Genomic DNA, 46202 nt, shown 5'->3' on the forward strand with positions numbered 1-46202 from the left:
GCAGCTCCTTCTCCAGGCGGTCCTCGATCTTCGCATGCAGCGCGGCGAGGGTGCGCCAGCCCTGGGCGCGCGCCTCGACGGCGTCGTCGGCTAGGGGCATGTGACACCTTCCTCGGCTTGCTTGTATGGTGAGTTAGTCGGCGTGTGCAAATAATGCTCGCGCTTACTAACGTCGCCTGAGGAGTATTCTATGCCTCTCGCTCTGTTCGCCCTCGCGATCAGCGCCTTCGGCATCGGCACCACCGAGTTCATCATCAACGGGCTGCTCCCCGAACTGGCCGCGGACTTCGACGTGACGATCCCCGCCGCGGGCCTGCTCGTGTCGGGGTACGCCCTGGGCGTGGCCGTCGGCGGGCCGCCGCTGACCATGCTCGGCGGCCGGCTGTCGCGCAAGACCATGCTGCTGTCGCTGATGGTGCTGTTCATCGCCGGGAACCTGCTGTCCGCGCTCGCCCCCACGTACGGCGTGCTCATGGTCGGACGCTTCCTGGCCGCCTTCTCGCACGGCGCCTACTTCGGCGTCGGCTCCGTGGTGGCCGCCGACCTGGTCGCACCGCAGAAGCGAGCCAGCGCCATCGCGCTGATGTTCACCGGCCTGACCCTGGCGAACGTGCTCGGGGTGCCGCTCGGCACCTGGATCGGGCAGGCGTTCGGCTGGCGGGCCACGTTCTGGGTCGTGGTCGTGATCGGCGTTGTGGGGCTGATCGGCGTGCTCGCGCTGGTGCCCGCTCAGCCGCGCCCCGAGTCGGGCGGCCTGCTGCGCGAGCTGGGCACGTTCCGCAAGGGCGGCGTCTGGCTGGCGCTGGCCATGACCGTGTTCGGCTTCGCGCCGGTGTTCGCCGTGATCACCTTCATCGCCCCGATCATGACCGGGGTCGGCGGGTTCTCGCCCGGCGCGGTGCCCGTAGTGATGGCGCTGTTCGGGGTCGGGCTGGTGGTGGGCAACCTGATCGGCGGCCGGCTCGCCGACCGGGCCGTCATGCCCGCCATCTACGGCTCGGTCGGGCTGCTCACGTTGCTGGCCGTGGCCGTCGCGCTGCTGGCGGGGAGCCAGGTGGCGTTCGTCGTCGCCATCACGCTGTTCGGTGTGGCGGCCTTCGCCACCGTCCCGCCGCTGCAGACGCGGGTTCTGGACGCCGCCGCGGGCGCGCCCACGCTGGCCTCCGCGGCCAACATCGGGGCCTTCAACCTGGGGAACGCGATCGGGTCCTTCGCGGCCGGGCTCACGATCGACGCCGGCTTCGGCTACACCGCGCCCGCCTGGTCCGCCGCCCTGCTCGGGCTGGCCGGACTCGCGGTGGCGGGCCTCGCCGGCGTCCAGTTCCGCCGCCACAGGGCCGTCCCAGCCTGACGGGGCGGCCCCGGAGCGGCCCGGAGCGACCCGGAGCGACTACGCCCTGCCGGACTCGTGCGCCAGCAGCCACTCCTTCACGGGGACCCCGTAGTAGTAGCCGCCGAAACCGCCCGTGGTGGGCAGGACCCGGTGACACGGTACGAACGGGGCGATCAGGTTCTGCGCGCACGCGGACCCGGCCGCCCTGGCCGCCGTCTTCGGCAGGCCCGCCCGCTCGGCCAGCTCGCCGTACGACACCGTGGTGCCGGGCTTCACCTCGCGCAGCGCCTGGTGCAGCCGCTTGCGGGTGGGCGTGCCCGGCTGCTCGACCGGGATGGCGTCCAGTGCCAGCAGGTCGCCGTCGAGGTAGTCGCGGACGGCCTGCGAGGCGGGGCCGAGATCGTCCACCACGTCCAGGCCCTCGGCCTGGAGGGCGAGCGCGAGCCTGACGAACATCTCTGTGGGGTCGGCGGTGAAGCCCGCCGCCACCAGCGCGTCCTCCCGCATCAGCAGGGACAGCGGCCCGATCGGCGTGGGGAGGACCTGAGCGTAGATCATGATGAACTCCAGAGGTGCAGCGCGGCGTAGGCCCGCCAGGGCCGCCACCGCTCGATGTGGTCGTGCGGGATGCCCAGGGCGGCCATGCGCTTGTCGAGCACGAGGTCGCCGGTGGGCCACGCGTCGGGGTCGCGCAGCGCGCGCAGCCCGATGTAGCTGGCGGTCCACGGCCCGATACCGGGAACCTCCAGCAGCTCGGCCACGGCCTCGCCGGGGTCCTGCCCGCCGTCGAGGTCGAGGCGGCCGTCGGCCGTGCGGGTGGCCAGGTCTTTCAGCGTGTCGATCCGCCGGTTCGTCAGGCCGAGCCCCTGCAGGTCGGCCTGGAGCAGCTCGGCGGGCGTGGGGAACAGGTGCGAGAGCCCGCTGCCGGCCCCGGCCCCGCCCTCCGGCGTGTGGCTGCCCGCCCTGGCCACGATGCGGCCCAGCAGCGTGCGGGCGCCGGCGACCGAGATCTGCTGGCCCACCACGGCGCGCACCGCCAGCTCGAAGCCGTCGAACGTGCCGGGCACCCGCAGGCCGGGACGGGCCTCGACCAGCGCCCCCAAGGAGGTCTGGCGGAGCGCCTCGGCGATGGCCTCGGGGTCGGCGTCGAGGTCGAGGAGGCGGCGGCAGCGGGCGACGATGCGGGCGAGCTGCCGGGTGTCCTCGATGGCGACGTCCAGCGCGATGTGGCCGGGCTGCGGGGTGAGCGTGACCGTCCCGCCGGGCACCGCCCGGCTGTAGGACGTCCGGTCCGCCGCCTCCAGCCCGGGGATCGCACGGGAGGCCAGGAAGGCGAGCACCCCGTCGGCGTCGTACGGCTCGCGCCGGTGCAGGCGCAACCGGAGCGTCGCGGGCGCGGCGACCACGTGCGCCTCCGCCGGGCAGCCGCCGGGCGACGTGCCCGTCAGCGCCTCGTCCGCCGCCTGGCCCGCTGCCTGGCCCGCTGGCTGGCCCGCCACGTTCTGGCCCGGCGTTGCGCCGTCCGGTGCCGCGCCGCCGGCCCTGCCCGCGCCGGCCGCCCTCCTGGTGGCGCGTCCGTCGGTGGCGGCCGCTCTGGCCGCGCCGCCCGCAGTGGCACGCAGCTCGCTCGGGGTGAAGCCGTACGTCTCGCGCATCGTCGCGTTGAACTGGCGGACGCTGCCGAACCCCGCGGCGAACGCCACCTCGGTGACCGACAGCGACGTCTCGGTCAGCAGCTGTTTGGCCAGCAGGAGCCGCTTCGTCCTGGCGACGGCCAGCGGGCCGACGCCCAGCTCGGCGACGAACAGCCGGTGCAGGTGCCGCTCGGTGATGTGCAGGCGGACGGCCAGGCCTGCCACGCCGCGCTCGTCCGCCGCGCCGTCGTCGATGAGACGCAGCGCGCGTCCGATGAGGTCGCCGCGCAGGTCCCAGCCGGGATCGCCCGGCGACAACTCGGGACGGCAGCGCTTGCAGGGGCGGAAACCGGCCGCCTCCGCCGAGGCCGCGTGCCGGTAGAAGCGGACGTTACGCGAGGCCGGGGTACGGGCCGGGCAGATCGGACGGCAGTAGATGCGCGTCGTGGTCACCGCCGTGTAGAAGCGTCCGTCGAAGCGTGCGTCCCGGGCGGCGACCGCCCGGTAGCAGGAGTCGAAGTCGAGCTCTAGTGGTGACATGCCTCCGAGCGTAAGTCCTCGTCAGGGGCCGTGACTGGCGGAAATCGGACACGACCGTGAAACCGCAGGTCGCCAGCTCGCAGGGGGTGACTGGCGGAGATCGGACCCGCGGGCGGGCCGTGCCGCCGCGATCAGGTGAGGGTGCGGACCCGCGTGGCCGGTCCGTCGCCGATGGCTTGAGGACGGGTGAGCCAGTGGGCGGGGTCAGGGTTGGCGGCGGAGGGGGCCGAAGGCGAGGGGGAGCCAGCTCAGCGCCATGACGACGCCGCCCGCCCAGAGCGGCGCGCGCAGCCCCCACACCTCTCCGAGCAGCCCGGCGAGCAGGCTGCCGAGGCCGAGGGCGCCCATCAGCAGCAGCCGCATCGTGGCCGTCATCCGGCCGAGCAGGTCGTCGGGCGTCACCCGCTGCCTCAGGCTGACCAGCAGAACGTTGTTGATCCCGGTGCGGAACGTCAGCACGAACCAGGCCGCAGCCCCGGCCACCAGCCAGCCGCCCCGATCGAGGAACGGCACCAGGAGCGCCGCCGGCGTGGTCACCAGGCTGACGAGCCAGACGCCCCTGCCGGTCCCGAAGCGCCGCCCGATCAGGTGCGCGGCCGACGATCCGGCGAGCACTCCCAGACCGCCGACCGCCAGGAACGCCCCCAGCACCCACTCCGGGTAGCCGAGGTGCTCGACGATCAGCACGGGCAGCAGCACCGAGCAGAGCGGGAACGCCAGGTTCGCCATGGTCCCCTGGGTGAGGGCCGCGACCAGCACCGGGTTGCCGAACAGGAAGCGCACGCCGTCCACGATCCGGCCGCGCAGCGACTCGCGGGCGGGCCGGTCGCTCACGGCGGGCGGCGGTTCGTGGACGCGGCGCAGCCAGGCGGCCGACCACAGGTAGCTCAGCGCGTCCAGCAGGATGGCCACGGGCGCGCCGGCGAGCTGCACCAGGACGCCCGCCGCGCTCCTGCCTGCGATGTCCATGCCCGCGCCGGTCCCCACCAGCAGCGAGTTGGCAGCCGTCAGCCGCTCGCGTCCGACCAGCCCGGGGACGAGGCTCAGCGACGCCACGTCGAACAGCAGCGACCCCGCGCCGACCAGCATCGCCACCAGGTAGAGCTGCGCCATGGACAGCCATCCCAGCCACCACCCGACCGGCACCGACGCCAGCACCAGCGCGCGGGCCAGGTCGGTGGCGACCATCAGGGGGCGGCGCCTGAGCCGGTCCACCCAGGCGCCGGCGGGCAGGCCGACTATCAGCACCGTCAGCGTGCTCAGCGCGCTGAGCAGGCCCACCTCGCCCGGCCCGGCGCCGAGCGTGGTGACCGCGAGCAGGGGCAGGGTGACGTAGCTGATCTGGCTGCCGAGCTGGCTGACCGCGCCGGCGATGTAGAGGTCGCGGAAGCCGGGCTGCCGCAGCAGGGGCGCTTCGGTCAAGCTTGTTGCCGTCATGTCGCCAACGATGCTGATATGGCCTTCGACGGCGCCATCGATTAAGTGAGACGCGAATCCATGACTCTGGATCTCCACTTCACGGCCCGCGACGTGGCCAACACCCGCTTCGCGGTCTCCCCGCTCGGCGAGGTCGTCGCCAGCGTGCGGGTGGTCAAGAACCCGGCGGGGCACCCGCTGCTCAGGCCCTGGGCCGAGCGGGTGCGCAGGCGGCTGGAGGACGTCGACTGGCGGCTGCTGTCGGACCTGGTCCCTGTCCCCACGGTCTCCATCGCGGGCTTCGCCTGCACCCCGCCGTCCACCTCGATGCCGGACCTGGAACTGGAGCTGGCCACCATGCGCGGCGCCGCCGGCCGCGTCAGGACGGACCTCGACCACATCCGGACCCCCAGGACCAGGCGCGTCCAGGCGCTCTACGACGACCCGGAGAAGGGGCTGGAACGCCTGGCGGAGGAGGTCGCCGGCTACTGGGAGGCGGCGATGGCGCCGTACTGGCCGAAGATCAGGGCGCTGCTCGAAGGTGAGATCCTGCACCGGGCCAGGCTGCTGGCTGAGGGCGGTGCGCAGCGCATGCTGGCCGACCTCGACGCCGCCGTCACCTGGGAAGACGGCACGCTGCGCGTGGAGCACCGGTACGTGTCGGGAGACCGCTCGCTGCGCGGGCTCGGGCTGCTGCTCGTGCCGTGCGTGTTCGCCTGGCCGAGGGTCTTCTCGGTCACCACCCCGCCGTACCAGCCGACGGTCCGCTACCCGCCGCGCGGCATCGCCACGCTCTGGGAGCGTCGCGAGCTGGACGTGCCGGAGGCGCTGGCCGCGGTGCTCGGCAGGACGCGCGCCCGGCTGCTGGTCGAACTCGACCAGCCCGCCTCCACCCGCGACCTGGCCCAGCGCGCCGGACTCTCAGAGCCCGGCGTCAACCAGCACCTCACCGCGCTGCGCAGGGCCGGTTTCTGCACCGCCCACCGCACCGGGCGGTACGTCCTGTACGCCCGGACGGCCACGGCCGAGGCCCTGCTGGGCGGCCACTACTTGGACGAGACGCCCACACCCAGGTCGAACTCCCGGTAGACGCGCGCCCAGAACCCGTCGCGCAGCCAGACCCGGGCCTCGGGGAAGGGCCGCAGCGAGTGCCCCAGCTCCTTCTCCGCCTCGATGAGCAGTTCGGTGTCGATCACGGTCGGCAGGATCGGGCCCGGCAGCAGGTCGCGGATGTTGTCGCGGCCGCGCGTCAGGATCCACTTCTGCGCCACGTGCTCGCCGACGTCCTCGACGCGCGGGCGGTTCGGCCCGAGCTTGGCCACCTGGCCGGGCTTGACGTGCGGCTTGACCGGAGTGCGCCCGGCGAAGACCTGTGCGGGCGACGGCGCGGCGGCCGGCGGTGTGACCGGGACGGGCTGGGGAGCACGGCTGAAAAAGGGCCTCAGGAAATCGGCGGAGATCACTTCTACGGTGTCGGACTCCCACACGAGCCGTTCGGCCTGGTTCGTGCCGTACGGCGGTTCGACGCCCCACAGGTGGATGCGCACCCCGTACGCCTGGGCCGCCTCCACCGCGGGCACCATGTCCTCGTCGCCCGCCAACAGGATGGTGTCGGTGACCGCGTGATGCCTGGCCAGTGCCTCCAGATCGCTCCTGATCTGCGCGTCGACGCCTTTCTGCTGTCCGCGCGCGTTCAGGTTGCCAAGCCGGACCTTGACCCACGGAAGCTGGGCGATGACGCGCTGGTCGACGGTGGGCACACGGTCGCGCGCGGCGTCATACCAATAGATCCGCAGTAGTTCGCCGGAAATTCGTACCTCGGCATGTTTCTGTAGACTCTGGATGAGCTCATCGGCGGCCACCCGGTATTCCTTGCGCTCCTTGGCGCCAAGCAGGACTTCACCTGCGGCGGCGTACAGGTATCCGACGTCCACCAGGACGGCGTACTTTGCTGCCACAGGATGCGGCATGAGGTCTGGGATGGCCATGTTCGTCCTCCAGGCCGCGGCGTTCGTTGATCGGCTGACTATATACGTGCCTACTTTTCTAGATAGTCCCAACTCCTGGGAAGCTTGACACCCGTTTCGCTGGATCTATCTAGGGTAGGCCGCTCATCCGCCAAGCCGACTTCCCCGGTGAGAGTGGGTTACGCATCGTTCTCGCCGGGTTTCGCCACGTTTGACTTCTGGGTGCGGGCGGCGGCGCCGGTTCGGCCTCTCGCGTGGCGAGAACCGCCACGAGCGCGGCGATCTCCTCAGGGGTGGCGTCACCCCGAACGATCTTCAAATGTCCACTCATAGCGGGATGTTCCCATGCTTCTTGGGCGGCAGCGAGGCGCGCTTGTTCCGCAGCGCGCGGAGCGCCTTGACAACCTGTGCCCGCGTTTCGGCCGGCCGAATCACCGCGTCGACGTAGCCGCGCTCGGCCGCGATGTACGGATTGGCCAGCGTGTCCTCATACTCGGTCACCAGCCGGGCCCGCTCGGCGTCGGCGTCCTCGGCGGCGGCCAGCTCGCGCCGGTAGAGGATGTTGACCGCGCCCTGCGCGCCCATGACCGCGATCTGCGCGGTCGGCCAGGCCAGGTTGACGTCCGCGCCGAGGTGCTTGGAGCCCATGACGTCGTAGGCGCCGCCGTACGCCTTGCGGGTGATCACGGTGACCAGCGGGACGGTGGCCTCGGCGTAGGCGTAGAGCAGCTTGGCGCCGCGCCGGATGATTCCGTTCCATTCCTGATCGGTTCCTGGGAGGAATCCCGGTACGTCGACAAAAGTCAGGATCGGAATATTGAAGGCGTCGCAGGTGCGAATGAATCGGGCGGCCTTTTCGGATGCGTTGATATCCAGACATCCGGCGAAATGCATGGGCTGGTTGGCGACGACTCCCACCGGACGCCCGTCCACCCGGCCGTAGCCCACCACCACGTTCGGCGCGAACAGCGCGTGCACCTCCAGGAACTCACCGTCGTCCAGCACGTGCTCGATCACCCGGTGCATGTCGTACGGCTGGTTCGCCGAGTCGGGGATCAGCTCGTCCAGCTCGGGGTCGGGCTCCAGGTCCGTGGCGGCCTCGAGCGCGGGCGCCTCGTCCAGGTTGTTGGACGGCAGGTACGACAGCAGCGCCTTGACGTACTCCAGCGCGTCGTTCTCGTCCGAGGCCTGGTAGTGGGCCACGCCCGACTTGGTGTTGTGCGTGTGCGCGCCGCCGAGCTCCTCGAACGTGACCTCCTCGCCGGTCACCGTCTTGATCACGTCCGGCCCGGTGATGAACATGTGCGACGTCTGGTCCACCATGACCACGAAGTCGGTCAGCGCGGGGGAGTAGACGTGCCCGCCCGCCGCGGCGCCCATGATCAGCGAGATCTGCGGGATCACGCCCGACGCGTGCACGTTGCGCTTGAAGATCTCCGCGTAGAGCCCGAGCGCGACCACGCCCTCCTGGATGCGCGCGCCGCCGCCCTCGTTGATGCCGATGATCGGGCAGCCGGTCTTGAGCGCCAGGTCGAGCATCTTGACGATCTTCTCGCCGTAGACCTCGCCGAGCGAGCCGCCGAAGACGGTCACGTCCTGCGAGAAGACGCAGACCTGCCGGCCGTCGATGGTGCCGTGCCCGGTGATCACCCCGTCGCCGTAGGGGCGCCGGTTCTCCAGCCCGAACATCGTGGAGCGGTGCCTGGCGAACTCGTCGAACTCCACGAACGAGCCCTCGTCCAGCAGGGCCAGCACCCGCTCGCGAGCCGTCATCTTGCCCTTGGCGTGCTGCTTCTCGACCGCCGCCGTCGACCCGGCGTGGACGGCCTCGTCGAGCCGCCGCTCCAGATCGGCGATCTTGCCAGCGGTGGTGTGGATGTCCGGCATATCCGGCATGGCCTCGGCAGCTGTCATGCGCGCAAGGGTAATCCCTCCTCATAGAGTGGATCCATGACGCACGCGGTTCGCACCGAAGGTCTGTTCAAGAGGTACGGGCCGCAGGTCGCGGTCGCGGGTGTCAACCTGGTCGTCCCCGCGGGCAGTTTCGCCGGGCTGGTCGGGCCCAACGGCGCGGGCAAGACCACCACGCTCAGCATGGTCACCGGCCTGCTACGCCCCGACGGCGGCCAGGCCGAGATCGACGGGCTCAGCGTCTGGCGCGACCCCGTCCAGGTCAAGGCCAGAATCGGGGTGCTGCCCGAAGGGCTCAGACTGTTCGAGCGGCTGTCGGGCCGCGAACTGCTCCTCTACTGCGGGCGACTGCGCGGCATCCCCAAGGCCGACGTCGAGGGGCGCGCCCACGAGCTGCTGCACGTGATGGACCTCGACGGCGCCGCCGACAAGCTCGTCGTCGACTACTCCACCGGCATGCGCAAGAAGATCGGCCTGGCCGCGGCGCTGCTGCACAACCCGTCGGTGCTCTTCCTCGACGAGCCGTTCGAGGGCGTCGACCCGGTCAGCGCCAACACGCTCGCCGAGGTGCTGCGGCGCTTCACCGAGTCGGGCTCGACCGTCGTCTTCTCCAGCCACGTCATGGACCTCGTCGAGCGGTTGTGCGACTGGGTGTCGGTGATGAGCGGCGGCCACATCGTGGCGCAGGGCCCGCTGGAGGAGGTCCGCGGCGGGAGCAGCCTCAACGAGGCGTTCCTGCGGCTGGTCGGCGGCCGGCGCGACGACGGCGGCGCCGGGCTGTCCTGGCTCGGCGCCCAGACCAGGGAGCGGTAGTGGCCACCGTCCTGCTCTTCGGCGGGCTCAAGCTCCGCCTGCTCGCCGGGAACCTGCGCGGCGACGTCCAGCGCAAGCTCGGCTTCGTCTTCACGCTGATCATGGCCGTGGTCCTGGCGCTGTTCGGCTTCCTGCTGATGGCCCTGCTCCGGCTGGCCCCGCACGACGTCGCGGCCGACCTCGTCACCGTCGCGTACGCGCTCTTCCTCATCGGCTGGATGATCGTGCCGCTGCTCGCCTTCGGGCTCGACGACACGCTCGACCCCGCGCGGCTGTCGCTGTTCCCGCTGCGCACCCGCGAGCTGGCCGTCGGCCTGTTCACCGCGTCCGCCACCGGGGTGTGGCCCGCGGCGACACTGGTCGTGACTGCGGGCGCGCTCGCCGGGCTGGCCACGGGCGTCGACGGGGTCCTGCTCGGGGTGCCGGCCGTGCTGCTCCAGTTCGCGCTCTGCCTGGTGACGTCCAGGCTGGTCACCACGTCGCTGTCCGGCGCGATGCGCACTCGGCGCGGCCGGGACGTGCTGGCCGTGTCGGCGATCTTCGTGGTGCTCCTCGCACAGCTTCCGAACCTGGTGCTCAACCGGGGCCTCGGCGACCCCGCCGCGCTGCTGCACGGCACCGCGAGCCTCCTCAGATGGACGCCGCCCGGCATGGCGGCGCACGCGATGGCCGCCGGCGGGCTGACCGGGCTGGCCGAGGTGGCCGTCCTGGCGGTCGTGGTGCTGGTGGTCGGCTGGCTGTGGATCAAGGCGCTGAGCCGGGCGCTGGTCATGCCCGACACCTCCGTCCGGGCCGCGTCCGTGCGCAGGGAGAGCGGGCTGGTCGACCGCTTCCTGCCCGACGGGCCGCTGGCCGCCGTGGTGACCAAGGAGCTGAAGTACACCAGGCGCGAGCCCAGGTTCCGCGTGTCCTGGTTCGTCGCCATCGTGGTCACCGTCGTGCTCGCGTTCTCGCTGACCAGCAGCGGGGCGCCCATGGGTACGTGGGTGCCCGTGCTCCTCACCGCGTCAGGAGCGACGATGATCGCCCTGCAGTCGGGCAACGCGTACGGCCTCGACGGCCCGTCGCTGTGGATGAACGTCGTCGCCTGCGGCTCGGAGCAGGGGCTGCGCACCGACCTGGCCGGGCGGCACCTCGCCAACGCCCTGCTCGCCACCCCGCTGCTCGCCGCGCTCGCCGTCGCCGCCGGGCTGTACACCGGGCACCCCGGCGCGATCGTCCCGGCGATGCTGGCCGGATGGGGCGCTCTCGGCATCGGGCTCGGCGTCGGCGCCGTGACCAGCGTGACCATCCCGTACACCGTGCCCGAGCGGCTCAACGCCTTCAGCGGCGCCGCCCCCGGGCAGGGCGGCCAGGCGTTCGCCTCGTCCATAGGGGCGCTGCTCGGCATCGCCGCGCTGTCGCTGCCGTTCGTGGTGGCGCTCGTCTTCGGGGCCCTCTGGGTTCTCGTGCTCGCGCCGTTCTACGGGCTGCTCGCCGAGGTGCTCGGCAGGCGGCTCGCGGCGAAGATCGGGTTCGGACGGCTCCCGGAGCTGGTGGCGGCGGTGTCGCGGCCGACCTGAGTACCGGCGACACCATTGGTCTAGTCCATTTGGTGAGACCGGTCTTCGGTCGCCCAGACCGACTCGATACCCTTCGAATCATGATTGACCAGGGGATCCAGGGTCGAAATGCCGCCGTTATCGAGATGCCCCACGAGCTGCGCCACGACGTGCGCCTGCTCGGTGAACTACTCGGCCAGGTGATCGCCGAGCAGGGTGGGGCCGATCTGCTGGCCGACGTCGAGCGGCTGCGCAAGGCCGTCATCGCCGCCCGCAGGGGCGAGGCCTCGGCCGACCAGATCACCGCCATGGTCGCCGAATGGGAGATCGAACGGGCCGTCCAGATCGCCCGTGCCTTCACCTGCTACTTCCACCTGGCCAACCTGGCCGAGGAGCACTACCGCATCCGTACGCTGCGCGAGCGCGACACCGAGGGCGCTGCGCAGCGCGAGTCGCTGGCGCAGGCCGTCCAGGAGCTGGGCCGTGAGCGGGTCGCTGAGCTGGTCGAGGGCCTGGAGCTGCACCCGGTTCTGACCGCGCACCCGACCGAGGCGCGCAGGCGCGCGGTCGTCACCGCGATCCAGCGCGTCAGCGGGCAGCTCACCGAGTACAACACGCCGGGGCGCGGCGCCTCCGAACGGGCGGAGAGCAGGCGCCGGTTGCTGGAGGAGATCGATCTGCTGTGGCGCACGGCCCAGCTGCGCTCCACCAAGCTGGACCCGCTTGACGAGGTCCGCACCGCCATGGCCGCCTTCGACGAGACGCTGTTCCGCGTGGTCCCGCAGGTCTACCGGTCGCTCGACGCCGCGCTCGGCGACGCCACGGGCACCCGTCCGCCGCTGGCCAGGCCGTTCATCCGCTACGGCAGCTGGATCGGCGGCGACCGCGACGGCAACCCGAACGTCACCTCCAAGGTCACCCGCGACACCATCCAGATCCAGGCCGAGCACGTGCTGACCGCGCTGGAGACCGCGACCAGCCGCATCGCCCGCACGCTCACCGCGACCGCGCAGCTCGCCCCCGCCTCGCCCGCGCTCAGGTCGGCGCTGGGGGCTGCCGCCGACGCCAGCCCCGAGCTGGTCTCGGAGCTGGCCAAGCGCTCGCCGCGCGAGCCGCACCGGCAGTGGCTGCTGTTCGTGGCCGCCCGCATCGCCGCCACCCGCCGCCGCGACCTCGACCTCGCCTACCGCTCGCCCGCCGAACTGCTCGCCGACCTGCGCCTGACCCAGGAGTCGCTGGCCGAGCACGCCGAGCGGCAGGCGTACGGCGAGCTGCAGCACCTCATCTGGCAGGTCGAGACGTTCGGCTTCCACCTGGCCGAGCTGGAGGTCCGCCAGCACTCCCAGGTGCACGCGGCGGCGCTGGAGGAGGTCAGGGCCGGTGGCGAGCTGTCGGAGCGCACCGAGGAGGTGCTGGCCACGATCCGGGTGATCGCCTGGATCCAGGAGCGGTTCGGCGTCACCGCCTGCTCCCGCTACGTCGTCTCCTTCACCCGCTCGGCCGACGACGTCGCCGCCGTCTACGAGCTGGCCGAGCACGCGCTGGGCGCGCGTGCCCTGGTGCTCGACGTGGTGCCGCTCTTCGAGTCCGGCCAGGACCTGGAGAACTCGCCGGACGTGCTGACCGGCATGCTCGAGCTGCCTCAGGTGCGCGAGCGGCTGGCGCAGACGGGCCGGCGCATGGAGGTCATGCTCGGTTACTCCGACTCGGCCAAGGAGCTGGGCCCGGCCGCCGCCACGCTGCGGCTGTACGAGGCGCAGGAGCGGCTGACCGACTGGGCAGTGCGCAACGACGTCCGCCTGCGCATGTTCCACGGCAGGGGCGGCGCGCTCGGCCGGGGCGGCGGGCCCGCCAACCGCGCGGTCCTCGCCCAGGCGCCCGGTTCCGTCGCGGGCCGTTTCAAGGTCACCGAGCAGGGCGAGGTCATCTTCGCCCGTTACGGGCACACGGCGATCGCCCGCCGCCACATGGAGCAGGTGACGAACGCGGTGCTGCTGGCCTCGTCGCCGTCGGTCGGCGCCCGCACGGCCGCCGCCGCCGACCGCTTCCGCTCGCTGGCGGAGCAGGTGGCGACGGCCTCCGAGGGGGCGTACCGGTCGCTGACCGAGGCGCCCGGCTTCCCCGAGTGGTTCGCCCTGGTCAGCCCGCTGGAGGAGATCGGCTCGCTGCGCCTCGGCTCCCGCCCGGCCCGCCGCGGCCTGGGCGCCCCCCGCTCGCTCGACGACCTGCGCGCCATCCCGTGGGTGTTCGCCTGGGCCCAGACCCGGGTGAACCTGCCCGGCTGGTACGGCCTCGGCACCGGGCTGGCGGCGGTCGCCTCCCTGGAGGAGCTCCAGGCGGCGTACGCCGAATGGCCGCTCTTCAACGCGATGCTCGACAACGCGGAGATGTCGCTGGCCAAGACCGACCGCTCGATCGCCGAACGCTACCTGGCGCTCGGCGGCCGGGAGGACTTCACCGGGCAGGTGCTGGAGGAGTACGACCGGACGAGGAGCCTGGTGCTGCGGGTCACCGGCCACACCCGCCTGCTGGAGAACCGCAAGGTCCTCTCGCGCGCCGTCCAGCTGCGCGACCCGTACGTCGACGCCCTGTCGCACCTTCAGCTGCGCGCGCTGCGGGCGCTGCGCACCGGCGAGGTCTCCGAGCAGGAGCGCGAGCGCCTGTCGACGCTCCTGCTCCTCTCGGTCAACGGCGTGGCGGCGGGCCTGCAGAACACCGGCTGACAGGCCCGCGGGGCTCAGCGGAGGCCGTCGAAGAAGGCGCGGATGTCGGAGGTGAGCGCCTCGGTCGCGGTGTGCGCGGTGTAGTGGCCGTGGGCCGGGGCGTCCAGCGTCTTCCAGGAGACGATGCCGTGGTGGTCGCGCTCGGCGAAGCGGCGTATCGAGGCGAAGTCGCCTTCGCTCATGGCCAGCGCGGTGGGCGCCGTGGTGGGCTGCTTCGGCTGCTCGGCGCGGGCGTTCTCCCAGTACAGGCGGAGGGCGGAGCCGGCCGTGCCGGTGAACCAGTAGATCGCCGCGTTGGTCAGCACGAAGTCGTCGTCGAGGTCCTCGTCGAAGAGCTGGACGAGCCAGCCCAGCAGGCCGGCGGGGGAGTCGGCGATCGCGTGCGCCAGCGTCTGCGGCTGCTGGGAGTGCAGGACGTTGAAGGCGCCCTTCTCCTTCCAGAACCAGTCGAGCACGGCCAGGCCCGCCTGCTCCTCCTCGCTCAGGTCCGCGAACTCGGCCGGGTCGCCTGACGGGAAGGAGAACAGCTGGGTCACGTGCACTCCCACGACGTGCTCCGGGGCGACCCTGCCGAGCTCGGGCGAGATCATCGACCCGGCGTCGTTGCCCACCGCGCCGTACCGCTCGTAGCCGAGCCTGGCCATCAGCTCGGCCCACGCGGCGGCGATGCGCAGGTTGTTCCAGCCCAGCTCGGTCGTCGGGCCGGAGAAGCCGAAGCCGGGCAGCGACGGGATGACCAGGTGGAAGTGGCGCGACAGCGGTTCGACGGCGGCGAGGTACTCCACGACCGAGCCGGGCCAGCCGTGCGTGAGGATGAGCGGCAGGGCGTCGGGGTTGCCGGAGCGGACGTGCAGGAAGTGGATGTTCTGCCCGTCGATCTCGGTGGTGAACTGCGGGTACGCGTTGAGCCTGGCCTCCTGCGCCCGCCAGTCGTAGCCGTCGCGCCAGTAGCCGACGAGCCGCTTGACCCGCTCGACGGTGACGCCCTGGTCGGCGCCGGCGATCTCGTGGGTGAAGCGGGTCAGGGCCAGGCGGGCGTGCAGGTCGTCGAGGTCGGCCTGGGGGATCTCGATGCGGAAGGGGCGGATCTCGGACATCGGTGGCCCTCTCGGTCAAGGAATGGAACGGATCGTTCTGTTCATAGATTAGCAGAACGGAATCATCTATTCCACTCATATGGCCTGGAAGTCCGGGAGGTGTGGCGAGGGAGGCTACAGGCTGATCCGCTCCTGGCCCGCGTAGACGTTGCAGCGCTCGCCGCGCAGGAACCCGACCAGCGTCATCCCGAAGTCCCTGGCCAGGTCCACCGCCAGCGACGAAGGGGCCGACACTGCGCACACCACCGGCACACCCGCCGCCAGGGCCTTCTGCATGATCTCGTAGCTGGCCCGGCCGCTGACCATCAGCACGTGCTCGGCCAGCGGCAGCCGCCCGTCGAGCGCGGCCCAGCCGACGAGCTTGTCGACCGCGTTGTGCCTGCCGACGTCCTCCCTGAGCGCGATCAGCTCGCCCGCCCTGGTGAACAGGCCCGCCGCGTGCAGCCCGCCCGTCTTGCCGAACACGCCCTGCGCCTTGCGCAGCCGGTCCGGCAGGGCGTACAGGACCTCGGGCGCCAGCTCCAGCGAGCCGCGCGGCAGCGGACGGCAGCGGTCGTGCAGTACGTCCAGGCTGGCCGAGCCGCATACGCCGCACGCGCTGGACGTGAGGAAGTGGCGGTCGAGCGCCGGCAGGTCGGGGATCGGGCCGTGCAGGCGCACCGTGACCGTGTTGTACCGAGCCTCCGGCGCGACGTCCTCGTCGGTGCAGTAACCGATCGCCGCGACGCCCTCCGGGCTCGCCAGGCCCTCCCCGTGCAGGAAGCCGGCGGCCAGCTCGAAGTCGTGGCCGGGGGTGCGCATGGTGATGGCGACGGTCCGGCGGGCACCGTCGAGCGAGCTGAGCCGGATCTCCAGCGGCTCCTCGGTGGCCAGGTCGTCGCGGCGATCGCGGACGACGGCGCCGGAGATCTCCCGGATCCTGACGCGGGTGGTGGGGCCCGGCCTGGTGTTCACAGCGGACGCACCGTGACGCACGCGTTGTAGTCGGGGATCCGCGCGTCGGGAGAGCGCCTGGACTCGTCCAGCAGGACGTTCCCCTCCGGCCAGTGGATCTGCAGGTTGCCCGGCATCACCGGCGCGCGCAGCACCCTGCCCCGGTAGGAGCGCTCGCCGGAGCGCAGCTCGACGGGGGAGCCGTCGGGCAGGCCGAGGCGGTCGGCGTCGTACCCGCTCATCAGCACGGCCTCGCGGGTGGCGCCGTTGAAGCCGTCGAGGCGCTCGTGGACCATGCTGTTGAACTGCTTGCCGCGCCGCGTGGCCACCATGAACGTCCCGTCGGGGCGTTCCAGCGCGGGCAGCTGCACGGCCGAGAACCTGGCCAGCCCGTCGGGGGTCTGGAAGCGGCCGTCGGCGAACAGGTGCCGTCCGCCGTACTGGACGTTGTCGCCGAAGGCCCGCAGGTCGGCGATGCCCTGGTAGAACGGGACGGCGCGCTCGATCTCCGCGCGGATCTGCGGGGTGCCCGCGAACCGCACCTGTCCCGAAATTTCGGGACGTGTGCGGGCGGCCAGCTCGGTGAAGATCTTCCACTCCGGCCACGCCTCGCCGATCCTGGGCCCCTCGACCTCGGGCGAGAAGATGATCCGCCGCTCCGTCGAGGTCTCGGTGACCCCGCCGACCATCTCGTACCTGGTCTGGGCGGGCAGCAGCAGGACGTCCCCCTCGCAAGGGGCGAGCATCTGCGAGGAGAGCACGATGTCGATGTGGATCCGCAGCCGCGGCCGCGAGAGCGCCTCCCGGCAGTAGCCGGGGTCGGGCAGGACCTCCAGGAAGTTGCCGCCCGAGGAGATGAGGACGTCCAGATCGCCCGCGTGCGCCGCGTCGATCATGTCGGTCGCGGTCAGGCCGGGCGTCGCGGGGACCTCGAAGCCCCATATATCAGTAAATTTCGTGGCATTTTCTGGCGTGATCGGCAGGCCGCCCGGCAGGCCCGTCGCGTACGCGCCCATCTCGGCCCCGCCCTGCACGCCGCTGTGCCCGCGGATCGGCATCAGCCCGCACTTGTCGCGCCCCAGGAAGCCGCGGGCCAGCGCCAGGTTCACGATCGCCCTGACGTTGTCCTCGCCGTAGCTGTGCTGCGTGATGCCCATCGACCAGACCAGCACCGCGGACCGCGCCTCGCCGAGCAGCCTGGCCAGCCTGAACATGTCGTCGCGGGTGGCCCCGGACAGCGCCTCCAGCTCCTCCCACGACTGCGCCGCCACCGCCTGCCGCGCCGCCTCGAAGCCCGAGGTGCGCTCCTCGACGAACTCCTTGTCGACCCAGCCGTGCTCGACCAGGTGCTTGAGCACGCCGTTCAGGAAGCCGATGTCGCCGCCCACGTTCACGCCGAAGAACTCGTCGGTGATCTTCGTCCCGAACAGCGCCGACTCGGCGTTGGACGGCACCCAGTACCTGTCCATGCCTGGCTCGCGATAGGCGTTGACCATCGCGATCCTGGTTCCCTCCTTCTTGGCGTGGTACAGGTACTTCATCGCCACGGGCTGGTTGTTCGACGGGTTCGAGCCGATGAAGACGATCAGGTCGGAGCCGATCCAGTCGCTGTAGGAGCAGGTGGTGGCCGCGGCGCCGATCGTCTGCTTGAGCGCCACCGTCGAGGGCGAGTGGCAGACCCGTGCCGCGTTGTCGATGTTGTTCGTGCCGAGCGCCCGCACCGCCTTCTGCGCGGCGTAGTAGTTCTCGTTCGGCACGCCGCGGCTGGTCAGGTACGCGCCGAAACGCGCGCCGCGCAGCCCGTCGGCGGCCACGCGCAGCGCCTCGTCCCAGGAGATTCGGGTGAAGCCCGGCTCGCCCGCCCGCCTGAGCATCGGATACGGCAGCCGCCCCAGCTCCCGCAGCTCCGCGCTCTTCTTCCCGGCGAGCCCGGAGACGTCACGCAAGGTCCGGTACTTCAGCGCGGGCATCGTGTTCAGGGGAAGCAGTCGCAGCCTGATGTTGCACAGGTGGATCTCGTCCATCGTCCAGTCGCGCATGCCCTGGGTGCCCAGCGCGCACCCGTCGCACGTGCCCTGGTTGAGAATCCGCCATGCGTACCGCCGGTTGCCCTTGACCGAGCGGAACGCCCGCACCAGTTCCAGGTAGTTGTTCGGCTTACGCAGGCCCAGGCCGAACGGCCGCCACGAGGCCCAGTTACGCGGGTCCAGACGTCTGCTCATGGTCTCATCTTCCCCTCGCCCGGGCTCCGGCGACAGCGGGCGTCGGGCGATCCGCGAAGATGGAATGGTGCCCGACTCGCGATACTCCGACCTTGAGCGCCCGCCTCTCTCCGAGGCGGCGCTGATCCGCGCCCTGGTGCGGCCCGGCAGCCTGTGGACCGGCCTGACCGTCGTCGACACCACCGGCTCCACCAACGCCGACCTGGCCCAGGCCGCCCGAGCGGGAGCGGCGCAGGGCGCGGTGCTGGTGGCGGAGGCGCAGTCGGCCGGCAGGGGCAGGCTCGGCCGCACCTGGGCCGCCCCGCCGCGCTCCGGGCTCACGTTCTCCGTGCTGCTCACGCCGTCCGTGCCGGTGGCCGCGCAGGGCTGGCTGTCGCTGTTGTTCGGCGTGGCGGCGGCGTCGGCCGTACGCAGGCTCGCCGAGGTGGACGTCCGCCTCAAGTGGCCCAACGACCTGCTGATCGGCGAGCGCAAGCTGGCCGGGGTGCTGGCGGAGCGCGTCGAGGACGCGGTGGTCATCGGCATGGGCCTGAACGTGACGCTCAGGCGCGACGAGCTGCCCGTCGAGACCGCCACCTCCCTGGCCCTGGAGAAGGCGGCCTGCCTCGACAGAGACCCGCTGCTCAGAGCCGTCCTGCGGGAGGTCGAGACGCACTACCGCGAGTGGGAGGAGGCGGGCGGCGACGCCGAGGCGTGCGGGCTGCGGGCCGCCTACCTGGCTGCCAGCGCCACCGTCGGGCGCGACGTCAGGGTCGAGCTGCCGGCCGGAGAGGTGCTGACGGGGCACGCCACCGGCATCGACGGCGCCGGGCACCTTGTGGTGGAGGCCGGAGGCAGGCGGCACACGCTGAGCGCCGGCGAGGTCGTCCACGTCCGGCCGAGCGCGTAGCCACGCGGTTCGTCCCAACCTCGTGGCCGCGCGCCCGCCGAGGTGGCACGATTTGCGCATGACCATCCCGGACCATCACCTGACGCAGGGTGAACGCCGTATCCGGTCCTTCCATCCCCATTGGAAGCGACTCGTCGTCCCGTTCATCGCGCTCGTCCTCATCGCCGTGGCCGCGGGCGCGGGCCTGTTCCTCGTCCCAGGTGAGTGGGAGTACGCCTTCTACGCCAGGCTCGCCGTCGGGGTCATCGCCCTGTTGCTGCTGACGGTCTGGTCGTTCGTGCCCTACCTGCAGTGGAAGAACACCGGGTACGTGCTCACCACGCACCGCTTCACGATCAGCACCGGCGTGCTCAACAAGTCGACCGACGAGATCCCGATGACCAAGGTCAACACGGTCAGCTCCGACCAGACCTTCGTCGAACGGCTCTTCGGCTGCGGCACGCTCACCGTCGAGTCCGCCGGCGACAGGGGGCAGATCGTGCTGCGCGACATCCCCCACATCCAGGACGTCCGCACCGACCTGTTCAGGCTGGTCGAGGACGCCTCCGACGGCGACGACGACGAGAGATGACCTCGGGCGCGGGCTCGCCGGAGCCGCCGCCGGGCAGGCCCACGGCCGAGCAGATCGACCGGCTGCTCGTCGGCGCGCCCGCCCGCCACACCAGTCGTGGTCGACTCGGCGTTCGCCGGCGAGCCCGACGGGAACCCGGCGGCCGAGCTCCACAAGATCAGGCGGCGGCCCGCACGCGGGCTCGGCGTGGTGCAGCCCTATGTCTTGCGGAGGCCATCCTCCTGACACAAGATGGCTGCCATGCCGTACGAAGTGCAGGGCGTCATCGCCCGAGGCAAAGGCCAGGAAGTCTCCGTCGAAACGGTCGTGGTGCCGGACCCGGGGCCGGGCGAGGCGGTCGTGAACGTGCGGGCCTGCGGGGTCTGCCACACCGACCTGCACTACCGCGAGGGGGGCATCAGCGACGACTACCCGTTCCTGCTCGGCCATGAGGCGGCGGGCGTCGTGGAGGCCGTCGGCGAGGGCGTCACCGGGCTGGAGCCGGGCGATTTCGTGATCCTCAACTGGCGGGCCGTGTGCGGCCAGTGCCGGGCCTGCCTGCGCGGGCGTCCCTGGTACTGCTTCGCCACCCACAACGCCGCGCAGAAGATGACGCTGGCCGACGGCACCGAGCTGTCGCCGGCGCTCGGCATCGGCGCGTTCCTGGAGAAGACGCTGGTGGCGGCCGGCCAGTGCACCAAGGTGCCGGCCGAGGCGCCCGCCGAGGTGGCCGGGCTGCTCGGCTGCGGCGTGATGGCCGGGCTCGGCGCGGCGCTGAACACGGGCAACGTCACGCGCGGCGACACCGTGGCCGTCATCGGCTGCGGCGGCGTCGGCGACGCGGCCGTCCTCGGCGCCTCGCTGGCGGGCGCGTCCAGGATCATCGCCGTGGACGTCGACGACCGCAAGCTGGAATGGGCACGAGACTTCGGTGCCACCCACATCGTCAACTCGCGGGAGAACGACCCGGTCGAGGCCGTCCGCGACCTCACCGGCGGTTTCGGGGCCGACGTGGTGATCGACGCCGTCGGCCGGCCCGAGACGTACAAACAGGCCTTCTACGCCCGCGACCTGGCGGGCACGGTGGTGCTGGTCGGCGTCCCGACCCCGGAGATGACGCTGGAGCTGCCGCTGCTGGACGTGTTCGGCCGCGGCGGGTCGCTGAAGTCGTCCTGGTACGGCGACTGCCTGCCCTCGCGCGACTTCCCGATGCTGATCGACCTGTTCCTGCAGAACCGGCTGCCGCTCGACAGGTTCGTGTCCGAGACGATCGGGCTCGAGCAGGTCGAGGAGGCGTTCGCCCGGATGGGCCGCGGCGAGGTGCTCCGCTCGGTGGTGATCCTCTAGATGCTCGACAGGGTCATCACCTCCGGCACGTTCTCGCTCGACGGCGGCACCTGGGAGGTCGACAACAACGTCTGGCTGGTCGGCGACGCCCGCGAGGTGGTCGTCATCGACGCCGCGCACGACGCGAAGGCCATCGCCGACCGGGTGGGCGAGCGGACCGTACGGGCCATCGTCTGCACGCACGCGCACAACGACCACATCGACGCGGCCGCCGAACTGGCCGAGCGCACCGGCGCGCCGATCCGGCTGCACCCCGCCGACCAGGTGCTGTGGGAGCAGGTGTACGGCGACAGGCTGTCGTACGCGCCGCTCGACGACGGGGAGAAGATCGAGGCGGGCGGGATCACGCTGGAGGTGCTGCACACGCCGGGCCACTCCCCAGGAGCGGTCTGCCTGTACGCGCCCGACCTGTGCGCGCTGTTCAGCGGCGACACGCTGTTCAAGGGCGGCCCCGGCGCGACCGGCCGGTCGTACTCGTCGTTCGACACCATCATGGAGTCGATCACGCGGCGGCTGCTCGGCCTGCCCGCAGAGACCGTCGTGCACACCGGCCACGGCGACTCCACCACCATCGGCGCCGAGGCGCCGCACCGGGAGGAGTGGCTGGCCCGGGGGCATTAGAGATGTGACGGGGCTAACGTAGGCATGCCTAACCAAAGTCGGGTACCTTAGGCATGCCTAACCTTCCCCTGTTGAGAGGCCTGCCCTGCGATGTATGTGTGTGTCTGTCGTGCTGTGACCGAGAACGAGGTCCACGACTGCATCGCCGCCGGCGCCAAGAGCGCGAAGCAGGTTCGCGACACCACGGGGGCTGGTGGGGACTGTGCGCTTTGTGTCCGGAAGATCTGTGCAATCCTGAAAAGGTCTGAGGAACTGACGACCGCATAGCACGAGGGGCCGTCCATGCAGGGCGACACACAGATCATCGAGTTGCTGAACGAGCAGCTCACCGCCGAGCTCACCGCGATCAACCAGTACTTCCTGCACGCCAAGATGCAGGAGAACTGGGGTTACACCAAGCTGGCCGAGCACACCCGCGCGGAGTCGTTCGAGGAGATGCGGCACGCCGAGAGGCTCACCGACCGCATCCTGTTCCTGGAGGGGCTGCCCAACTACCAGCGCCTCGGCACGCTGCACATCGGGCAGACGGTCGAGGAGCAGCTCAGGGCCGACCTGGAGATCGAGCTGGGGGTGGTGGAGCGGCTGCGGCCGGCCATCAAGCTCATGCGAGAGAAGGGCGACATCACCTCGGCCCGTATCTTCGAGGACATCCTCGCGGACGAGGAAGAGCACATCGACTACCTGGAGACCGAGCTGGAGCTCATGCGGACCCTGGGCGAGCAGCTCTATCTCGCTCGCTACGCCGAGCCGCACTCCTGAGACGGGTGTGCCTGCCTGCCACGCCGAGCCGCACTCCTGAGGCCTGCGACACGCCGGGGGCCGGAGGGAATTGACCGACGGCCGACATGATCGCGTATTGGTTCGCCCCTCGGAGTTCGCGGCAATTTAAGCATGACTAACCGATATTTATCTGCGTTTGCCCAGGTCAATAGATAGGTCAACTACGAGTCAAACCGCGCGCTGTGACCGGGAAACGATCGCCTAAGGTCCTACGATCGCTTCATGACCTGCGTACTTCTCGCCGAGGATGACACCTCGATTTCCGAGCCGCTCGCGCGCGCCCTGCGCCGTGAGGGCTACCAGGTTGAGGTGAGCCCCGACGGCCCGCAGGCCCTGGAAAGGGCCCTGTCGGGTGGCATCGACCTCATCGTTCTCGACCTCGGCTTGCCAGAAATGGACGGCCTCGAGGTCGCACGCCGGATCCGCGCCGAAGGGCACGGCACCCCGGTTCTCATACTCACCGCCCGCGTGGACGAGGTCGACACCGTCGTCGGCCTGGACGCCGGCGCGGACGACTACGTCACCAAACCCTTCCGGCTGGCGGAGCTGCTCGCCCGGGTCCGGGCGCTGCTGCGACGCGGCACGTCCGAGACGCCCGTGGTGCAGGGCGTCCGCATCGACGCCGACTCCCGCCGCGCCTGGATGGGGGAGAAGGAGCTGCATCTGACGACCAAGGAATTCGATCTGCTGCGGGTGCTCGTCCGCGACGCGGGCAAGGTCGTCACCCGGGAACAGATCATGCGCGAGGTGTGGGACACCAACTGGTGGGGCTCCACGAAGACACTCGACATGCACATTTCGTGGCTGCGCCGCAAGCTCGGCGACGACGCGGCCAAGCCTCGCTACATCACCACCGTCCGGGGAGTCGGCTTCCGCTTCGAACGCGAGTAGGCGATGCGCCGACGCCTGCTCTCGTCCACTCTGGTCGTCGCGGTCATCGCGGTGCTCCTGCTGGGGGTACCTCTGGGCATCGTGGTCAGCCGCCTGATCGTCGACGAGGCGGTCCAGGAGCTCAGAGCGGAGGCGACGCGTCTGGTGGGGGAGGTCGAATACGCCCGCATCCAGGAGACGCCGCTCGACCCGCAGCAGCTCAAGCAGAAGTATCCGGGCCGCTACATACAGATCTGGGAACGCGGGAATCCCCCCAAGGTGACCGTCGTCGGCAACTCGCCGCCGTCGGGCCACCAGATGAACGAGGACGCCCAGTCCGACAACGGGCTCTACGTGCGGGTGAGTCGCGACAAGGACCAGGTCGAGCGGGACGTGCGCGCACGGCTGCTGCTGATCGTGGCCCTGGCGGTCGCGGCTCTGGCGGTGGCGGTCGGCCTGGCCATCGTGCAGTCGCGCCGGTTGACGCTGCCGTTGCAGGACCTCGCCAAGATCGCCGAACGGCTCGGCTCGGGCGACGCCAGACCGAGCAAACACCGGTACGGGATACCCGAGCTGGACCGGGTGGCCGAGGTCCTCGACCGCAGCGCCACTCGCATCTCCGAGCTGCTCACCCGCGAGCGCGAGTTCGCGACCGACGCCTCACACCAGCTCCGCACCCCGCTGACCGGCCTGACCATGCGTCTGGAGGAGATCGTCGCCGCCTCCGACCAGCCCGCCGTCGTCCGCGAGGAGGGCGAGGCGGCCATCGTGCAGGCCGAGCGGCTCACCGCCGTGATCGACGAGCTGCTCGCGGCGGCCCGCCGTCAGCGTCACGCGCAGGCCGAGCCCGTCTCCGTCGACGAGGTCCTCATTCAGCAGGTCACCGAGTGGGAGCCGGTCTTCCGCGGCTCCGGACGTTCGCTGCTGCTCGAGGGCACTCGCGGGCTGAAGGCCCTGGCCACCACCGGCGGCTTCGGGCAGGTCATCGCCTCGCTGCTGGAGAACTCCCTGCGGCACGGCGGCGGCGTGGTGACCGTCACGACGACCAGCGGCGACAACTACGTGGTGATCGAGGTCACCGACGAGGGGCCGGGCATCTCCGACGACATCGCGCCGAAGGTCTTCGAGCGGAACGTGAGCGGCGGTGGCGGCACCGGGCTCGGGCTGACGCTCGCCCGCGCGCTGGCCGCGGCCGACGGCGGACGCCTGGAGCTGGTACGCCGCCGCCCGGCGACGTTCGCGATCTTCCTGCGGCCTGCCGAGGACAACGGCAGGAACCGGGTGGTCAGCGGTCCTGCCTGATGCCGCCGTCGGGCAGCTCGGCCGGGATCGGCTCGGTCGCCTCCAGGAACACCCACTTCTTGTACGACCAGTAGCGGAACAGCGTGCCGAGGCCCACACCCATCAGGTTGGCGACGTTCAGGCTGAACGCGTCGTGCAGGTGCAGCGTGTACTTGGTGAAACCGATCGTCAGCATGCCGAACAGCAGGGCGATGCCGTTGAGCAGGAAGAACAGGAAGTACTCGCGGCCCAGGCCGCTCTGCTCGCGGTGGCGGAACGTCCAGAACCGGTTGCCGAGGTAGGCGAAGGTCGCGGAGATGAGGGTGGCCAGGACCTTCGAGGTCAGCGGGCCCAAGTCGAGCCACAGCATGAACACGTTGTACAAGCCCGTGTCGATGACGAAGGCCATCGCACCGATGACACCGAACTTGGTCAGTTCGTGGAGCAGGGTTGAGAACCGCTCATAGAGGCGCTTTACGAAGTTCACGTCTCTGATCGGTCCTTCCTCGTGTCGGGCATGACCATCCCAGCGTATCGGGTACGCCACTGGCCAGGGGCACATACCGGACGATGGGCCGCCATAGGGCGAATGCCCTCTGACGACCAGAGATGTACAGCATCGGACGGCGGGTAAGCTCACCTCACGTGAGTTCCTACAGCCCAGTCGTGGGCATCGTCGGCGCGGGCCAGCTCGCCCGGATGACGCAGCAGCCCGCCATCGCGCTCGGCGTCGAGCTCCGGGTGCTGGCCAACAGCACCGACGAGAGCGCGGCCCGGGTGATCGTCGACACCCGCGTCGGCGACTACCGCGACCTGACCGACCTGCGCGAGTTCGCCAAGGGCTGCGCCGCGATCACGTTCGACCACGAGCACGTGCCCACCGAGCACATCCGCGCCCTCACCGATGACGGCTTCGCCGTGCACCCCGGCGCCGACGCGCTGGTCCACGCCCAGGACAAGGCGGTCATGCGCGAGCGCCTCACGTCCTTCGGCGCGCCCTGCCCCGCCTGGTCCCGCGTGTCCGACGCCGCGGACGCCGAGCGGTTCGCCGAGAAGCACGGCTGGCCGGTGGTGCTGAAAGCCGTCAGGGGCGGCTACGACGGCCGTGGCGTCTGGGTGTGCCGGACCGCCGCCGACGTCGCCGAGGCGTTCCAGGCCGGGGTGCCGCTGATGGCCGAGGCGTTCGTCCCGTTCGAGCGGGAGCTGGCCGTCATGGTGGCGCGCTCGCCGCACGGTCAGGGCGTCAGCTACCCCGTCGTCGAGACCGTCCAGCAGGACGGCATCTGCGTCGAGGTCCTCGCCCCCGCGCCCGGGCTCGACCCCGAAGCGGCCGCGCAGGCCCAGCGCATCGCCCTGCAGATCGCGCACGAACTCGGCGTCACCGGCCTGCTGGCGGTGGAGCTGTTCGAGACGCCCGGCGGGCTGGTGGTCAACGAGCTCGCCATGCGCCCGCACAACAGCGGCCACTGGACCATCGACGGCGCCCGCACGTCGCAGTTCGAGCAGCACCTGCGGGCCGTCCTCGACCTGCCGCTCGGCTCCCCGTCCATGACGGCGCCCGTCGTCGTCATGGCCAACCTGCTCGGCGGCGACGAACCTGACCTGTTCAAGCGCTACGAGCACGTCATGGCCCACGACCCCGGCGTCAAGCTGCACTTCTACGGCAAGGAGGTGCGCCCGGGCCGCAAGATCGGCCACGTCACCGTCGCGGGCGACGACCTCGACTCCGTGCGCGCCCGCGCCCGGCACGCCGCCGTCTACCTGACCACGGGGGAGTACACGTGATCGGCATCGTCATGGGCAGCGACTCCGACTGGCCGGTGATGAAGGCCGCCGCCGAAGCCGTCGCCGAGTTCGACGTGCCCTTCGAGGCGGACGTCGTCTCGGCGCACCGCATGCCGGTCGAGATGATCGAGTACGGCAGGCAGGCGGCGGCGCGCGGCCTCAAGGTCGTCATCGCGGGCGCGGGCGGCGCCGCGCACCTGCCCGGCATGCTGGCCTCGGTCACGCCGCTGCCGGTCATCGGGGTGCCGGTGCCGCTGAAGTACCTCGACGGGATGGACTCACTGCTGTCGATCGTCCAGATGCCCGCCGGGGTGCCGGTGGCGACCGTGGCGGTCGGCGGAGCCCGCAACGCGGGGCTGCTGGCGGTGCGCATTCTCGCCGCGTCCGACGAGGGGCTGCGGGCCCGCATGGAGGAGTTCCAGGAGCGGCTCAAGGAGCAGGCGTACGCCAAGGGCGCCAAACTCCGCGCAGAAGCCGCCGAACTGGGCTGACCGGTCGCCCCGCGCAGGAAGGAGTCCCGCGCGGGGCTTTCGGGGTCAGGGGCGGCCGAGGGCCCGGTAGTGCCAGCCCGCGGAGCGCCAGGTCTCCGAGTTCAGGGCGTTGCGGCCGTCCACGATGCGGCGGGTGGCCACGACCGCGCCCAGCTCCTCCGGGTCGAGGTCGACGAACTCCTGCCACTCCGTCAGCACCAGCACCACGTGCGCCCCGCGAGCCGCCTCGATGGCCGATTCGCCGTAGTTCAGCTCTGGGTGCGCCTTACGGGCGTTGTCGAGCGCGATGGGGTCGTAGACGGTGACCTGGCCGCCCTGGTGGCCGATCGTGACGGCCACGTCCAGGGCAGGGGAGTCGCGGATGTCGTCGGAGTCGGGTTTGAACGCCGCGCCGAGGACGCCGACCGTGCAGCCGCGGAACGAGCCGCCCGCCAGCTCGCGGGCCAGGTCCACCATGCGGGCGCGCCGGCGCATGTTGATCGCGTCCACCTCGCGCAGGAACGTCAGCGCCTGATCGACTCCCAGCTCACCGGCGCGCGCCATGAACGCGCGGATGTCCTTGGGCAGGCATCCTCCGCCGAAGCCGAGGCCGGGGTTGAGGTAGCGCCCGCCGATGCGGTCGTCGTACGACAGGGCCAGCGAGAGCTGCTGCACGTCAGCGTGCGCGGCCTCGCAGATCTCCGCCATCGCGTTGATGAAGGAGATCTTGGTCGCCAGGAACGAGTTCGCGGCGGTCTTGACCAGCTCGGCGGTCGCGAAGTCGGTCACCACGAACGGCACCTCGCCCAGCGGGCGGTACACCTCACGCAGCACCTTCTCCGCCCGCTCGGAGCGGACGCCCAGCACGAGGCGGTCGGGCGACAGGGTGTCCTTCACCGCGAAGCCCTCGCGGAGAAACTCGGGGTTCCAGGCCAGCTCGGCCTGCGTGCCCGCCGGAGCCAGCATGGCGAGCTTGTCGGCCAGGCGTCCCGCGGTGCCGACGGGCACGGTCGACTTGCCGACCACCAGGCACTCGCGGTCCAGGTAGGGGGCGAGTGACTCGATGGCCGCGTCCATGTACGTCACGTCGGCTGCGTACTCGCCGTGCTTCTGCGGCGTGCCCACGCAGACGAAGTGGACATCGCCGAAGGCCGCCACCTCTTCGTAGGACGTGGTGAACCGGAGACGTCCTGATTCGAGCCCCCGGCGCAGCAGGGGTTCCAGCCCCGGCTCGTGGATCGGGAGCTCACCGTTGCTGAGCCGGCGGATCTTGTCGGGGTCGATGTCGAGGCCCAGGACGTCGAATCCGAGGTCAGCCATGCACGCCGCATGGGTGATGCCCAGGTATCCGGTCCCGATCACCGTGAGGCGATATGGCACGAGTGAGCTCCTTTCGATCGCCAGCGCATGTTACCGGCCCGCGCTACCACGTTCTGTGCCACCTGCCCATATCGACTAACCGTACCCGCTGGTAACAAGAAGGTCGGACGTCCTAGTATTTGCGCATGAGCTTCCCTCTCTACGCGCCCGCCGAAGAGCACGACATGCTCCGGGAGACGGTCAGGGCCCTCGCTGACGACAAGATCGCCCCCCGCGCCGCAGAGGCGGACGAGACCGGGGAGTTCCCCTGGGACGTCTACAAGGCCCTCGTGGCGGCGGACCTGCACGCCGTCCACGTGCCCGAGGAGTACGGAGGGGCGGGGGCCGACGCGCTGGCGACGGTGATCGTCATCGAGGAGGTGGCGCGGGCGTGCGCGTCGTCCTCGCTGATCCCGGCCGTCAACAAGCTGGGCACGGTGCCGCTGCTGCTGTCGGCCTCCCCTGAGCTCAAGCAGCGCTACCTGCCCGCCGTGGCGCGGGGCGAGGCGATGTTCTCCTACGCCCTGTCGGAGCCTGAGGCGGGTTCGGACGCCGCCGCGATGAAGACCCGCGCAGTGCTGGACGGCGACCACTACGTCCTCAACGGCACCAAGATGTGGATCACCAACGCGGGCGTGTCGGAGTACTACACCCTCATGGCCGTCACCGACCCTGGTGCCGGGGCGCGCGGCATATCCGCCTTCGTCGTGGAAAAGTCCGATGATGGTGTTTCTTTCGGACCGAAGGAGAAGAAGCTCGGCATCAAGGGCTCGCCGACCCGCCAGGTGATCCTGGAGGACGTCCGCATCCCCGCCGACCGCATGATCGGCGCCCCGGGAACCGGCTTCAAGACCGCCCTGGCGACGCTCGACCACACCCGCATCACCATCGCCGCCCAGGCCCTCGGCATCGCCCAGGGCGCCCTTGACTACGCCCTGGGGTACGTCAAGGAGCGCAAGCAGTTCGGCAAGCCGATCGCCGACTTCCAGGGCGTCCAGTTCATGCTCGCCGACATGGCCATGAAGCTCGAAGCGGCCAGGCAGCTCACCTACCACGCGGCGGCCAAGTCCGAACTGGCCATGCACGGCCGGCCCCAGAAGGACCTCACCTTCCTGTCGAGCGCCGCCAAGTGCGCGGCGTCGGACGCCGCCATGGACATCACCACCGACGCCGTCCAACTCCTGGGCGGGTACGGCTACACGTCCGACTTCCCGGTGGAACGGATGATGCGCGACGCCAAGATCACCCAGATCTACGAGGGCACCAACCAGATCCAGCGCATGGTCATGGCTCGCCAGCTCCTCAAGTAGCCCTGACGTGCGGAAACCCCGCCTGCCGGTTGGCGGAGGCGGGGTTCGCAGCCTTGAGGTTGTGGGCTTGACGATCACTGTTCCGTGAGAGACGCCGCGCGGGCGGAACAGACGGTCGTCGATCGCCGAGCGGCCGCGTGGCTTCCGTTCCTTGGGCCTGGCGGCCCCGGCAGGTCCTAGCAGGCCCGGGATACCGCCGAGGCACCCGAACAGAGTCGGGGCGTCGGGAGACTCGGCGGCGGGAGGCTTCGGCGTTCAGAGGTCGATGCTGACGAGATAGAGGTCGCAGACCAGGTCCAGGGCTTCCTGTGGAGTGCTGGTGAACCAGGGCGCGGCCCCGTAGCGGTCGTTGCTGGGGGTGTGGATGGCCAGCCCCCAGTAGGTGGCCGAGCCGTCCGCCCACGGCATGACGTCAGCTCCCCTACAACCACAGGATGACGAGCACTGATACATCTGCGGAGGGATGCTCCGGCGGTCCCCGTGCTCCTAGATTCGAGCCATGATGCATCAACCCGGCAGCTCCCAGCAGATCGTCGTCCGAGTAGCGGATATGCACAAGGAATACGGTGACTCGAAGGCGCTGGACGGCGCGTCGCTGGAGATCCGCGCGGGAGATGCGGTCGCGGTGATGGGGCCCTCCGGCTGCGGCAAGTCCACCCTGCTCAACATGGTCGCCGGCCTCGACCGTCCGACCTCGGGGACGGTCGAGGTCAACGGGCAGGACCTGGGGCAACTGAACGAGACTGGGCTGGCCCTGTTCCGACGCAAGCACATCGGCATGATCTTCCAGTTCTTCAACCTCATCGACGACCTGCCGGCGCTGGACAACGTGGCGCTGGCCGCACAGCTGACCGGTACCTCGGCTCGGCAGGCGCGTCGTCGGGCGCTGGAACTTCTGGACGAACTCGGTGTGGCGGATCGCAAGGACAACTATCCGGCCGCGCTCAGCGGTGGTCAGCGGCAACGTGTCGCCGTGGCCCGGGCCCTGATGAACCGTCCGGCGCTGCTGCTGGCCGACGAGCCGACCGGAGCCCTGGACAGCCGCTCGGGCGAGCAGGTGATGGACCTGCTGATTGACCTCAACCAGATGGGTCAGACCCTGCTCATCGTCACCCACGACCCGAATCTGGCCACCCGGTGCGCCAACCGCCTGATCGAGTTCGCCGACGGCAAGGTCGCCCGTGAGAGCACCCTGGAGGCGACCGCATGAGCGCCGTGTGGCAGGCCTCACGCGCGGCGGTCAAGCGCCGCAGGGTTCAGACGATCGTCATCGGACTCGTCGTGCTGTGCTCGACGATGACGACGGTGCTTGCGTTGGCGGTGCTCACAGCCGCCTCATCGCCCTTCGACGCCGCCTTCGCCCGCCAACGCGGTGCCCACGTCGTGGCGACCTTCGATGCCGCCAAGACCTCGGAGGCGCAGCTGACGCAGACCGTCCAGCGGCCGGGGGTCCAGGCTGCGGCCGGTCCCTTCGGCCAGGCCGTCATCGAGATCCCCCAGCCATGGCTGTGGATGGCGGCCGGTCCGCTGCAGGTGGTGGGGCGGGCCGATCCGGCAGGACCCGTGGACCGCGTCGATCTGCTGGCCGGCCGCTGGGCCACCGCCCCTGGTGAGATCGTCGTCAACTCGCCGGTCGGCGGCGCCTCCTCCCGCCTGCTGGGCTCGAAGCTCGACGTCCCCGGGGGTCCGCCGCTCACCGTGGTCGGGTTCGCCACCAGCATGAGCAAGTCCGCCGGCGCCTGGGTGTCACCCGAGCAGATGACCGCCCTGCACCCGACCAGCTTCCAGATGCTCTACCGCTTCGCATCGGCTGCCACGAGCGGGCAGCTCCAAAGCGAACTGGAAGCGGCCACCGCCGGGCAGCCGGCGGACTCGCTGACCCATGCCCAGACCTACCTCAGCCTCAAGCAGGCCTTCTCCGCGTCGGCCGACTCCTATCTCCCGTTCATGACCATGTTCGGCGTGCTCGGAGTTCTGGTCTCCGTTCTGATCGTCGGCAACGTGGTCAGCGGGGCGGTCGTTTCCGGCTACCGGCACATCGGTGTCCTCAAGGCCCTCGGATTCACCCCGAACCAGGTGGTCGCCGTCTACCTTGGAATGATTTCCGTTCCAGCCGTCGTGGGCTCTGTGGTCGGCACCCTGGCCGGCGCCGTGCTGGAGCAGCCCATCCTCAAGGCTGCGTTCGCTGGAGTCGAAACCGGCACCGCCACCATCGGTACCACCCCCTGGGTGGCGGTCGCCTGCCTGCTGGCCATGCCCACCATCGTCGCCATCGCCGCACTGATTCCCGCGTTGCGCGCACACCGGCTTTCCGCGGCAGAGGCGATCAGCGCCGGTAGCGCGCCGAAGGCCGGCCGCGGGCTGCTTGCCCAGCGCAAACTCGGCGGTACCCGACTGCCGCGCTCCGTGAGCCTCGGCCTGGGCCAGTCGTTCGCCCGCCCGGCCCGCGCGATGCTGACGATGTCGGCTGTCATCCTCGGGGTCGCCACCGTCACCCTGACGACCGGCCTGGCCAGCACGATGGTGGCGGCCGGAAACGCGGGTCAACACAGCGGAATCACGCAGGTCCTGGTGGAGGCGGACGGCAAGACATCGGGCCAGAGCGCCGCGCAGCTGAGTGACAGCCAGATCGAGGCGCGGTTGCGAGCCCTGCCTGGAGCAGACCGGGTGACCGCTCGCGCGTTCACCAAGGTGCTCCTCGCCGGGAGTACGGACACCGTGTTCCTCAACCTCTATCGCGGGGAACCCCCGGCCGCGGCCGAGCAGATCGTCCACGGGCGCTGGCCCAGCGGGCCGGGCGAGGTCGCGGCCGGGCCGGGGTTCCTGGCCCAGCACGGGCTCGCGGTCGGCGATCGGACCGTCGTGTATCTGAGCGGCAAGCAGCTCAGCGTCACCGTCGTTGGCGAGGAGATGCTCGGCAACAACCAGGCGATGGAGGCGGACTGGGCGACCGCCGCCGAACTCGTCCCGGACGCGAGCGCCGTTGAGTACGCGGTCCAGCTCGCCCCCCATGCCGATGGCCAGGCCTACGTCAAGGGGGTCGAGGGGGTCGACCCGGGCCTCCACTCGTCGCTGCGGATTCAGTCGCAGAACACCGCCAGCACGGTTGTCATCAGCTTTTCGGCGGTATTCACGGTGCTGCTGGCCATCGTCTCGGCTCTCGGGGTCTTCAACAGCGTCCTGCTGAGCACGAGGGAGCGGCGCCGCCAGCTGGGTATGCTCAAGTCGATCGGGATGACGCCACGCCAGGTCGTGGTGATGACGGTGACGTCCGTGGCCGGACTGGGCCTGGTCGGTGGGCTGATCGGCATCCCCATCGGGATGGTCGGGCACCGGCTGCTCGTGGACCACGCCGGCGTGCTTGCCTTCCCGGAGTCGATGAAGGATGTCTGGCACGCGCCGCAGTTGGCCGCTCTGCTCCTCTCGGGCATTGTGATCGCCGTCCTGGGCGCGCTGATCCCGGCCCGCTCGGCGGCCCGTCTCACAATTGCCACGGTCCTGCACAGCGAATGACAGGCCGTCGTACCGGGGCGCCCCGGTGAGGTGCAGCGGCAGTACCACCCAGCGACAGCGCTCTGCTCTGTTCCTGCAGCGCAGGGCTTGAGCATGTTCACGTTGATGCGGTACCCCTCGGGCCGCGCAGAGGCGAGGATGAAGCCGTGAAGTGGTTTGCGATCACCTGGCCGTTCGTCGCGCTGGTGGCGGTCCTGTTTGCTGCGGGCTGGCTCGGCCGGGCGTTCGTCCGAGCGCGGCGTACCCACCGCAAGGCATTGGAGGAGCGGGGCTGGCTCCTGGAACGTGAGCGCGAAACCGCCGGCCGGATCGCGGTCGAGGCCGAACGGGCGCGGATCGCACGGGAGCTGCATGACATCGTGAGCCACAACGTCAGCCTGATGGTGGTCCAGGCCGGCGCAGCCCGCGAGGTGCTGGCCACGATGCCCGAGGATGCGGCCACCGCGCTGCTGGCTGTGGAGACCGCCGGTCGCGACGCGATGACCGAGCTGCGGCACCTGCTGGGCGTGCTGGCGCCCTCCCAGAACGGTGACGACGAGACGGAGTTGACGCCGCAGCCGAGCCTGCGCCGGCTCAGCTCCCTGGTGGACCGGTTCGCGTTCGCCGGAATGCCCGTCGAGGTCCGGATCTCCGGGGAACCGCGGGATCTCCCGGGCGGCATCGAGCTGACGGCGTACCGGATCATTCAAGAGGGGCTGACCAATGCCTTCAAGCACGGCGACTGCGCCAAGGCCGAGGTGGCGGTGCGGTATGCCGATCATCACCTGCGGGTCGAGGTGTTGACGAACGGCCCGAGCGCGGTGTCCGGCGACGGCCCCGCGCCGAAGAGGCCGAGCCCGGCCCTCAAGGACGGTGCCGGGCGCGGACTCGTCGGCCTGCGGGAGCGGGTTGCCATGTACGGGGGGGACTTCGATGCCCGGCGCCGCCTCGGCGGCGGATTCCGGGTCCGTGCCCGGATACCGTTGGACAAGCCATGACAATGCCAGAATCAGCTGATCACCGCACCGACGACCTGATCAGGGCGGACGCGACCCTGCCGACCTTGCCACCCGCCGCAGCGCCCCCCAGGGTGCTGATCGCCGACGATCAGGCGCTGATCCGCACTGGCTTCCGCATGATCCTCACTGTCCGCGGCATCGACGTGGTCGGTGAAGCGGTCGACGGGCTCGAGGCGGTGACCGCGGCGCACGAACTGCGGCCGGACATCGTCCTCATGGACATCCGGATGCCCAACATGGACGGCCTGGAGGCCGCACGGCGCATTCTGGCGGAGGTACCGGACTGCCGGGTGCTCATGCTGACCACGTTCGACCTCGACCACTACGTCTATGCCGCGCTGGCGATCGGCGCGAGCGGGTTCCTCCTCAAGGACGTCACCGCCGAACACCTTGCCGCTGCCGTACGCCTCGTCCACACGGGTGATGCTCTCGTCGCCCCTTCGATCACGCGGCGGCTGGTGGAGCGCTTCACCGGCGAGAACGGGCGGAGGGGCGGAGACGACCGCGAGACCGCCGTCGGCAGCGCAGGGCGAAACAGCGTTCCCGATCGTCGGCCGGTGAACGGCGAGCCTCGGCTCCCCAGCCTGCACCGCGACCTCGCGGCGCTGACACCCCGGGAACTGGAGGTGCTGATGTTGCTCGGACGCGGGCTGTCCAACAGTGAGCTGGCCAGCGAACTGGTCCTCAGCGAAGCCACCATCAAGACCCACGTCACTCGCATCTTCGCAAAACTGGACCTTCGCGACCGTGCCCAGGCGGTTGTCCTCGCCTACGAGACGAGGCTTGTCAGCCCGGGGGAGTAGCAGTCAGCCGGACGCCTTCGCGGGCTCCGGTTTCATCGGGCCCTGCTCTGTTCCGTCACTGTGCGCGGCGGTGCATCCGCGTGGTGCTGCGTTTCGGTGATGAAGCCGAGGTCATTCGTCGGATTCCGCGGGGCGCCGCATGACCGGGTCGGTGACCGTAGGCGAGGAGGCGGGCTCGTCCTTGCGCCGTAGGCCCGCTGCCGCGCCGCGGCGGGTCGACGGCGTGTTCCTTCGTGTCGGGCCGATGGCGGCGGTCATCGGAACAGGGGGCGGGCGGCGGTCAGGAGGCTGCTGATCAGCGGGTTCTGCTGGGTGGCTTCGTCCAGGGCGGTGGACAGTGTCTCCGCATAGGTGTGCCGCGCCTCCTGGTGGCGAGCGCGGCCGGCGTCGGTGATGACGGTGTAGACGCCTCGCTTGTCATCAGGGCACAGGTCGCGGTAGGTGAATCCGGCGGCGTTCAGCCGGCTGACCAAACGGGTGACCGAGCTCTGGTTCAGCCCCAGGCGGGTTGCCAGATCCTGCATGCGAAGCTCGCCGTCGTCGGCGTCGGCCAGGAAGCCGAGCGCGCGGTACTCGGACAGGCCGAGGCCGTGCTGGCGCTGGAGGACGGTGCCGAGGCGCTGCTCGACATGTGCGTGCAAGGTCAGCATCTGGTTCCACATGAGCGCATCTCCGGTGTCGCTCGAGGCGATCTGGACGGTCGACGACATGACGTGGTCTCCTTCGGCGAACCGGGGACTCCGGCGGACGATTCAGTCAGATTGACACAAGCTTAGTTGTGCATACATACTCTCTTCCACCGAAAGAGCTTGCATATACATACAACTACTTTGGAGTAAGAGGTCTTCCCATGGCCTGGATCTACCTGCTGATCGCCTCGGTGTTCGAGGTGGTGTTCGCCCTGGCCACCAACGCGACCAACGGCTTCACCGAACTCGGTCCGTCGCTGCTCACCATCGGGGCCGCCGCCGGTGGCATCTTCTTCCTCAGCCTGGCGCTGAAGACGCTGGACGTGGGCGTCGGCTACACCGTGTGGACGGGCATCGGCTCAGTGGGCACAGTGGTGCTCGGCGCCGTGATCTTCCATGAGTCGATGAACATCTGGAAGGCCCTCGCCTTCGTCCTCATCATCGGCGGCGTTCTGGGGCTCAAGCTCGCCGACAAGCTCACCAAGAAGCAGGCCGTCGCCGCCTGACCCACCCATCGTTCCCCCGCAAGGAGCACGCCATCATGGCCTGGATCTACCTGTCGGTCGCCATCGTCTTCGAGATCGCCTTCGCGCTCGGCACCAACGCCACCCAGGGGTTCACGAAGCTGTGGCCTTCGGTCTTCACCCTGCTGGCCGCCAGTGGCGGCATCTTCACCCTCAGCTTGGCACTGAAGACGCTGGACGTGGGCGTCGCCTACACCATCTGGACCGGCCTGGGTTCCATCGGCACCGTCATCCTGGGCGCGCTGATCTACAAAGAGAAGATCACCCTGCCCAAGCTGCTGTCCTTCGCCGCCATCATCCTCGGCGCCATCACCCTCAAGCTGGCCGCCGGAGCCTGACATCCGGAGCCCTGGAAACCTCGCCATCGCCGCCCCATGGCTCGGCTGTGACATCGGGGGCGCCGCCCCCCAAAACCCCTCGAAGCTGCTTCGCCAGTTCGTCAAGTGGCTCGGGAGCGGCATGCCGAGGCCGTGGAACACGCGGCGGCGCATCCGCGTTGTGCCGCGTCGCGGTGAACGCGGACGAACGCCTCCCTGACCCGTCGTGGTGTCCTGGCATCGCGAACGGTGGCATCGACCTGCTTGGCCACGATGATGCGGAAACAAGCCGCACGGGGGGAGTCGCCGGTAGGGCGCGCGCGCCTGCTCATGGACGGAGCAACTCCTGCAAGTCTTCGTCGCCGTATTCCAGGTATTCGGTCGTCTCTGCCAGCGCGTCCTGCGCCCGACTCAGCAGGTCACGGTCGCGAAGCGCGTCGACCACCTTGGCGAGCCTGCGGCCGGGCTCGTCCTCGCCGATTTCCCGGAGGACCACCAGGACCCGGGCGAGTGAGGTAGCCGAGACTCGCGCGACACCTTCGCCGCGAACTGCGTCGAGCACGCCATGGCTTGTCCATGAGCGAACGGTGGGCACCGTCACATTGAGCAGCGTGGCAGCGGTGGACAGACGTACCGCGGACGGGCGTGGCCCCCGATCATGTCGTTGAGCCATGCGTCGGATCGCCGCGTGCAGGGCCTGGTCCGCCGTCCGCCGCTGAGCCAGGGACAGCAGGTCAGCAAGATCCTCTACCACGAGCAGTTCCTGCTCGTCATGCACGGCCATGCCTCTACTGTAGCCAGCGTTCTTTCAGAACTGGCCACTAGATTGAAAGATCTTCCTGCTTGACGAAGCCCGCCGACTGCCGCGGTCAGGGCGGGAGCGCGTTCAGCAGGCCCTGTCGGCCTTGCAGGACCACGGTCACAGCAGTGACTTCGAGGGTGTAGGCGGGTCGGCGACAGGAGGGAGGCGACCGCCGCTTCGGAGGACGAACTGGCCGACCCGGCGACTTCCAGATCCAGGGAGCGGATCGGGATTGCCGAGCTGAGCGCGTCCAGGCTGCGAGCCCAGAGTTGCAGAGTTGGGCCGGTGGGGTGGATCTCAAAGGCCCAGGCGCACCTGCTCGGCCAGGAAGTCTTCCCAGGTGCGGGGGCCGACGGCCCGTTCGGGGGCGAGGTTGGCGTCGGCCCGGTACGCGGCGGCGGCCTTGCCGGGAGTCCTGACCTGCATGATCAGCCGGTCCTTGCGACTCGCCCGCAGGTAGCTGCGGGCCAGCTCGTCCATCCCGTACACGCGCGGCCCGGCGAGGTCGGGCACGAGGCCATCGCTCCGCTGATCGAGCGGACCCCGGCCGCGACGAGGCAGCTCGCGAGCCGCGCACGCCGCCGGGTTCGGGGCAGGCCCCGGCTCCCGACGTCGATCTCAGAAGCCAGCGTGACGTCGTCAACGCGTTCTTCACCGCCGCTCGCGAGGGCGACTTCGACGCGCTCGTCACCGTCCTCGACCCCGAGATCGTGCTGCGGTCCGACGGCGGCACGGCGCGCGCCCGCCTCACCGTCGCTATCCGCGGCGCGCGGAACGTGGCCGCGCAGGCGCTCACCTTCGGACGGCTCTCCCCGTTCGCACGCCCGGCTCTGGTCAACGGCGCCGCCGGGGTCGTCGTCATCGCGGACGGACGGCCGCTGTCCGTCATGGCCTTCGTCGTCGCAGGCGGGAAGATCGTCGCCATCGACGTCCTGTCGGACCCCGAACGCCTACGCCGCCTCGACCTGTCAGCTCTCGACGCCTGACCAGCGGCCCCGGCGGTCGCAGCGAGCCCCCGCGACCGTGCGGTGGCCGCCGAAGGGCTGTTCGTACAGTTCCGCGTGCCGGCCGGAAGCCCAGCAGGTCCGTAGACGGTGGCCGAGTACGACATGTCCATGATGCGTATGGGCACAGCCAGATCCGGATCGGAGTCGGGTGGACGAGGGCCCGGAGGCCGGGTTGAAAACAAATCTCCAATCTGGTTTTATGGATGCAGAGCGGGACGCCGTCCCGCCGGACTGCAAGGAGACCCTCATGGACCTGATCAACGACTTCCTCGCCTGGGCCTGGCCGCGGCACCTGAACCCGATCAGCTGGTACATCCGGCCGCTGTTCTTCCTGCCGATCGCCTACTTCTGCTGGACCCGCCGCCCAGCCTGGCTGGCCGCGACGATCGTGGCGATGCTGTCGAGCTTCTTCTGGTTCCCGGCCCCGGCGCCGGGCGAAATCGACCCGAAGATCGCGGGCGTGCTGGAGATGGAGAAGGAGTTGTTCGCCGACCCGTCCTGGATCACCTGGGTGACGCTGCCGCTGATCCCGGCGCTGATCGGCGGCCTATGCGCAGCGTTCTGGTTCCGCTCGATCGGCTGGGGGCTGGTCGTCATCGACGGCGGCCTGGCCGTGAAGATCGCCTGGACGATCGCCAACTCCGGTAGCGACGGCGTGGCCACGGTCCTGCCGCTGGGGCTGGGGGCGATCGCGATGACGGCGGTCATCATCGTGATCGCCCGCTGGCGCGGCCTGCGGCTGGCCCTGCGTGGCTGAACGCGCGCCCATCTGAAACTATATGAACAAACTGTTCGCATAGAGGAAGAGGTGTGTGTCGATGCCGCCCGCGTTCTCCGCCGAAGAGAAGACCCGCATCACCGCCCTGCTGCTGGAGACCGGCCACAAGCTGTTCACCACCCAGGGGCTGCGCAAGACCAGCCTGGAGGACTTGATGGCCCCCACCGGGGTGGCCAAGAGCAGCTTCTACGTCTTCTTCGACTCCAAAGAGGATCTGTATCTGGAGCTGATGATCCGTCAGTCCTCCGAGGTCAAGCGCAAAGTCATCAACGGCGCGCTGCTGAGCGCCGACACCCCACGCGAGGGCTTGCGCCGCTTCCTACGCGCCACCCTGGACGAGCTGGCGACCAACCCACTGTGGCGCCGCCTGATGACCCACCCCGAGGAGATGCAGGCCGTGGCCCGCAAGCTCGATCCGACCCGCGTCACCGCTATGGCCGACAACCCCGTCACCGCACTCAACGACTACATCGACCACCACCAGGGCGAGCTGATCCCCGCCGACCCGCAGGTGATCATCGGTGTGCTGCAGTGCGTGCTGCTGGTGCCCATGTTCGCCGAACGGCTCGGCGACCCCGCCCTCCACCACAAGATCCTCGACCTGCTCATCGACTTCGTCGCCGCAGGTCTCACAGCTCAGAAGGAATGACTCGGACATGAACGTCCTGCCGTGCGCAGCCTCCCCGGCATCCTCGCCGACGCGGGCTTCCGGATCGTCCGGGTCACCGCGAACCGCCGACTACCGGCTGTTGATCCGGACGTCCCCTGACGTGCTCTTGGCGACGATGGTCCGGGGGCTCTTGGTGCTCTTGATCTGCGAGACCTCGCTCCCGTACGTGCTCCGGACGGTGACCCCATACTCGCCGGTGGGCACCGTCGCCGTCACGCGCCCGTTGCGGGAGAGCAGGTCCAGCTCGGACGGCATCGCGGCGAACGACAGGTTGATCGCCCCTGCGGACGTCCGCACCCGGACGTGCTCGGACCTGATCTGCGTGCCGGTGACCGAGGCGTGGTCTCCCAGCAGCCGCAGCCTGCCGGAGGTGCCGGAGACCTGGATGGCGCCCGAGGTCGAGACGTCGACGTCCTGGGGCAGGCCGTCGAGGATGACGCCGTCGTGGTCGGCGTCGACCTTCAGGTGCACCCCCGGGGGCACCTTGACGTGGTAGCGGGCGCCGCAGTCGCCGAACACCGTCGTGCAGTCGGCGCTCAGCCGCAGCGTGCCGTCCTTGAGCGACCAGGTGGCGTTGCCGTCGGCGGCCGCCTTGCCGCGCACCCACCGCTCCACCTGGACGCTCCCGCCGGTGCCGGGCAGCACGCGCAGCCCGCCCAAACTGGACTTGACGGTCAGCTCGGTGCCGCTGAAGGGGAACGCCTGGGCGGCGTGCACCTCCTTGGCGTCGAGTTCGATGGCGCACCCGGTCGCCACGACCGCCAGCGCCGCCGCGACCGCTCCTGCCGTGATTCGTCTCATGCACCGATCGTGGCCGTGGCGCGCTTTCGCGCCATCGGCCATCCGACCGACCCGCCATCCGCCTTTCGGCCATGGCCGGGTGGGCGGTCAGCTCTGGAGGGCCGCCAGCAGTTTGGTCACGTGGGAGAGCGGGTCGGAGCCGATGGGACGCACCGCGACCGTTCCCGCCCCCGCCGACCACAGGCTGCGCACCTGCTCGGCCGCCTCCTTCGCGGAGCCGGTGGCCATGACCACCTGTTCCGGCTCCACCTGGAGGAAGCGGCCCTGCTCCTCGGCGGCGGGCCGGGTGACCTCCGCGGCGTCGTCGCCGATGTACAGGAAGGTGAAGGTCACCAGCTCGTGGCCGGGGCCCGCGTCGATGTGCTCGATGATCTCCGGCAGCTGGGCCGGGCCGAGGCCCTCGGGGACGATCGTGCCCTGGGCCACCCGGCCCGACAGGGCGAGGGAGCGGGGGCCGAGCACGCCCGCCAGGATCGGCGGCGGCTCGGCCGGCGGGTGGACGAGGGACACGCCGTCGAGGCGCACCTCCCTGCCGTGCAGGGTGACCGTCTCGCCGCGCAGCAGAGCCCCGACCGCGGTGATCGTCTCCTCCAGGAGCGCCAGCGGTGACGCGGCGGCGGCTCCGACCTGGCGCATCCACTGCTGGACGCCGTGGCCGATGCCCGCGGCCAGGCGCCCGGGGTGCAGGCGGGCCAGGTTGGCCAGCTCCATCGCCAGCAGCGCCGGGTTGCGCAGCGGCGCCGGGGTGATGCCGATGCCCACCCGGATGCGGGACGTGACGGCCAGGGCCGTGGCGGCCGAGGAGATCGCGCCCGTCCAGCCGAGATCCTCCACCACCCACAGGTCGTCGACCGTCGTCCGGTCGAGCTCTCTGGCGAACGGGACGAGCTGCTCGGGCGGCAGGTCGCGGTCGAACATCACGCCAAGCCTCAAGGTGCCCTCCAGTAGTAGCGGAACAACCTGCCGACCTCCGAGTATCCGGCGCGCAGGAAGGCCGCCGCGGTGGGGGTGTTGGCCACGTCGGTGGCGGCGACGACGCGCTCCACGCCGGCCTCGGCGAGCGTGCGGGTGCCCCTGGCGAGCAGGTCGTTGACGTAGCCGTGGCCGCGGTGCTCGGGGACGACGCCGATGTAGGCGATCGAGTGGTCGTCGGGCGCGACCAGGCCGACGGGGGAGTCGCCGAGGTAGCCGATGACGAACCAGTCGGGCTTGCCCTTGCGGTTGACCAGGTCGTCGTACATCCATCGGGCCTCGTGCTCGGCCCCGGCCGTGGCGAGCTCGACCTGCGTGTCGTAGTCGAGCGAGCCCTGCGAGATCCGCACCAGCACGTCGAGGACGTCGGCGGTGGGCAGCCGCCGGGCGGGACGGTAGCTGAGCCTGCCGGGGTCTTCCGGGACGTCGCTGCCCGCCTGCCACTCCAGCAACAGGCGCTCGACCTCCATGGCGAAGCCCGCGCCCACCAGCGCCTCGTGCTCGACGGCACGGTCGACGACGGGCGTCAGACCCGGCTGGAGGGAGATGTCATGGATGATCTTGCTCAGGCCCATCGTCTCCAGGCTGCGGCGCAGCAGCGCGGAGGCCGCGACCGGATCGGGGCCGGGCTCGAACTGCCAGACGACCACCGGTTCCGCGTCGCGGAAGGGAGCCCAGAACGCCACCCGGGCCTGCCCCTGCGTGAACGCCCACTCGGGACGGGTACGGCCCTCGTCGCGGGCCGCCGCCAGCTGCGATCGCGCGGGCTCGGGAAACTCGTCGAACAACGTGCAAAGCCTCCGGATGTGAGGGGGGCTCTCGCTGTCGTTGATCTTACGCTGCCGAGCCGAGTGCCGAGCGCGCCTCGCCCATCGTGGGGCGGGTCTCGAAGTGACGGTCGAGGTTCGTGATCGTCAGCAGATGACTGATCATGCCGGGGCCCAGCACCAGGATCATCCTGCCGTCCGCGTGCCGTACGTGGTTGAGCGCCGCGACGAGGACGCCCAGGCCGACGGAGTCGCAGAAGGGGACCTCGGTCAGGTCCACCACCAGGTTCGGGGGGCCTGCCGTGGAGAGGGCCTGGTCCAGTTCGGCCTGCAAGCGGGGAGCGCCTGCCACGTCCAGATCGCCGACGACGTGCAGGATGACGCAGGGGTCCTCGCGCCAATGTCTGACCACCATGGCCCCCACCTGCCCGAACAGGGGGGAGTTATGCCTATTTCTTGCAAATGTTCTGCGTTGCCGTACGCGTTGATGGGGTGGCGCTGGGGGTTGGTTTGGCCGTGGGCTTGAGGTTGCGGATCTTCGGCTGGTCGGCGCCGATGATCACCTCGATCCCGGGAGTGTCGACCTGGCGCAGCTCGGCGCCCGGGATGGCGGACGCGACCGTGTGGGCGGAGTCGGCGCGCCCGGGGCCATACCGGATGATCGTCTTCTTGAAGTCCTTGCGCGCGGTGTTGCCGGGCTGGTCGGGCACCTGGAACCCGGAGGCCGCCAGCGCCGCCTTGGTGCGGGCCCCCAGGCCGGTGATCAGCGTGCCGTTGGTGACCTTGACCGAGATCTGCTCGGGCGCGATCTTCGGCGCGCTCGACGCCGACGGCTTGGGGCTGGGCTTGGCCACGTCCTGGTCGCTGCCGATGAGCCGGAACATCTCCTGGGCCGCCGGCTTGTCCCACAGCACCGCCGACTCGCCGGTGGGCGCCTTGTAGTTCACGTCCGCCAGCGGCACGGTCGCGAACTTCACGTTGTCGAGCGAGACGTCCCGGAGCTGGGTGGCCAGCCCGATCAGGCCGTCGTCGGGATCGACCTTGACGGTGCGCAGCGTCGAGTTGACGAACGCGGCCAGCCGGGCCGGGTTGGCCAGCGTCCCCGCGCTGAGCGCGCGGTTCAGCAGCGCGGAGATGACCTGCTGCTGCCTGTCGATGCGGTCGAGGTCGGAGCGGGCGGTGGCACGCGTGCGGGCGTACCCGAGCGCCTGCGCGCCCTGCAGCTCGTGGGTTCCGGCGGCGAGGTCGAGCCCGGCCTTCGGGTCCTTGATCGGCACGGGCGTGCAGACCGTGACGCCGCCGAGCGAGTCGACGACGTCGATGAACCCGAGGACGTTCACCTCGATGTAGCGGTGGATCGGCAGCCCGGTGACCTGCTCGACGGTCTGCTTGGTGAGTTTCGGCCCGCCGAACTGGTAGGCCGAATTGATCTTGTGCTCGCCCTTGCCCGGGATCGTGGTCCAGGTGTCGCGCGGCAGGCTGACGACGGTGACCCGGCTGTGGTCCTCCGACAGGTGGATGACCATCATGGTGTCGGTGCGCTGGCCCACCTCGCGGCCCAGCTTCAGCTGGATCTGCTGCTGGCGGGTCAGGTCGTCGCGCTTGTCGACGCCGACGAGCAGGATGTTCATCGCGCCGCGCGGCGCCGAGTCGGACACCCCGGCGTCGACGAAGCCGATCTGCTGGGGAGTCGCCCACAGCACGCCGGTGCCGACCAGGACGCCCGTGGAGAGCAGACCCGCCGTGATCAGGTTGCGCCGTCGCGCCTTCGCGCTTCTGGACGGCCTGCGCTTGCGCCCGGCCACGAGCCTGACGCCCCCGTAGGCGTCGCCGCCCACGTGTACCCCAGCGTCCTCCTCGCCCGGGTCACGCATTCCCTGCCCCCCTTGTGCCGCCTGGGAGTAGAGCTGATGATTGCCTTCCTCCCCTGCCCGTACAGTAGCGTGAGCCCCGCCATGAAGCAGTTCCCCGACTCGCCGCACGCGCCCGCGGAGACGCGCGGCTGGCCGTCCATCTCCGTCGTCATGCCCGTCCTCAACGAGGAACGGCACCTTCGCGAGGCCGTAGACCAGGTCCTCGCCCAGAGCTACCCCGGCGAGATCGAGGTCGTCCTCGCCGTGGGGCCCTCCCATGACCGCACCCAGGAGGTCGCCGACGCCATCGCCGCATCCGACCGCCGGGTCGTCGTGGTCCCCAACCCGACAGGTCGCACGCCCAACGCGCTCAACGCCGCCATCGGCGCCTCGCGCAACGCCATCGTCGCCAGGGTCGACGGGCACGCCATGCTGCCCTCCGACTACCTGCGCGTCGCCGTCGAGACGCTGGCCGAGACCGGCGCCGACAACGTCGGCGGGGTGATGGCCGCCGAGGGCGTCACGCCGTTCGAGCAGGCGGTCGCCGCCGCGATGACGTCCAAGATCGGCGTCGGCGCCGCCGCCTTCCACGTGGGCGGCACGGCGGGCCCCGCCGACACGGTCTACCTCGGCGTGTTCCGCCGTTCCGCGCTCGACCGGGTCGGCGGCTACGACGAGCACTTCCAGCGGGCCCAAGACTGGGAGATGAACCACCGCATCCGCCAGACCGGCGGGCTGGTCTGGTTCCAACCGCGCATGCGGGTCTCCTACCGTCCGCGGCCGAACGTGAAGGCGCTGGCCAAGCAGTACTTCCACTACGGACGCTGGCGGCGGGTGGTCTCCCGCACCCACGAGGGCACGATCAACCTGCGCTACCTCGCGCCCCCCGCGGCGGTGCTCGCCATGCTGCTCGGCCTACTCGTCTCGCCGTTCTTCCCGCTCTCGCTGATCGTGCCCGGCGGGTACGTCGCCGCGATCGTGGCGGGCTCCGCGGTGACCGGCAGCGGCCTGTCGGCGTCGGCCAGGATGCGGCTGCCGCTGGTGTACGCCACCATGCACGTCTCCTGGGGCTGGGGCTTCCTCACGAGCCCGCGAAGGCTCGCTCGACCGCCGCGTTGAAGCGGGTGAGCGCGTCCGGGTAGTCCGGGCCGAGCAGGTACGTCCTGAGCTTGCGCCGGGCCGAGCCCAGCGTGTCCTCGCCGTCGAGGAACGCGGCCAGCCCGGCCAGGTCGGCGCCGAGCAGCACGCCCGCCTCCGAGCTCGGGTAACGCTCGTGGAAGGCCCGCTCGGGCAGCCCCGAGACGTTGGTGACGGCGTACGGCTTCCCGCTGGCCAGGAACTCGGTCACCACGCTGGAGATGTCGCCGATCATCAGGTCGGCCTGGTTGAAGCAGTCGTACAGGTGCGGTTCCGGCCCGGTGACGACCAGGTGCCTGATCGGCGCGGCCCGCGGGGGGCGCACCGGGTTCGACGGGTGCCGCGCCCTGGCCCCCGCCAGCTCCGCCGCCTGGATCATCGCGTTGATCCTCCGGTGCGCACGCGCGGCGGTCCTGTCGCGGTGGCCCGTCAGCGGGTGCGGCTTGTAGATCACCCGCAGCGGCGGCCGGTGCTCCAGCAGCGCCCGGACGATGCCCGGCCCCATCGTGGTCAGCGAGGTGTGGAACAGGTCGTCGGTCCACCCCTCCCACGTGGGGGCGTACAGGACGGTCCGGTACGGCAGCGCCGGCCCGACCGCCGAGACGCCTTCCAGCTGCGGCCTGCCCACCTCGTGCACGTCCTCGTCCCTGACCCCGACCCGGGCCCTGAGGTAGCGGTCGCGGCCCGCCTGGCCGGCGACCCACACCTCGTCGTACACCTTCGAGAACGGGTTGAACGACGCCTCCTTGTCGCTGTCGCCGTGGCCGATGAACGCGCTGCGCAGCCCGAGGACGCGCAGCATGTGGATGTTCTTGCCGACGTTGGCCACGTAGAGGCAGAGCCTGGCCTCGCCCAGCGGGCGGAAGCTCATCAGGTCGGCGGCGGACGGGATGCACAGGATCGGCAGCCCGGTGCCCGCCAGATGGTCGGCCATGCCGCGCTCCCGCAGCACCACGACGGCCCGCCTGTCGATCCGCTCCAGCGTGGACAGCCACATCCTGGCCTGGTAGGCGGCCTCGGTGGCGCCGGAGAAGTACAGGATGACCTCCGGCCGGTAGGCCGCGACCTGCCTGCTCACCACGTCCAGGACCCTGGCCCGGTCGAAGAGCGGGGCGGCCCGCAGCACGTACGGGATCAGCGCGAGCACCCCAGCGGCGCCTGCCAGCAGCGCCGCGCCCG

The 46202-nt window shown here is 70.5% G+C and carries 48 protein-coding genes (1 of these 48 running past the window's edge); 26 read left to right on the forward strand and 22 right to left on the reverse strand.

All coding sequences use genetic code 11. From position 1 onward, the window contains the following. Positions 1–100 carry the beginning of a MarR family transcriptional regulator gene (locus tag ABZ297_RS09110; RefSeq protein ID WP_355341822.1) on the reverse strand. 332 nt of this gene lie to the left of the window's left edge, so only the first 100 of its 432 coding nucleotides appear in the window; the start codon lies at positions 98–100; its stop codon lies beyond the left edge, outside the window. Positions 101–190: 90 nt separating this feature from the next. Between ABZ297_RS09110 and ABZ297_RS09115 the strand changes: the two genes are divergently transcribed. After that, positions 191–1351 (forward strand): MFS transporter, encoded by a 1161-nt coding sequence (locus tag ABZ297_RS09115; RefSeq protein WP_355341825.1) that lies wholly within the window; start codon positions 191–193, stop codon positions 1349–1351. 39 nt (positions 1352–1390) lie between these two features. Here the strand turns inward: ABZ297_RS09115 and ABZ297_RS09120 are convergent, their stop codons facing one another. The 3 genes from ABZ297_RS09120 to ABZ297_RS09130 all read right to left on the reverse strand — a co-directional run bounded on the left by ABZ297_RS09120 (position 1391) and on the right by ABZ297_RS09130 (position 4944). Further along, positions 1391–1891 carry a methylated-DNA--[protein]-cysteine S-methyltransferase gene (locus tag ABZ297_RS09120; RefSeq protein ID WP_355341828.1) on the reverse strand — a complete coding sequence of 167 codons (501 nt, stop codon included), beginning with the start codon at positions 1889–1891 and terminating at the stop codon, positions 1391–1393. Then, complete coding sequence (locus ABZ297_RS09125; RefSeq protein ID WP_355341831.1) at positions 1888–3507, reverse strand: AlkA N-terminal domain-containing protein; 1620 nt, start codon at positions 3505–3507, stop codon at positions 1888–1890. Before ABZ297_RS09125 ends, ABZ297_RS09120 begins: the two co-directional genes overlap by 4 nt. Positions 3508–3711: 204 nt before the next feature. Next, positions 3712–4944, reverse strand: coding sequence for an MFS transporter (locus tag ABZ297_RS09130; protein ID WP_355341834.1), 1233 nt, complete (start codon positions 4942–4944; stop codon positions 3712–3714). A 60-nt stretch (positions 4945–5004) separates the two neighbouring features. Here ABZ297_RS09130 and ABZ297_RS09135 point away from each other — a divergent pair, with 60 nt between their 5' ends. Beyond that, complete coding sequence (locus tag ABZ297_RS09135; protein ID WP_355341837.1) at positions 5005–6012, forward strand: DUF5937 family protein; 1008 nt, start codon at positions 5005–5007, stop codon at positions 6010–6012. Here the strand turns inward: ABZ297_RS09135 and ABZ297_RS09140 are convergent. The 3 genes from ABZ297_RS09140 to ABZ297_RS09150 all read right to left on the reverse strand — a co-directional run bounded on the left by ABZ297_RS09140 (position 5970) and on the right by ABZ297_RS09150 (position 8804). Continuing rightward, positions 5970–6911, reverse strand: coding sequence for an NYN domain-containing protein (locus ABZ297_RS09140; protein WP_355341840.1), 942 nt, complete (start codon positions 6909–6911; stop codon positions 5970–5972). The genes ABZ297_RS09135 and ABZ297_RS09140 overlap by 43 nt on opposite strands. A gap of 109 nt (positions 6912–7020) precedes the next feature. Further along, the gene (locus ABZ297_RS09145) at positions 7021–7221 is read right to left on the reverse strand and encodes an acyl-CoA carboxylase subunit epsilon (RefSeq protein WP_350803622.1); all 201 of its coding nucleotides are present in this window, start codon (positions 7219–7221) and stop codon (positions 7021–7023) included. Beyond that, a complete protein-coding gene (locus tag ABZ297_RS09150) occupies positions 7218–8804 on the reverse strand; it encodes an acyl-CoA carboxylase subunit beta (RefSeq protein WP_355341843.1) in 1587 nt (528 codons plus the stop codon). Before ABZ297_RS09150 ends, ABZ297_RS09145 begins: the two co-directional genes overlap by 4 nt. 36 nt (positions 8805–8840) lie before the next feature. On the opposite strand from ABZ297_RS09150, the gene ABZ297_RS09155 reads away from it, so the two are divergent. From ABZ297_RS09155 to ABZ297_RS09165, 3 genes are all read left to right on the forward strand, one after another. Beyond that, on the forward strand, positions 8841–9614 hold the full coding sequence (locus ABZ297_RS09155) for an ABC transporter ATP-binding protein (protein ID WP_355341846.1): 774 nt from the start codon (positions 8841–8843) through the stop codon (positions 9612–9614). Further along, entirely contained in the window at positions 9614–11176 is a 1563-nt protein-coding gene (locus ABZ297_RS09160) for a hypothetical protein (RefSeq protein WP_355341849.1), read from the forward strand. The genes ABZ297_RS09155 and ABZ297_RS09160 overlap by 1 nt, the downstream gene beginning before the upstream one ends. An 80-nt stretch (positions 11177–11256) precedes the next feature. After that, positions 11257–13878 (forward strand): phosphoenolpyruvate carboxylase, encoded by a 2622-nt coding sequence (locus ABZ297_RS09165; protein WP_355341852.1) that lies wholly within the window; start codon positions 11257–11259, stop codon positions 13876–13878. Positions 13879–13892: 14 nt separating this feature from the next. On the opposite strand, the gene ABZ297_RS09170 is transcribed toward ABZ297_RS09165, so the two are convergent. The 3 genes from ABZ297_RS09170 to ABZ297_RS09180 form a co-directional block, all read right to left on the reverse strand. Continuing rightward, positions 13893–14975 carry an epoxide hydrolase gene (locus ABZ297_RS09170; RefSeq protein ID WP_355341855.1) on the reverse strand — a complete coding sequence of 361 codons (1083 nt, stop codon included), beginning with the start codon at positions 14973–14975 and terminating at the stop codon, positions 13893–13895. A gap of 114 nt (positions 14976–15089) precedes the next feature. Beyond that, positions 15090–15929 carry a formate dehydrogenase accessory sulfurtransferase FdhD gene (gene fdhD, locus ABZ297_RS09175; protein WP_355341858.1) on the reverse strand — a complete coding sequence of 280 codons (840 nt, stop codon included), beginning with the start codon at positions 15927–15929 and terminating at the stop codon, positions 15090–15092. Then, positions 15926–18130 carry an FdhF/YdeP family oxidoreductase gene (locus ABZ297_RS09180; RefSeq protein WP_355341861.1) on the reverse strand — a complete coding sequence of 735 codons (2205 nt, stop codon included), beginning with the start codon at positions 18128–18130 and terminating at the stop codon, positions 15926–15928. The genes fdhD and ABZ297_RS09180 overlap by 4 nt, the downstream gene beginning before the upstream one ends. Before the next feature lie 67 nt (positions 18131–18197). On the opposite strand from ABZ297_RS09180, the gene ABZ297_RS09185 reads away from it, so the two are divergent. The 8 genes from ABZ297_RS09185 (at position 18198) to ABZ297_RS09220 (ending at position 24489) form a co-directional block, all read left to right on the forward strand. Continuing rightward, complete coding sequence (locus tag ABZ297_RS09185; RefSeq protein ID WP_355341864.1) at positions 18198–19019, forward strand: biotin--[acetyl-CoA-carboxylase] ligase; 822 nt, start codon at positions 18198–18200, stop codon at positions 19017–19019. Between the two features lie 58 nt (positions 19020–19077). Further along, on the forward strand, positions 19078–19590 hold the full coding sequence (locus ABZ297_RS09190) for a PH domain-containing protein (protein WP_355341867.1): 513 nt from the start codon (positions 19078–19080) through the stop codon (positions 19588–19590). A 240-nt stretch (positions 19591–19830) separates the two neighbouring features. After that, a complete protein-coding gene (locus ABZ297_RS09195; protein WP_355341870.1) occupies positions 19831–20916 on the forward strand; it encodes an S-(hydroxymethyl)mycothiol dehydrogenase in 1086 nt (361 codons plus the stop codon). Further along, positions 20917–21537 (forward strand): MBL fold metallo-hydrolase, encoded by a 621-nt coding sequence (locus ABZ297_RS09200; protein ID WP_355341873.1) that lies wholly within the window; start codon positions 20917–20919, stop codon positions 21535–21537. A gap of 90 nt (positions 21538–21627) precedes the next feature. Further along, positions 21628–21804, forward strand: coding sequence for a (2Fe-2S)-binding protein (locus tag ABZ297_RS09205; protein WP_350803609.1), 177 nt, complete (start codon positions 21628–21630; stop codon positions 21802–21804). 15 nt (positions 21805–21819) lie between these two features. Then, the gene (bfr, locus tag ABZ297_RS09210) at positions 21820–22296 is read left to right on the forward strand and encodes a bacterioferritin (RefSeq protein ID WP_355341876.1); all 477 of its coding nucleotides are present in this window, start codon (positions 21820–21822) and stop codon (positions 22294–22296) included. 243 nt (positions 22297–22539) lie between these two features. Further along, entirely contained in the window at positions 22540–23208 is a 669-nt protein-coding gene (locus ABZ297_RS09215; RefSeq protein WP_043620820.1) for a response regulator transcription factor, read from the forward strand. Positions 23209–23211: 3 nt separating this feature from the next. Next, positions 23212–24489 carry an ATP-binding protein gene (locus ABZ297_RS09220; protein ID WP_355341879.1) on the forward strand — a complete coding sequence of 426 codons (1278 nt, stop codon included), beginning with the start codon at positions 23212–23214 and terminating at the stop codon, positions 24487–24489. Here ABZ297_RS09220 and ABZ297_RS09225 read toward each other — a convergent pair. Then, the gene (locus ABZ297_RS09225; RefSeq protein WP_355341882.1) at positions 24473–24955 is read right to left on the reverse strand and encodes a GtrA family protein; all 483 of its coding nucleotides are present in this window, start codon (positions 24953–24955) and stop codon (positions 24473–24475) included. The two genes, ABZ297_RS09220 and ABZ297_RS09225, sit on opposite strands and share 17 nt — an antisense overlap. A 185-nt stretch (positions 24956–25140) precedes the next feature. Here ABZ297_RS09225 and ABZ297_RS09230 point away from each other — a divergent pair, with 185 nt between their 5' ends. Together ABZ297_RS09230 and purE are read left to right on the forward strand one after the other, a co-directional pair. After that, positions 25141–26253, forward strand: coding sequence for a 5-(carboxyamino)imidazole ribonucleotide synthase (locus ABZ297_RS09230; RefSeq protein ID WP_355341951.1), 1113 nt, complete (start codon positions 25141–25143; stop codon positions 26251–26253). An 11-nt stretch (positions 26254–26264) separates the two neighbouring features. Further along, positions 26265–26744, forward strand: coding sequence for a 5-(carboxyamino)imidazole ribonucleotide mutase (gene purE / locus ABZ297_RS09235; protein ID WP_355341954.1), 480 nt, complete (start codon positions 26265–26267; stop codon positions 26742–26744). Between the two features lie 45 nt (positions 26745–26789). Here purE and ABZ297_RS09240 read toward each other — a convergent pair whose 3' ends face one another. Continuing rightward, entirely contained in the window at positions 26790–28103 is a 1314-nt protein-coding gene (locus ABZ297_RS09240; RefSeq protein WP_355341885.1) for a UDP-glucose/GDP-mannose dehydrogenase family protein, read from the reverse strand. A gap of 125 nt (positions 28104–28228) precedes the next feature. Here ABZ297_RS09240 and ABZ297_RS09245 point away from each other — a divergent pair, with 125 nt between their 5' ends. Continuing rightward, positions 28229–29392 carry an acyl-CoA dehydrogenase family protein gene (locus ABZ297_RS09245; RefSeq protein WP_355341888.1) on the forward strand — a complete coding sequence of 388 codons (1164 nt, stop codon included), beginning with the start codon at positions 28229–28231 and terminating at the stop codon, positions 29390–29392. 255 nt (positions 29393–29647) lie between these two features. Here ABZ297_RS09245 and ABZ297_RS09250 read toward each other — a convergent pair whose 3' ends face one another. Beyond that, complete coding sequence (locus ABZ297_RS09250; RefSeq protein WP_355341891.1) at positions 29648–29800, reverse strand: hypothetical protein; 153 nt, start codon at positions 29798–29800, stop codon at positions 29648–29650. Positions 29801–29891: 91 nt separating this feature from the next. On the opposite strand from ABZ297_RS09250, the gene ABZ297_RS09255 reads away from it, so the two are divergent. The 4 genes from ABZ297_RS09255 (at position 29892) to ABZ297_RS09270 (ending at position 34706) form a co-directional block, all read left to right on the forward strand. Beyond that, positions 29892–30602, forward strand: coding sequence for an ABC transporter ATP-binding protein (locus tag ABZ297_RS09255; protein ID WP_355341894.1), 711 nt, complete (start codon positions 29892–29894; stop codon positions 30600–30602). Further along, on the forward strand, positions 30599–32905 hold the full coding sequence (locus ABZ297_RS09260) for an ABC transporter permease (protein WP_355341897.1): 2307 nt from the start codon (positions 30599–30601) through the stop codon (positions 32903–32905). Before ABZ297_RS09255 ends, ABZ297_RS09260 begins: the two co-directional genes overlap by 4 nt. 185 nt (positions 32906–33090) lie before the next feature. Continuing rightward, entirely contained in the window at positions 33091–33882 is a 792-nt protein-coding gene (locus tag ABZ297_RS09265; protein WP_355341900.1) for a histidine kinase, read from the forward strand. Positions 33883–33974: 92 nt separating this feature from the next. Then, positions 33975–34706, forward strand: coding sequence for a response regulator transcription factor (locus ABZ297_RS09270; RefSeq protein ID WP_355341903.1), 732 nt, complete (start codon positions 33975–33977; stop codon positions 34704–34706). A 254-nt stretch (positions 34707–34960) separates the two neighbouring features. Here ABZ297_RS09270 and ABZ297_RS09275 read toward each other — a convergent pair whose 3' ends face one another. After that, positions 34961–35416 carry a MarR family transcriptional regulator gene (locus ABZ297_RS09275; RefSeq protein ID WP_355341906.1) on the reverse strand — a complete coding sequence of 152 codons (456 nt, stop codon included), beginning with the start codon at positions 35414–35416 and terminating at the stop codon, positions 34961–34963. A 140-nt stretch (positions 35417–35556) separates the two neighbouring features. On the opposite strand from ABZ297_RS09275, the gene ABZ297_RS09280 reads away from it, so the two are divergent. Continuing rightward, positions 35557–35901 (forward strand): multidrug efflux SMR transporter, encoded by a 345-nt coding sequence (locus ABZ297_RS09280; RefSeq protein WP_355341909.1) that lies wholly within the window; start codon positions 35557–35559, stop codon positions 35899–35901. A 35-nt stretch (positions 35902–35936) separates the two neighbouring features. Beyond that, positions 35937–36257 (forward strand): multidrug efflux SMR transporter, encoded by a 321-nt coding sequence (locus ABZ297_RS09285; protein WP_355341912.1) that lies wholly within the window; start codon positions 35937–35939, stop codon positions 36255–36257. Between the two features lie 307 nt (positions 36258–36564). Here ABZ297_RS09285 and ABZ297_RS09290 read toward each other — a convergent pair whose 3' ends face one another. Both ABZ297_RS09290 and ABZ297_RS09295 read right to left on the reverse strand, forming a co-directional pair. Further along, on the reverse strand, positions 36565–37020 hold the full coding sequence (locus tag ABZ297_RS09290; RefSeq protein ID WP_355341915.1) for a hypothetical protein: 456 nt from the start codon (positions 37018–37020) through the stop codon (positions 36565–36567). Between the two features lie 315 nt (positions 37021–37335). Next, a complete protein-coding gene (locus tag ABZ297_RS09295) occupies positions 37336–37551 on the reverse strand; it encodes a hypothetical protein (protein ID WP_355341918.1) in 216 nt (71 codons plus the stop codon). A 197-nt stretch (positions 37552–37748) separates the two neighbouring features. Between ABZ297_RS09295 and ABZ297_RS09300 the strand changes: the two genes are divergently transcribed. The 3 genes from ABZ297_RS09300 (at position 37749) to ABZ297_RS09310 (ending at position 39472) form a co-directional block, all read left to right on the forward strand. Further along, positions 37749–38024, forward strand: coding sequence for a hypothetical protein (locus tag ABZ297_RS09300; RefSeq protein WP_355341921.1), 276 nt, complete (start codon positions 37749–37751; stop codon positions 38022–38024). Positions 38025–38244: 220 nt separating this feature from the next. Continuing rightward, positions 38245–38802, forward strand: coding sequence for a hypothetical protein (locus tag ABZ297_RS09305; protein WP_355341924.1), 558 nt, complete (start codon positions 38245–38247; stop codon positions 38800–38802). A gap of 61 nt (positions 38803–38863) precedes the next feature. Then, the gene (locus ABZ297_RS09310) at positions 38864–39472 is read left to right on the forward strand and encodes a TetR/AcrR family transcriptional regulator (RefSeq protein ID WP_355341927.1); all 609 of its coding nucleotides are present in this window, start codon (positions 38864–38866) and stop codon (positions 39470–39472) included. A gap of 90 nt (positions 39473–39562) precedes the next feature. Here ABZ297_RS09310 and ABZ297_RS09315 read toward each other — a convergent pair whose 3' ends face one another. From ABZ297_RS09315 to ABZ297_RS09335, 5 genes are all read right to left on the reverse strand, one after another. Beyond that, positions 39563–40294: a hypothetical protein gene (locus ABZ297_RS09315; RefSeq protein WP_355341930.1), complete on the reverse strand. Its 732-nt coding sequence runs from the start codon at positions 40292–40294 to the stop codon at positions 39563–39565. Between the two features lie 87 nt (positions 40295–40381). Further along, positions 40382–41227: an LLM class flavin-dependent oxidoreductase gene (locus ABZ297_RS09320; protein WP_355341933.1), complete on the reverse strand. Its 846-nt coding sequence runs from the start codon at positions 41225–41227 to the stop codon at positions 40382–40384. Then, positions 41224–42054 (reverse strand): GNAT family N-acetyltransferase, encoded by an 831-nt coding sequence (locus tag ABZ297_RS09325; RefSeq protein WP_355341936.1) that lies wholly within the window; start codon positions 42052–42054, stop codon positions 41224–41226. The genes ABZ297_RS09320 and ABZ297_RS09325 overlap by 4 nt, the downstream gene beginning before the upstream one ends. A gap of 46 nt (positions 42055–42100) precedes the next feature. After that, positions 42101–42448, reverse strand: a complete 348-nt coding sequence (locus ABZ297_RS09330; protein ID WP_355341939.1) for an STAS domain-containing protein — start codon at positions 42446–42448, stop codon at positions 42101–42103. Positions 42449–42482: 34 nt separating this feature from the next. Next, a complete protein-coding gene (locus tag ABZ297_RS09335; RefSeq protein WP_355341942.1) occupies positions 42483–43907 on the reverse strand; it encodes an LCP family protein in 1425 nt (474 codons plus the stop codon). A gap of 81 nt (positions 43908–43988) precedes the next feature. Between ABZ297_RS09335 and ABZ297_RS09340 the strand changes: the two genes are divergently transcribed. Next, positions 43989–45005: a glycosyltransferase family 2 protein gene (locus ABZ297_RS09340; RefSeq protein WP_355341945.1), complete on the forward strand. Its 1017-nt coding sequence runs from the start codon at positions 43989–43991 to the stop codon at positions 45003–45005. On the opposite strand, the gene ABZ297_RS09345 is transcribed toward ABZ297_RS09340, so the two are convergent. Continuing rightward, positions 44968–46202 (reverse strand): hypothetical protein (locus ABZ297_RS09345; RefSeq protein ID WP_355341948.1); only part of this gene is annotated, 1235 nt, incomplete at its 5' end. The two genes, ABZ297_RS09340 and ABZ297_RS09345, sit on opposite strands and share 38 nt — an antisense overlap.

Origin of the sequence: Nonomuraea sp. NPDC005983 (assembly GCF_040614375.1) — a bacterium.
GTDB lineage: Bacteria > Actinomycetota > Actinomycetes > Streptosporangiales > Streptosporangiaceae > Nonomuraea.

Bases quoted from the DNA above. Each gene is read 5' to 3' on its own strand.
- ABZ297_RS09115 (WP_355341825.1), top strand. From the start codon at position 191: ATGCCTCTCGCTCTGTTCGCCCTCGCGATCAGCGCCTTCGGCATCGGC.
- ABZ297_RS09120 (WP_355341828.1), bottom strand. From the start codon at position 1,891: ATGATCTACGCTCAGGTCCTCCCCACGCCGATCGGGCCGCTGTCCCTG.
- ABZ297_RS09125 (WP_355341831.1), bottom strand. From the start codon at position 3,507: ATGTCACCACTAGAGCTCGACTTCGACTCCTGCTACCGGGCGGTCGCC.
- ABZ297_RS09130 (WP_355341834.1), bottom strand. From the start codon at position 4,944: ATGACGGCAACAAGCTTGACCGAAGCGCCCCTGCTGCGGCAGCCCGGC.
- ABZ297_RS09135 (WP_355341837.1), top strand. From the start codon at position 5,005: ATGACTCTGGATCTCCACTTCACGGCCCGCGACGTGGCCAACACCCGC.
- ABZ297_RS09140 (WP_355341840.1), bottom strand. From the start codon at position 6,911: ATGGCCATCCCAGACCTCATGCCGCATCCTGTGGCAGCAAAGTACGCC.
- ABZ297_RS09145 (WP_350803622.1), bottom strand. From the start codon at position 7,221: ATGAGTGGACATTTGAAGATCGTTCGGGGTGACGCCACCCCTGAGGAG.
- ABZ297_RS09150 (WP_355341843.1), bottom strand. From the start codon at position 8,804: ATGACAGCTGCCGAGGCCATGCCGGATATGCCGGACATCCACACCACC.
- ABZ297_RS09155 (WP_355341846.1), top strand. From the start codon at position 8,841: ATGACGCACGCGGTTCGCACCGAAGGTCTGTTCAAGAGGTACGGGCCG.
- ABZ297_RS09165 (WP_355341852.1), top strand. From the start codon at position 11,257: ATGATTGACCAGGGGATCCAGGGTCGAAATGCCGCCGTTATCGAGATG.
- ABZ297_RS09170 (WP_355341855.1), bottom strand. From the start codon at position 14,975: ATGTCCGAGATCCGCCCCTTCCGCATCGAGATCCCCCAGGCCGACCTC.
- ABZ297_RS09180 (WP_355341861.1), bottom strand. From the start codon at position 18,130: ATGAGCAGACGTCTGGACCCGCGTAACTGGGCCTCGTGGCGGCCGTTC.
- ABZ297_RS09190 (WP_355341867.1), top strand. From the start codon at position 19,078: ATGACCATCCCGGACCATCACCTGACGCAGGGTGAACGCCGTATCCGG.
- ABZ297_RS09195 (WP_355341870.1), top strand. From the start codon at position 19,831: ATGCCGTACGAAGTGCAGGGCGTCATCGCCCGAGGCAAAGGCCAGGAA.
- ABZ297_RS09200 (WP_355341873.1), top strand. From the start codon at position 20,917: ATGCTCGACAGGGTCATCACCTCCGGCACGTTCTCGCTCGACGGCGGC.
- ABZ297_RS09205 (WP_350803609.1), top strand. From the start codon at position 21,628: ATGTATGTGTGTGTCTGTCGTGCTGTGACCGAGAACGAGGTCCACGAC.
- bfr (WP_355341876.1), top strand. From the start codon at position 21,820: ATGCAGGGCGACACACAGATCATCGAGTTGCTGAACGAGCAGCTCACC.
- ABZ297_RS09215 (WP_043620820.1), top strand. From the start codon at position 22,540: ATGACCTGCGTACTTCTCGCCGAGGATGACACCTCGATTTCCGAGCCG.
- ABZ297_RS09220 (WP_355341879.1), top strand. From the start codon at position 23,212: ATGCGCCGACGCCTGCTCTCGTCCACTCTGGTCGTCGCGGTCATCGCG.
- purE (WP_355341954.1), top strand. From the start codon at position 26,265: ATGGGCAGCGACTCCGACTGGCCGGTGATGAAGGCCGCCGCCGAAGCC.
- ABZ297_RS09245 (WP_355341888.1), top strand. From the start codon at position 28,229: ATGAGCTTCCCTCTCTACGCGCCCGCCGAAGAGCACGACATGCTCCGG.
- ABZ297_RS09250 (WP_355341891.1), bottom strand. From the start codon at position 29,800: ATGCCGTGGGCGGACGGCTCGGCCACCTACTGGGGGCTGGCCATCCAC.
- ABZ297_RS09255 (WP_355341894.1), top strand. From the start codon at position 29,892: ATGATGCATCAACCCGGCAGCTCCCAGCAGATCGTCGTCCGAGTAGCG.
- ABZ297_RS09260 (WP_355341897.1), top strand. From the start codon at position 30,599: ATGAGCGCCGTGTGGCAGGCCTCACGCGCGGCGGTCAAGCGCCGCAGG.
- ABZ297_RS09275 (WP_355341906.1), bottom strand. From the start codon at position 35,416: ATGTCGTCGACCGTCCAGATCGCCTCGAGCGACACCGGAGATGCGCTC.
- ABZ297_RS09280 (WP_355341909.1), top strand. From the start codon at position 35,557: ATGGCCTGGATCTACCTGCTGATCGCCTCGGTGTTCGAGGTGGTGTTC.
- ABZ297_RS09285 (WP_355341912.1), top strand. From the start codon at position 35,937: ATGGCCTGGATCTACCTGTCGGTCGCCATCGTCTTCGAGATCGCCTTC.
- ABZ297_RS09290 (WP_355341915.1), bottom strand. From the start codon at position 37,020: ATGGCCGTGCATGACGAGCAGGAACTGCTCGTGGTAGAGGATCTTGCT.
- ABZ297_RS09305 (WP_355341924.1), top strand. From the start codon at position 38,245: ATGGATGCAGAGCGGGACGCCGTCCCGCCGGACTGCAAGGAGACCCTC.
- ABZ297_RS09310 (WP_355341927.1), top strand. From the start codon at position 38,864: ATGCCGCCCGCGTTCTCCGCCGAAGAGAAGACCCGCATCACCGCCCTG.
- ABZ297_RS09315 (WP_355341930.1), bottom strand. From the start codon at position 40,294: ATGAGACGAATCACGGCAGGAGCGGTCGCGGCGGCGCTGGCGGTCGTG.
- ABZ297_RS09330 (WP_355341939.1), bottom strand. From the start codon at position 42,448: ATGGTGGTCAGACATTGGCGCGAGGACCCCTGCGTCATCCTGCACGTC.
- ABZ297_RS09335 (WP_355341942.1), bottom strand. From the start codon at position 43,907: ATGCGTGACCCGGGCGAGGAGGACGCTGGGGTACACGTGGGCGGCGAC.
- ABZ297_RS09340 (WP_355341945.1), top strand. From the start codon at position 43,989: ATGAAGCAGTTCCCCGACTCGCCGCACGCGCCCGCGGAGACGCGCGGC.